51 protein-coding genes, 2 tRNA genes and 2 rRNA genes are annotated in these 49,406 nt (G+C 37.7%); 3 read left to right on the top strand and 52 right to left on the bottom strand.

Annotation, left to right across the window (positions count from 1 at the left end; genetic code table 11):
• From AC1DEF_RS27235 to spoIIE, 16 genes are all read right to left on the bottom strand, one after another.
• Positions 1-71 (bottom strand): 16S ribosomal RNA (locus AC1DEF_RS27235); the annotation flags it as partial.
• Positions 72-353: 282 nt separating this feature from the next.
• Complete coding sequence (gene lysS, locus AC1DEF_RS27230; protein ID WP_013054894.1) at positions 354-1,838, bottom strand: lysine--tRNA ligase; 1,485 nt, start codon at positions 1,836-1,838, stop codon at positions 354-356.
• A 272-nt stretch (positions 1,839-2,110) separates the two neighbouring features.
• The gene (gene folK, locus AC1DEF_RS27225; protein ID WP_028410339.1) at positions 2,111-2,656 is read right to left on the bottom strand and encodes a 2-amino-4-hydroxy-6-hydroxymethyldihydropteridine diphosphokinase; all 546 of its coding nucleotides are present in this window, start codon (positions 2,654-2,656) and stop codon (positions 2,111-2,113) included.
• Positions 2,657-3,016, bottom strand: a complete 360-nt coding sequence (gene folB, locus AC1DEF_RS27220) for a dihydroneopterin aldolase (RefSeq protein WP_013054892.1) — start codon at positions 3,014-3,016, stop codon at positions 2,657-2,659.
• 21 nt (positions 3,017-3,037) lie between these two features.
• Positions 3,038-3,901 carry an aminodeoxychorismate lyase gene (gene pabC, locus AC1DEF_RS27215; protein ID WP_097825386.1) on the bottom strand — a complete coding sequence of 288 codons (864 nt, stop codon included), beginning with the start codon at positions 3,899-3,901 and terminating at the stop codon, positions 3,038-3,040.
• Positions 3,902-3,905: 4 nt separating this feature from the next.
• Positions 3,906-4,487, bottom strand: a complete 582-nt coding sequence (gene pabA / locus AC1DEF_RS27210; protein WP_013054890.1) for an aminodeoxychorismate/anthranilate synthase component II — start codon at positions 4,485-4,487, stop codon at positions 3,906-3,908.
• A 2-nt stretch (positions 4,488-4,489) separates the two neighbouring features.
• The gene (pabB, locus tag AC1DEF_RS27205) at positions 4,490-5,905 is read right to left on the bottom strand and encodes an aminodeoxychorismate synthase component I (RefSeq protein ID WP_097825369.1); all 1,416 of its coding nucleotides are present in this window, start codon (positions 5,903-5,905) and stop codon (positions 4,490-4,492) included.
• Positions 5,906-6,002: 97 nt separating this feature from the next.
• The gene (gene cysK, locus AC1DEF_RS27200) at positions 6,003-6,941 is read right to left on the bottom strand and encodes a cysteine synthase A (protein WP_013054888.1); all 939 of its coding nucleotides are present in this window, start codon (positions 6,939-6,941) and stop codon (positions 6,003-6,005) included.
• 201 nt (positions 6,942-7,142) lie between these two features.
• A complete protein-coding gene (gene hslO, locus AC1DEF_RS27195; protein WP_097825370.1) occupies positions 7,143-8,021 on the bottom strand; it encodes an Hsp33 family molecular chaperone HslO in 879 nt (292 codons plus the stop codon).
• 12 nt (positions 8,022-8,033) lie between these two features.
• Positions 8,034-8,801, bottom strand: a complete 768-nt coding sequence (locus AC1DEF_RS27190) for a type III pantothenate kinase (RefSeq protein ID WP_013054886.1) — start codon at positions 8,799-8,801, stop codon at positions 8,034-8,036.
• 217 nt (positions 8,802-9,018) lie between these two features.
• Entirely contained in the window at positions 9,019-10,929 is a 1,911-nt protein-coding gene (gene ftsH, locus AC1DEF_RS27185; protein WP_097825371.1) for an ATP-dependent zinc metalloprotease FtsH, read from the bottom strand.
• A gap of 93 nt (positions 10,930-11,022) precedes the next feature.
• Positions 11,023-11,562, bottom strand: a complete 540-nt coding sequence (hpt, locus tag AC1DEF_RS27180) for a hypoxanthine phosphoribosyltransferase (protein WP_097825372.1) — start codon at positions 11,560-11,562, stop codon at positions 11,023-11,025.
• Positions 11,563-11,589: 27 nt separating this feature from the next.
• Positions 11,590-12,966: a tRNA lysidine(34) synthetase TilS gene (gene tilS, locus AC1DEF_RS27175; protein WP_013081349.1), complete on the bottom strand. Its 1,377-nt coding sequence runs from the start codon at positions 12,964-12,966 to the stop codon at positions 11,590-11,592.
• 96 nt (positions 12,967-13,062) lie between these two features.
• Positions 13,063-14,028: a protein kinase domain-containing protein gene (locus AC1DEF_RS27170; protein ID WP_097825373.1), complete on the bottom strand. Its 966-nt coding sequence runs from the start codon at positions 14,026-14,028 to the stop codon at positions 13,063-13,065.
• Positions 13,997-14,737 carry a VWA domain-containing protein gene (locus AC1DEF_RS27165; protein WP_013054881.1) on the bottom strand — a complete coding sequence of 247 codons (741 nt, stop codon included), beginning with the start codon at positions 14,735-14,737 and terminating at the stop codon, positions 13,997-13,999. Before AC1DEF_RS27165 ends, AC1DEF_RS27170 begins: the two co-directional genes overlap by 32 nt.
• 71 nt (positions 14,738-14,808) lie before the next feature.
• The gene (gene spoIIE / locus AC1DEF_RS27160) at positions 14,809-17,286 is read right to left on the bottom strand and encodes a stage II sporulation protein E (protein WP_013054880.1); all 2,478 of its coding nucleotides are present in this window, start codon (positions 17,284-17,286) and stop codon (positions 14,809-14,811) included.
• A gap of 312 nt (positions 17,287-17,598) precedes the next feature.
• On the opposite strand from spoIIE, the gene AC1DEF_RS27155 reads away from it, so the two are divergent.
• Together AC1DEF_RS27155 and AC1DEF_RS27150 are read left to right on the top strand one after the other, a co-directional pair.
• Positions 17,599-17,672, top strand: a tRNA-Met gene (locus AC1DEF_RS27155).
• Between the two features lie 10 nt (positions 17,673-17,682).
• Positions 17,683-17,754: transfer RNA gene (locus AC1DEF_RS27150), tRNA-Glu, on the top strand.
• A 120-nt stretch (positions 17,755-17,874) separates the two neighbouring features.
• Here the strand turns inward: AC1DEF_RS27150 and AC1DEF_RS27145 are convergent.
• The 25 genes from AC1DEF_RS27145 to metG all read right to left on the bottom strand — a co-directional run bounded on the left by AC1DEF_RS27145 (position 17,875) and on the right by metG (position 41,278).
• The gene (locus tag AC1DEF_RS27145) at positions 17,875-18,342 is read right to left on the bottom strand and encodes a S1 domain-containing RNA-binding protein (protein WP_013054879.1); all 468 of its coding nucleotides are present in this window, start codon (positions 18,340-18,342) and stop codon (positions 17,875-17,877) included.
• 88 nt (positions 18,343-18,430) lie between these two features.
• Complete coding sequence (locus tag AC1DEF_RS27140; RefSeq protein ID WP_013054878.1) at positions 18,431-18,802, bottom strand: FtsB family cell division protein; 372 nt, start codon at positions 18,800-18,802, stop codon at positions 18,431-18,433.
• 4 nt (positions 18,803-18,806) lie between these two features.
• Positions 18,807-19,430: a spore cortex biosynthesis protein YabQ gene (yabQ, locus tag AC1DEF_RS27135; RefSeq protein WP_097825374.1), complete on the bottom strand. Its 624-nt coding sequence runs from the start codon at positions 19,428-19,430 to the stop codon at positions 18,807-18,809.
• Positions 19,427-19,732, bottom strand: coding sequence for a sporulation protein YabP (gene yabP / locus AC1DEF_RS27130; RefSeq protein WP_013054876.1), 306 nt, complete (start codon positions 19,730-19,732; stop codon positions 19,427-19,429). The genes yabQ and yabP overlap by 4 nt, the downstream gene beginning before the upstream one ends.
• Before the next feature lie 99 nt (positions 19,733-19,831).
• Complete coding sequence (locus AC1DEF_RS27125) at positions 19,832-20,098, bottom strand: RNA-binding S4 domain-containing protein (protein WP_013054875.1); 267 nt, start codon at positions 20,096-20,098, stop codon at positions 19,832-19,834.
• A gap of 20 nt (positions 20,099-20,118) precedes the next feature.
• Complete coding sequence (gene yabN / locus AC1DEF_RS27120; RefSeq protein WP_097825375.1) at positions 20,119-21,579, bottom strand: bifunctional methyltransferase/pyrophosphohydrolase YabN; 1,461 nt, start codon at positions 21,577-21,579, stop codon at positions 20,119-20,121.
• A 4-nt stretch (positions 21,580-21,583) separates the two neighbouring features.
• The gene (locus AC1DEF_RS27115; RefSeq protein ID WP_097825376.1) at positions 21,584-23,197 is read right to left on the bottom strand and encodes a putative polysaccharide biosynthesis protein; all 1,614 of its coding nucleotides are present in this window, start codon (positions 23,195-23,197) and stop codon (positions 21,584-21,586) included.
• Positions 23,198-23,426: 229 nt separating this feature from the next.
• A complete protein-coding gene (spoVT, locus tag AC1DEF_RS27110; RefSeq protein ID WP_013054872.1) occupies positions 23,427-23,963 on the bottom strand; it encodes a stage V sporulation protein T in 537 nt (178 codons plus the stop codon).
• Positions 23,964-24,212: 249 nt separating this feature from the next.
• On the bottom strand, positions 24,213-27,743 hold the full coding sequence (gene mfd, locus AC1DEF_RS27105; RefSeq protein ID WP_016762704.1) for a transcription-repair coupling factor: 3,531 nt from the start codon (positions 27,741-27,743) through the stop codon (positions 24,213-24,215).
• A gap of 69 nt (positions 27,744-27,812) precedes the next feature.
• Positions 27,813-28,043: an anti-sigma-F factor Fin family protein gene (locus AC1DEF_RS27100; RefSeq protein ID WP_013054869.1), complete on the bottom strand. Its 231-nt coding sequence runs from the start codon at positions 28,041-28,043 to the stop codon at positions 27,813-27,815.
• Positions 28,044-28,102: 59 nt separating this feature from the next.
• A complete protein-coding gene (gene pth / locus AC1DEF_RS27095; RefSeq protein ID WP_097825377.1) occupies positions 28,103-28,660 on the bottom strand; it encodes an aminoacyl-tRNA hydrolase in 558 nt (185 codons plus the stop codon).
• Positions 28,661-28,799: 139 nt separating this feature from the next.
• Entirely contained in the window at positions 28,800-29,429 is a 630-nt protein-coding gene (locus tag AC1DEF_RS27090) for a 50S ribosomal protein L25/general stress protein Ctc (RefSeq protein WP_097825378.1), read from the bottom strand.
• A 187-nt stretch (positions 29,430-29,616) separates the two neighbouring features.
• A complete protein-coding gene (locus tag AC1DEF_RS27085) occupies positions 29,617-30,570 on the bottom strand; it encodes a ribose-phosphate diphosphokinase (protein WP_013054866.1) in 954 nt (317 codons plus the stop codon).
• Positions 30,571-30,588: 18 nt separating this feature from the next.
• On the bottom strand, positions 30,589-31,968 hold the full coding sequence (glmU, locus tag AC1DEF_RS27080) for a bifunctional UDP-N-acetylglucosamine diphosphorylase/glucosamine-1-phosphate N-acetyltransferase GlmU (RefSeq protein WP_097825379.1): 1,380 nt from the start codon (positions 31,966-31,968) through the stop codon (positions 30,589-30,591).
• 194 nt (positions 31,969-32,162) lie between these two features.
• The gene (spoVG, locus tag AC1DEF_RS27075) at positions 32,163-32,453 is read right to left on the bottom strand and encodes a septation regulator SpoVG (RefSeq protein WP_013054864.1); all 291 of its coding nucleotides are present in this window, start codon (positions 32,451-32,453) and stop codon (positions 32,163-32,165) included.
• Positions 32,454-32,608: 155 nt separating this feature from the next.
• Positions 32,609-32,986, bottom strand: a complete 378-nt coding sequence (locus AC1DEF_RS27070; protein ID WP_013054863.1) for a RidA family protein — start codon at positions 32,984-32,986, stop codon at positions 32,609-32,611.
• 21 nt (positions 32,987-33,007) lie between these two features.
• Positions 33,008-33,829, bottom strand: a complete 822-nt coding sequence (gene purR / locus AC1DEF_RS27065) for a pur operon repressor (RefSeq protein ID WP_013054862.1) — start codon at positions 33,827-33,829, stop codon at positions 33,008-33,010.
• Between the two features lie 56 nt (positions 33,830-33,885).
• Positions 33,886-34,755 (bottom strand): 4-(cytidine 5'-diphospho)-2-C-methyl-D-erythritol kinase, encoded by an 870-nt coding sequence (ispE, locus tag AC1DEF_RS27060; protein ID WP_097825380.1) that lies wholly within the window; start codon positions 34,753-34,755, stop codon positions 33,886-33,888.
• Positions 34,756-34,953: 198 nt separating this feature from the next.
• Entirely contained in the window at positions 34,954-35,124 is a 171-nt protein-coding gene (locus AC1DEF_RS27055) for a small, acid-soluble spore protein, alpha/beta type (RefSeq protein ID WP_013054860.1), read from the bottom strand.
• Positions 35,125-35,318: 194 nt separating this feature from the next.
• Positions 35,319-35,552 (bottom strand): biofilm formation stimulator Veg, encoded by a 234-nt coding sequence (veg, locus tag AC1DEF_RS27050; RefSeq protein WP_013054859.1) that lies wholly within the window; start codon positions 35,550-35,552, stop codon positions 35,319-35,321.
• 273 nt (positions 35,553-35,825) lie between these two features.
• Positions 35,826-36,698 (bottom strand): sporulation peptidase YabG, encoded by an 873-nt coding sequence (gene yabG / locus AC1DEF_RS27045; RefSeq protein ID WP_013081339.1) that lies wholly within the window; start codon positions 36,696-36,698, stop codon positions 35,826-35,828.
• Positions 36,699-36,775: 77 nt separating this feature from the next.
• A complete protein-coding gene (gene rsmA, locus AC1DEF_RS27040; protein WP_013054856.1) occupies positions 36,776-37,654 on the bottom strand; it encodes a 16S rRNA (adenine(1518)-N(6)/adenine(1519)-N(6))-dimethyltransferase RsmA in 879 nt (292 codons plus the stop codon).
• On the bottom strand, positions 37,648-38,211 hold the full coding sequence (gene rnmV, locus AC1DEF_RS27035; RefSeq protein WP_013081337.1) for a ribonuclease M5: 564 nt from the start codon (positions 38,209-38,211) through the stop codon (positions 37,648-37,650). Before rnmV ends, rsmA begins: the two co-directional genes overlap by 7 nt.
• Positions 38,212-38,434: 223 nt before the next feature.
• Positions 38,435-39,205, bottom strand: a complete 771-nt coding sequence (locus tag AC1DEF_RS27030; RefSeq protein WP_013081336.1) for a TatD family hydrolase — start codon at positions 39,203-39,205, stop codon at positions 38,435-38,437.
• 90 nt (positions 39,206-39,295) lie between these two features.
• Positions 39,296-41,278: a methionine--tRNA ligase gene (metG, locus tag AC1DEF_RS27025; protein WP_097825381.1), complete on the bottom strand. Its 1,983-nt coding sequence runs from the start codon at positions 41,276-41,278 to the stop codon at positions 39,296-39,298.
• 566 nt (positions 41,279-41,844) lie between these two features.
• Here metG and AC1DEF_RS27020 point away from each other — a divergent pair.
• Positions 41,845-42,135 carry an AbrB/MazE/SpoVT family DNA-binding domain-containing protein gene (locus tag AC1DEF_RS27020; RefSeq protein ID WP_170836841.1) on the top strand — a complete coding sequence of 97 codons (291 nt, stop codon included), beginning with the start codon at positions 41,845-41,847 and terminating at the stop codon, positions 42,133-42,135.
• Positions 42,136-42,167: 32 nt separating this feature from the next.
• On the opposite strand, the gene rsmI is transcribed toward AC1DEF_RS27020, so the two are convergent.
• The 11 genes from rsmI to rrf form a co-directional block, all read right to left on the bottom strand.
• The gene (rsmI, locus tag AC1DEF_RS27015; protein ID WP_016762698.1) at positions 42,168-43,040 is read right to left on the bottom strand and encodes a 16S rRNA (cytidine(1402)-2'-O)-methyltransferase; all 873 of its coding nucleotides are present in this window, start codon (positions 43,038-43,040) and stop codon (positions 42,168-42,170) included.
• Positions 43,018-43,305, bottom strand: coding sequence for a GIY-YIG nuclease family protein (locus AC1DEF_RS27010; protein ID WP_043979037.1), 288 nt, complete (start codon positions 43,303-43,305; stop codon positions 43,018-43,020). The genes rsmI and AC1DEF_RS27010 overlap by 23 nt, the downstream gene beginning before the upstream one ends.
• Positions 43,292-44,038 carry a tRNA1(Val) (adenine(37)-N6)-methyltransferase gene (locus AC1DEF_RS27005; RefSeq protein ID WP_097825382.1) on the bottom strand — a complete coding sequence of 249 codons (747 nt, stop codon included), beginning with the start codon at positions 44,036-44,038 and terminating at the stop codon, positions 43,292-43,294. Before AC1DEF_RS27005 ends, AC1DEF_RS27010 begins: the two co-directional genes overlap by 14 nt.
• An 84-nt stretch (positions 44,039-44,122) precedes the next feature.
• A complete protein-coding gene (gene yabA, locus AC1DEF_RS27000) occupies positions 44,123-44,488 on the bottom strand; it encodes a DNA replication initiation control protein YabA (RefSeq protein WP_013054848.1) in 366 nt (121 codons plus the stop codon).
• A gap of 14 nt (positions 44,489-44,502) precedes the next feature.
• Positions 44,503-45,330, bottom strand: a complete 828-nt coding sequence (locus AC1DEF_RS26995; RefSeq protein ID WP_013054847.1) for a PSP1 domain-containing protein — start codon at positions 45,328-45,330, stop codon at positions 44,503-44,505.
• Positions 45,331-45,334: 4 nt separating this feature from the next.
• The gene (gene holB, locus AC1DEF_RS26990; RefSeq protein ID WP_097825383.1) at positions 45,335-46,327 is read right to left on the bottom strand and encodes a DNA polymerase III subunit delta'; all 993 of its coding nucleotides are present in this window, start codon (positions 46,325-46,327) and stop codon (positions 45,335-45,337) included.
• A 33-nt stretch (positions 46,328-46,360) separates the two neighbouring features.
• Entirely contained in the window at positions 46,361-46,690 is a 330-nt protein-coding gene (locus tag AC1DEF_RS26985; RefSeq protein WP_043979044.1) for a cyclic-di-AMP receptor, read from the bottom strand.
• Between the two features lie 63 nt (positions 46,691-46,753).
• Positions 46,754-47,380, bottom strand: coding sequence for a dTMP kinase (gene tmk, locus AC1DEF_RS26980; protein ID WP_043979046.1), 627 nt, complete (start codon positions 47,378-47,380; stop codon positions 46,754-46,756).
• A gap of 16 nt (positions 47,381-47,396) precedes the next feature.
• Positions 47,397-48,821: an aminotransferase class I/II-fold pyridoxal phosphate-dependent enzyme gene (locus AC1DEF_RS26975; RefSeq protein ID WP_097825384.1), complete on the bottom strand. Its 1,425-nt coding sequence runs from the start codon at positions 48,819-48,821 to the stop codon at positions 47,397-47,399.
• A gap of 153 nt (positions 48,822-48,974) precedes the next feature.
• Positions 48,975-49,157: a sigma factor G inhibitor Gin gene (locus AC1DEF_RS26970; RefSeq protein WP_097825385.1), complete on the bottom strand. Its 183-nt coding sequence runs from the start codon at positions 49,155-49,157 to the stop codon at positions 48,975-48,977.
• Between the two features lie 139 nt (positions 49,158-49,296).
• A 5S ribosomal RNA gene (rrf, locus tag AC1DEF_RS26965) occupies positions 49,297-49,406 on the bottom strand; the annotation flags it as partial.

Below are 49,406 nucleotides of genomic sequence, written 5' to 3'. Positions count from 1 at the left end.
GTTCGCTCGACTTGCATGTATTAGGCACGCCGCCAGCGTTCATCCTGAGCCAGGATCAAACTCTCCGAAGAAATGTTTGACTTGCTCAATTTAAAAAATAAAAATTAACGTTGACGTTTGTCGCTTTGTTCAGTTTTCAAAGTTCAACCATCGCTCTTAAACGACTTTACTATCTTATCAAGTTATTAACGTAATGTCAACAACTTTTTTATTTCTTTTTGTTGTTTTCGCTTGTCTGCGTTAGCAACAGATATAAATATACCAAATCAATTTCATAAAAACAAGAGGTAAATTAAAAGTTTAAATTTTCTAATATTATTAACTAAAAAAAGATGGCCGTAGCCATCTCTTTTTTAGCGTTGACGCATATGTGGGAATAATAGTACATCACGGATTGACGGTGCATTTGTTAGTAACATAACAAGGCGGTCAATACCGATTCCTAGACCACCTGTAGGTGGCATACCATATTCTAATGCCTCAATGAAGTCATCATCCATCTCATGTGCTTCATCGTTTCCTTGTTCTTTCTCTTTCAACTGAGCTTCAAAGCGCTCACGTTGGTCAATTGGATCATTTAGCTCTGTAAATGCGTTCGCGTGTTCACGCGCAACGATAAACAGCTCAAAACGGTCAGTAAAACGCGGATCTTCCGCATTTTTCTTAGCCAATGGAGAGATTTCTACAGGATGTCCGTAAATGAACGTTGGTTGAATTAACTGCTCTTCTACTTTTTGTTCAAAGAATTCATTTACAATATGTCCATATTGCATATGTTCAGTGATTTCTACCCCGTGTTCTTTCGCTAAAGCACGAGCTTCTTCAACAGATGTTTCTCCCCAGAAATCTACGCCCGTATATTGTTTAATAGCATCGACCATATGAAGTCTTGTCCACTCTGGAGTTAAATCTACCTCTTGATCGCCATACTGAATCTTTGTTGTGCCAAGTACTTCTTGCGCAATGTGTGCAATTAAGTTCTCTGTTAAAGCCATGATATCTTTGTAGTCCGCATACGCTTCGTACAATTCGATCATTGTAAATTCAGGATTGTGACGTGTAGATACACCTTCATTACGGAATACACGGCCAATTTCGTATACTTTTTCTAATCCACCTACGATTAAACGTTTTAAATGAAGTTCTATCGCAATACGCATATAAAGTTCCATATCAAGCGCATTGTGGTGTGTCACAAACGGACGAGCTGCTGCTCCACCTGCGATTGAATGCATCATCGGTGTTTCAACTTCTAAATATCCATGATTATCTAAGTAACGGCGCATCGATTGAATAATGCGGCTTCTTGAGATAAATGTTTGTTTACTTTCTGGGTTTGTAATTAAATCTAAGTAACGTTGACGGTAGCGCTGTTCAATATCTTTTAAACCATGATATTTATCTGGAAGTGGACGAAGCGCTTTTGTTAGTAACGTAAAATCTTTTACTTTAATAGAAAGTTCGCCAACTTTTGTTTTGAATAAAACACCTTCAACCCCTACCAAGTCACCGATATCTACGCTGCTGAAGATTTCGTACTGTTCTTCGCCAATTGCATCTTTACGTACATAAAGCTGAATTTGTCCTGTTAAATCTTGAACGTGAGCGAAACCTGCTTTTCCTTTTCCACGCTTTGTCATAATACGACCAGCTAGTGACACAGGCACTTCATTTTCTTCTAACTGTTCTTTTGTTAACTCGTCATACTCACTAATTAATTGCTGTGATGTATGTGTACGTTCAAAACGTTGACCAAACGGATCAATACCTTGATCTCGTAGGTTGCTCATTTTTTCGCGACGAACGAGAAATTGATCATTTAATTCTTCATGACTCATCGTTTACTCATCTCCATCGTATAATTAAGTTTTCCGAAACAGAAAAAAGGCCAGCATGTTTACTGGCAACTACTACGTTTCTTTAAAATTATTATAGGTTCAGTCGTTTCTCTATGTCAAATCGCTTTATTCTTGCTTCGCTTCTCTTTTTCTTCGATTTCTCTAACAAGCTACCGAATAAACCCAAAACCTGCGAACCCAAATCTCAAAGTTTTCACTATGAACTCTACTTTACGCCAATATAAAAATGAATCAACTAATAAGATTCATTTTCACTTATGTAAATCATTACGATTATTTTCGAACATATCTAGTATACCCGTTGTTTGCTCTCGAAATAATTTTACATCTTTTAAATCTGATAAACGTGTTGTGATGGTTTCAACTTTTTCTTCTGCTACAGGGAGAATAAGAGATGGAGCTAGTTCGTTTAGAGGAACCATCACAAACGCTCGTTCAAACATTCGGGGATGAGGGACGCTCAGTCTATCCGTGTGAATGATTTCATTACTATAAAGTAAGATATCTAAATCAAGGGTTCTAGGTCCCCATACAATCTCTCTTTTTCGGCCTGCCGTTTGTTCAATGGCTTGCAAACAATCTAAAAGGTGCTCTGACGAATACGTTGTTTGTATTTTTACTACCATGTTTAAAAAGCTTGCTTGATTCGTATACCCGACAGGGGCCGTTTCATAAACAGATGAAACAGCCACTACCTTAATCTCAGAGTGTTTCATCAAGCCAGTAACTCCTGACTTCAAATGTTCCATTCGATTTCCAATATTTGATCCTAATGCAATATATGCTTCTGTTGTCATTCAACGGCTCCTTTTAATTTCAATAGCTACCGATTGATAATAACCGGGAATTGGCGGATCGGGTTTATATACCTTTACTGTACAAGCCTGCACGAGTTCGTAATTAGCAAGCAATTCAGATGCAATCGTTTCAGCCACCGTTTCAACTAACTTGAACGTGCGCTTCTCTACAACTTCCTGGCATGTTTGGTATAAATCTGCATAGCTCACCGAGTATTCTAAATTGTCCGTAGTACCAGCTTGCTTTAAATCCAGTTCCACAGCTAAATCCACGTGAAAACGCTGCCCTAATTTATTTTCTTCTGGAAATACGCCATGATAGCCATAGAAACGCATATCATTTACATAAATTTTATCCATCTTTAGTCTCTCCTTTCGCTTTTATACATGTAGCTCGTGTCGACTCATTAGCGACATCGTGTAAGAGCGATACTCTTTTTGCAACTGAGCTGTCAGCGTATGGTCTCCTACTGAAAACTGCTTATCCTTTATACTTCGAAGAGGTACGATTTCTTGAATGGAATTTGTAACGAAAGCTTCATCACCCTCCAAGAGCTGTTCCACCGTAAATAAGCCTTCTACAAACTCTATGTTTTTCTTTTGTAAAAGCGTAAAGATAAACTGTCTCGTAATTCCATTTAAGATACCTGTTTCAAGAGACGGCGTATATACACAATCATCTTTTACAAAAAATAAATTGGACACAATACCTTCCGCTAAGAACCCTTCTTTTGTTAAAAAGATACCCTCTTTATTTAAGTCTGAACCAACTTCTCGCTTAGCTAGTACATTATTTAAATAATGATGAGACTTTAACCTCATGGTTCCTTCAGGCGTATTTCGTTTCGTCTCAAGAATAAGCCCCTCTTTTACAAGGGGGCTCGATGGATGAGGCATTGATTTCATATATACGATTGTAGATGGCTTGTCGTATTCTTCCACCTGCAAGCCAATTCCGCCATTTCCTGCTGAGACATTTAATCGAACATACGCATTTCTCTCATTGTTTTTCATTAACAGACTATTAATGATTTCCAACACGTCCTGTGTAGAGTAGTCCCATACAATATTTAATTCACGTAAGCTGCTATGCAGTCGATCCAGATGGTCTTCCACTAGAAATGGATGACCTTCATACACTCGTAACGTTTCAAACAGCCCTAGGCCATACATATATCCGTGATCAAACGGAGAAATAGTGGCTTCAGACGCAGACTTTACTTCGCCATTTACGTATATATACATATCATTACACTCGCTTTTTTTCGTAAGTTTCAATAAAATTCTTCAGCATTTCTTTACCGTAAGAAGTCATGATAGATTCAGGATGGAACTGTACTCCTTCAATAGGTAATGATTTATGGCGAATCGCCATAATTTCATCTTCTGCTGTCCACGCTGAAATCTCAAAGCAATCCGGCAGTGAACTTTTTTCTACAATCAAAGAATGATAACGCGTTGCCGTGAACGGATTATCAAGACCTTTAAAGATAGTACGGCCATCATGATGCATTTCAGATGTTTTCCCGTGCATTAATTTATCCGCACGAATCACATTCCCTCCAAAAGCTTGCCCAATCGACTGATGCCCTAAGCATACGCCGAATATTGGAATCTTACCTGCAAAATACTCGATGGCTTCTAGACTGATTCCCGCTTCGTTGGGACTGCATGGTCCTGGGGAGATCATCAAGAAATCTGGATTTAGCACTTCAATTTCAGAAAGTGTAATTTCATCATTTCTTTTTACAAGAAGCTCATGCCCTAGCTCACCTAAATACTGTACTAAATTAAACGTAAAAGAATCATAATTATCAATCATTAATATCATCTTTACTCACCCTCACTCAGCTCATTTTCGCTCTGCTCTTTTGCTTTCCATAGTGCAATTGCTTTTTTCAGTGATTCTTTGTATTCGTGTTTCGGATTTGAATCAATCACAACACCCGCACCAGCCTGCACATAAGCTTGGCCGTCTTGAATAATCATAGTGCGAATCGCAATATTTAATTCCATATCTCCATTAAACCCAATCCAACCAATCGATCCTGTATAAATTCCTCTTCGAACTGGTTCAAGTTCTTCAATGATTTCCATTGTACGAACTTTAGGTGCTCCAGTAATCGTTCCTCCAGGAAAAACCGCATCTACGATATCTACAAAATCTTTGTTGCGCGCGAGCTTGCCTTTTACATTAGACACAATATGCATGACATGTGAATATTTTTCAATAACCATAAACTCGTCAACATGCACAGTACCATATTCGCTTACTCTACCAAGATCATTACGCTCTAAGTCAACAAGCATCACATGCTCTGCACGCTCTTTTTCGTTATGAATAAGCTCATCCGCTAACTGTTGATCTTCTTGATCATCCTTACCGCGGGAGCGTGTTCCCGCAATCGGTCTCGTACTGATTTCATCACCGGCTTTTTTCACTAATAGTTCTGGTGAACAGCTCACAATGTGAAATTCTTCTGTCTGCATATAAGACATGTAAGGTGACGGGTTGATTTTTCGTACCTGTTCGTAGATATGCATAGGATGAGTTTGAAGCTGTTGAGACTGTCGAACAGATAAGTTCACTTGAAACACATCGCCTTGCCCGATGTACTCATGTACGCGTGTTGTGGCATCTGAAAAAGCAGCTTCAGACATCGAAACCTCACTCTTTTCGGCAACACGATGAATCCGCTCATATGAGAGTCCTTCATCACTTGCCTCCATCCAGTCCTTTTTGTATTGATCAATACGCTTATGTGCCTGCTCTTTACAATCTGCTTCGTCATTAACGATAATCCAGAGCTTTTCCTTTTCTTGATCGTATACAAATACGTGATCGAAAATAAGGAAATAAACGTCCGGCGTTTTCAATGAATCTTCAGCAAGGTCAGGTATGGTTTCTACATAGCGGATATAATCATAGCTAATAAAGCCAATTGCTCCACCTTGAAAAGGAGGAAGATCTGGATTCACCTCTGCTTCAAACTTCTTCATCCAGTCTCGCATAAGATGAAGCGGATTACCTTTTTGAACAGTAACTTGGCCATCCGTTTTGATATGAAGCTCGTTTTGTTCGCCTCGCAAAATGGCTACAGGTTTTAATCCCATCATTTGAAACTTTCCGCCTCGACCGCTTTCAAGCAGGATATGATTCGGTTCCTCTTTTGACAACTCTTGATATTTTTTGAACCATTGGTTTTTAGAGATAGAAATAGATTCGCCCCAAGTCATTCTTTGCTGCATTTGTTCACTCTCCTAAAAATAAATCACCTGCTTTCATTTTACATGATTCTTAGATGAAAAAAAACAGCTTCATATAGAAGCTGTTTTTTTATCGTTTTTATGCTTGTGTTTGTTCCTCGAATTGGAACAATGGAGTACTTAGGTAACGCTCACCGTTACTTGGAATAATCGCTAACACTTTTTTACCTTTTCCAAGCTGTTTTGCAGCTTTTAACGCAGCATAAATCGCAGCCCCAGAAGAGATACCTACTAGTACACCTTCTGTTTTTGCTACTTTACGGGCATATTCAAAAGCTTGATCGTTTTGAACAGCGACAACTTCGTCATATACTTCCGTGTTAAGCGTATCCGGAACAAAGTTTGCACCAATTCCTTGAATTTTATGTGGTCCTGGTTGACCACCGCTTAAAATCGGAGAATCAGCTGGCTCTACCGCATAAATTTTGATATTTGGGTACTTTTCTTTTAACACTTCACCAGCACCTGTAATAGTACCGCCAGTACCGATACCTGCCACAAATCCATCTAGCTGATCGCCGAACTGCTCGATAATTTCTTTAGCCGTTGTTTGACGGTGCACTTCTGGGTTCGCCTCGTTTTGGAACTGCTGAGGAATAAAGTAGCCGTGCTCTTTTGCAAGCTCAGTTGCTTTATTAACCGCCCCTTTCATTCCTTCTGGACCTGGTGTTAATACTAACTCTGCACCGTATGCACGAAGCAGATTACGACGCTCAATACTCATCGTTTCAGGCATTGTTAAAATAGCACGGTATCCTTTTGCTGCAGCTACCATTGCTAAGCCAATTCCTGTGTTACCACTTGTTGGTTCAATGATTGTGTCGCCAGGTTTTAACACACCTTTTGCTTCCGCATCTTCAATCATCGCTAATGCGATACGATCTTTTACGCTGCTTCCCGGGTTCATAAATTCTAATTTTAAATATACATCCGCCATATCTTCTTCAACTAGACGGTTTAGTTTTACGATTGGTGTTTGACCAATTAACTCTGTAATTGAATTTGCAATACGTGCCATATGACCACTCCTAATACCAACTAATTTTATTGATTTTGTATACAATTTATCAGATGTTTTCTAAATTGTCAATCATTTTGTCTTTCCATTTACCTAATTTTGTTATATTTTTAGATCAATATATACAGAAATAGAACTTAATATCTATAAAAAAAGGCGCTCATTTATAAAATGACGCCTTTTAAGAATCTTTTATTTCATTTAAATTGCTTGTTTTTTCATTTCTTCAAGCTGCTTTTTATCAAAACGATAGGTCTCATTACAGAAATGACACTGGGCTTCAGCTTGGCCGTCTTCCTCAATCATCGATTGAATCTCTTCTTGTCCTAAGCTGATAATAGCATTGGCAATTCTTTCTTCTGAGCACTGACATTTGAACTCTACAGGCATTGTCTCCAGAAACTTCACATTTTCTTTTCCAAGAACTTCTTCTAAGATTTCCTCAGGAGAAAGACCTTTTTGAATCAGTTTTGAAATTGGTTCAATCGTCTGTAATCGTTGTTCAATAGCTGTAATCGTTTTATCATCTGTTCCCGGCAGAAGCTGAATGATAAATCCGCCCGCAGCTAAGATCGTGTTATCAGGGTTAACAAGTACACCTACACCTACTGAAGATGGGACTTGTTCAGATGTCACAAAATAATACGTGAAATCCTCTCCTAATTCTCCCGATACAATAGGTACTTGTCCGTTAAATTGATCACGCATTCCGATATCTTTTACGACACTTAACGTGCCCTCTGTACCCACAGCACGTGCTACATCTAATTTCCCATGCTGATTTAAATCGAAGTGCGTTTGTGGATTCGTTACATATCCACGCACTTCCCCTTTAGCATTGCTGTCTACTAAAATAACGCCAATTGGGCCGCGGCCTTCAATTTTAATTGTTAGCTTTTGCTCACCCTTTAGCATAGCCCCCATCATGACTCCCGCAGTCATTGAACGTCCCAATGCTGCAGAGGCTGTAGGCCATGTATAGTGACGGCGCTGCGCTTCTCCAACTGTATCCGTTGTTTTTACTGCATAAGCGCGAACTTGACTATTGTAAGCTAATGCTTTTACTAAATAGTCACCCATAATATACACCTCTTACTCCATATTTTTTGTATAAATTATTTGCAATCCTTTTAAAGTCAAAAATGGATCCACAATATCAATAATATCCGACTCTTTAGCAATCAATGTTGCGAGTCCTCCAGTAGCAATAACTTTAGGATTTACTGTTGCTTGCTCTTTCATTCTTGCTACAATTCCTTCTACTTGTCCAACGTATCCATATAAAATACCTGCTTGCATCGCAGATACTGTATTTTTTCCCACAATGCTATTTGGTCGCGCAATTTCAATTCGCGGAAGCTTAGATGCTCTTGAATAAAGAGCTTCTGTCGAAATATTAATACCAGGGGCAATCGCACCACCCATATATTGCTTATTTTCATCAATATAGCAATATGTGGTTGCGGTACCAAAATCAACGATAATTAAAGGGCTTCCGTATAGCTGAATTCCAGCAACAGCATTTACAATACGGTCTGCTCCCACTTCACGCGGATTTTCATATTTAATATTTAAACCCGTCTTAATTCCAGGACCAACAACAAGCGGCTTTAAATGAAAATACTTTTGACACATTCTCTCCAATGCAAACATAATAGGAGGAACAACAGAGGAAATAATAATACCATGAATATCTTTAAAAGATAAACTAACGTGCTCAAGCAAGGCTTTGATTGTCATGCCATACTCGTCTTCTGTTTTATTACGGCTTGTTTCTACACGCCAGTGATACTTCAATTCATCTCCATCGTATACACCTAATACCGTATTCGTATTTCCAACATCTAATACAAAAATCATTTCAATCACCACTTTATATAAATTCAGTATTCACACTGAAACCATCATACCATAACTGGTAAATAGACGTGTATATTCTAGATAAAATAGGAATATAATGACACGATTCTCTAGTGGATATCCTACTTATCCACCATATATACGAAAATCTTTTACCAAACCTAACTTTTGCCCATTAAAAAATCAGTGGAGAATATCTCCACTGATCTTTATTGTCTTATGCTTTTGGCTCTTCATCGTCTGTCTTTGTTTGGATGTTTACTTTAACATCTTCCTCTGTTACGTGACTAGAACGGTCTGGAAGAGTTCCATGATCTACTAAGTGGTTGATTTGCTCAGCGTCTAACGTTTCTACTTCTAACAATGTTTGAGCTACAAGCTCTAACTTGTCACGGTTTTCCGTTAAGATCTGCTTCGCACGCTCATAGCTTTCTTTAATGAAACGTTGGATTTCATTATCAATTTCATGAGCAATCGCATCACTGTAGTTTTGTTCACTGTGTAAATCACGACCTAAGAATACTTGGCCTTGTTGTGATTGACCGAATTGCATTGGTCCTAACTTTTCACTCATACCGTATTCTGTTACCATTTTACGAGCGATGCTTGTTGCACGCTGGAAGTCATTATGAGCACCTGTACTCACTTCGCCGAAAATAATTTCCTCAGCTACGCGACCACCAAGCAATCCAACAATTTTATCCAGCAGCTCTGGCTTCGTCATAAAGTAGCGATCTTCTTTTGGTAACATAACAGCATATCCACCAGCTTGCCCACGTGGAACAATGGTTACTTTATGTACCATATCAGCTTCGTCTAATACGACACCGATAATTGTATGTCCTGCTTCATGATAAGCAACAATATTGCGTTCTTTTTTAGAAATAACTCGACTTTTCTTAGCTGGACCTGCAATTACGCGGTCTGTTGCTTCGTCAATGTCAACCATTTCAATTTTCTTTTTGTCCTGTCTAGCAGCTACTAAGGCAGCTTCGTTTAACAAGTTTTCGAGATCTGCACCTGAGAAACCTGGCGTACGCATAGCAATTGCTTTTAAGTTTACTGATTCATCTAAAGGCTTATTGCGAGCATGTACTTTAAGCACTGCTTCACGGCCATTTACATCTGGACGATCTACCGTAATTTGACGGTCGAAGCGGCCTGGACGTAATAACGCTGGATCTAAGATATCCGGGCGGTTTGTTGCTGCAATGATAATGATACCTTCGTTAGCACCAAAACCATCCATCTCAACAAGCAACTGGTTTAATGTTTGTTCACGCTCATCGTGTCCACCACCAAGACCTGCGCCACGTTGACGACCTACAGCATCGATTTCATCAATAAAGATAATACATGGAGCATTCTTCTTCGCATTTTCGAATAGATCACGAACACGAGAAGCACCGACCCCAACAAACATTTCAACAAAATCTGAACCACTGATAGAGAAGAAAGGAACGCCTGCTTCACCAGCAACAGCTCTTGCTAATAATGTTTTACCAGTACCAGGAGGTCCCACAAGTAAGACACCCTTCGGAATTCTTGCACCTAGCTCTGCGAATTTACGAGGATCTTTTAAGAACTCAACAACTTCCACAAGTTCTTGTTTTTCTTCGTCTGCACCAGCTACGTCTTTAAATTTAACCTTTTTCTTTTCTTCGCTGTAAAGCTTAGCCTTACTTTTACCGAAGTTCATAACGCGGCTTCCGCCACCTTGAGCTTGGTTCAGTAAGAAGAAGAATAGGATGAAAATAATAACAAACGGAATGATTGACGTAAAGAACGTTACCCAGCCGCTTGTTTCATCAGCAGGTTTAAAATCAACTTCTACTTGATTATTTTCTGAAGCAGCGTCAATACGATCAAGTGCTTTGTCACCATCTACGATGTAAGTTTGGAACGTTTGATCCTTTTTATAAGAATCTAACTTCCCTTGCACAACATACACGCCTCTTTCAGGCTTCATAGAGAGTGATTTCACATCACCTTTGTCTAAGTGTTGAACAAATGTATCGTATCTCATTGGTTCTGCTTTTTGATTAGAGCCACTAAAGAAGCTTACCACGCCAATAATGACTAAAAATATAAGTAAATAAAAGATGGTATTACGGAAGATCCGATTCATTTCTTACCTCCTCCCACGATAAACAAATACTGTATTCAATACTAACATAGAACATTTATCCTATCCAATAAATTGCACTTGGATATGTGCTTATTAATTGCTGTATACTTGCGGTTTCAGAACCCCAATATACGGCAGGTTACGATATTTTTCTTGATAATCTAATCCATACCCTACTACGAATGCATCGGGTACTTCAAATCCAACGTAATCTGCTTTAATAGATGCTTTACGACCTGTTGGTTTGTCTAAGAGTGTGACAATCTTAATTGACTTAGCTTTACGGTACTTGAATAACTCTACAAGATAGCTAAGCGTTAAGCCGCTGTCGATAATATCCTCTAAGATAAGAATATCTCGACCTTCAACTGATGTATCTAAATCTTTTAGGATTTTTACTTCACCAGAAGAAACCATCGCATTGCCATAACTTGATACATCCATAAAATCCATTTCTAAATATGTATCAACACGCTTAATTAGATCAGACATAAAAGGCATAGCGCCTTTTAATACACCGATTACCAAAGGAAAACGGTCAGCGTATTCCTTAGATAATAGCTTACCCAATTCTTTTACTTTCTGTTGTATTTCTTCTTCTGAAATCAAAATTTCTTGAATATCCTGCTTCATTCCTTACTTGCCTCCTAGAAGTTTTCGCTACTTATAGTATAAAATAACATATCTGGACTTATGTGTATGCAGTTCATAAGCAGATTTTTTCAAACCAGGTAGCCACAAAATAGTTCCTTGGCTATCTTCCACTACCGGCCAATGATCTCTGAAGTGTAAAGGGATTTTTTCATCGATAAAAATATCCTTTACTTTTTTATGTCCCTTCATGCCCTTTACTCGCATTTTATCGCCATTTTTTCGTGTCCTTACCTTTAATGATTGTAAATCGTGAGCTTCATCTAAAAGAAAAACATCGTTTCCTTTTATATCTTCGACTTTATTATGTATTTCACAAATAAGCTGGTGACCATTTGGAAGCTCGACGACCCCTGGAATCGGAACAATAAATTCATATGGCTCGATGTTCCCCTCATTAAAGGTGAAAAGACAGTCGTTGTAAGATCGGATAATACGTAAACCATTTGGAAAGTCAAGCGTCCCAGACGGTTTTTCACTTTCGCAAAATCCTACTAACATGTCAACATGCGCTGAGGAAAGGGTTGGAGGAATTTCTTTATAGAGATAGTTTAATATTAGTTGAATACCACGCCTTTGTAAAGGCTTGCGTATCCTTAGAAAACAATCTCTATCGATGAGAATTTCATTTTGCAATTTCTTTCTCATTACTTTATTCATCACATCGGTCGTTAATTCCTCTAAGTATGCTTGATCTTCATGCAAGTTCTCGCTAAATTGTTGAAATTTTTCATGTACAGCTGCATTTTCTTGCTTTAAAAATGGCAAAACGTAATGACGAAACCGATTTCTCGTGTACGAGTCTTTCTCATTACTCGGATCAATCCGAGGGGTAAGCCCATGTAGCTTACAGTAGCGATTGATTTCTTCTTTCGTTACGGCTAGGAACGGCCTAATAATAAATCCATCCGCATATGGCCGCTTGGGCTGCATCCCTGCGTATCCATTCATCGTACTGCCTCGGACCATTCGCATTAACATCGTTTCAATCTGATCATCTCCGTGATGTCCTAATGCAAGAAAATTTGCTTTGTGCTTCTTCATAACATGAGTAAAAAATGTATAGCGGCATTCTCTGGCTGCTACTTGAGAAGATAACTTTCTTTCCTTCTGATAGGCAGTAACATCAATCTGCTTCGCCTCACATTTAATATTCAATTGTTTGCAGTAGTTCTGCACATATTCCATGTCTTGCTGTGACTCTTCTCCCCGGAACATATGATCAACATGAGCAGCAATAATAGTGAGAGATTTTTGCTCTTTCAGACTCCATAAGAAATGCAGCAGTGCTAAAGAATCAGGACCACCAGAAATACCTACAACCACTGTAGAGCCTGCGGATAATAACTGATGTTTTGTCATAAAATTGTTCACTTGCTTTTCCATAGGAATGACTCATCCTTATAATGTACACGCAATAATGTATCATTAATTTACTTTATACGAATGACTATAAGGAAAGTTTCACAATTTCTCCAAACTTTATAGCACTTGAATAAATAGATACAAAATATAAATCAACATTACAGACGTACAAAGTAGTAGCGTCTCTAACACGTGAAAACGCTTCTTCTTTACTTTAACACGAGGGGCAGACGGTTGACGAACGTTTTGAGGTTTTGTTCCTTTACTTTTTGCCCCTCTTCTTTTTTCGACCGATAACACCTCTGTTTTCATTTCTTTAGCTGACTTATACTTTCCCGTAACCGCTTGATACAAAACGTCCCCGAAAGGTTCCAACTGCTTTGTTGTTAATATAAATTGTTTTAATTGTTCAGCCGGTTTGTCCGTTTTATTAATTCGCTTGCCATAAGCTGCGTGAATCAAAACCATAGATACAGCAAACAAATCATAGGTCGGTTCTGCTTTTCGGGAGCCAAGCCCCCAGTGCGCCCGATCATAAAAGTCGGTAAATTCTTTTATTGACCGCCCTTGCAGAGTTGTTCCTCCGACGTCAATCCATCGAACTTTTACGGGGTTAGATGTTACGACCAGGTTTTCTGGTTTTAAATCGCCAAATACCCAACCTTCTTCATGAAGGTTTTCCAAGTCTGTTAAGAGTTGACTTGCAAATACTTGCAGCCATTCTGTCCCTCTTGTTGAGATAAAGGAAAGGAGAGGCTGCCCTTTCACATACTCCATTACATAGAAAGAAAGAGCATGAGAACCATAGCTCCAATCATCTACATCAAGTAAGCGCGGTCCTAGCACTTTGTCTTTGACTTGAGAGAGCTTTTTTAATACATTCACTTCTGCTGTAACAGACATGTTGGAAAAGCTTATTTTTAACGCTGCTAGCGTTCCGTTTACTAATTGAACTAAATAGACAACTCCAGTTGCCCCCACGCCTAATTTCTCAAGAATTTTATAATGGACGTGATGCCATTTCCCTTGAATTTCTGTTCCCGGAGATAGGTTACATACCTGATTCTTCAATGTATTGTTCATTATTTTTTAACAACCCTCTCAATGAGCGCTTTTTGGTGAAATAATGAGTAGCCTCTTTGATAGCCGGTCCAGTAGGCGTAATACCTCCTGCTGTTAGTTTTGGAAAAATTGTTGAAAGCGACTCTAATCTTGGATTCCAGTCCATTAGCTTCTCTACATCTTTCTTTTTCCCAGGAAATAAAAAGATTGAAAATTGATTATGCCCCATGCGAGCATTCAAGCTTAACGATAAATCTAACAGTGACTCCTTTACAGTAGGAAGCTTATTTTTCATACTTCCGCTCATGTCAACTAAAATAAGAATCTCTAAGTCAACCGTTTCCCCAAGTTCATCAACAACTTCCATGATTTCTCCTCGCTTCTCAGGAGATAACTCTTCTAATCTTGAATTAGAGGAACCTAGAATTTGCTGAAGCTCTTTATTTACAACGCCTTGAAGTGTTTGCGTCATTGCTTGCCTTGTAACCATTTGAACAGTTTGAGAAAGCTGTTTTACGTAAACAATTTGACTCACGCCACCGCCTGACATGGCAATGCCTTCTATTTCATTCGTGCTTTGCTCATCAATTGTGTCCTCTTCCATCACACCAATAACGTTTACACTAATCCCTTGTTCTTTAGCTAGTGCTGCCATTGCTACCGGATCTTCACCTGTATTCGAACCACCGTCCGTAATGACCAACATCTGTTTCAATGTACCTTTTTTCATAAAAAAATCCCCTCCTCATTATCAGTATTAACATGATAGACGAGGAGGAGATAAAATATACTTCTATCTAACTATTGTGCTTTTTTACGATAAGCGTAAGAAGGAATCGATGACCATTTCGGAGTATTGTGCTGAAGTTTTGCCACAACTACCGTCATATCATCTTCAATCAAACCTGATTTTGTTCGAATAACTTCTTCCATAATTAAGTCTGCAATTTCTTGTGGATCGTTTGTTTGAAGCTCGCCAATTTTTCGCTTCATCCACATTTCGTAGTTCTCAACGTGTTTTGGTCCTTCAAATACGCCATCACTCATCATAATTAATAAGTCTTCGGCCTTCATTTGTTCATTTACAACATCCACTTCAAATTCTTCAATAATGCCCATTGGCAAATTGCTTGCCTGTATTTTAATCACCTTATCTCCACGTTTGATGAAGCTTGGCGTAGAACCGATTTTCAAGAAGTTTACATTGGCATCTTGTAAGTCGATCATCGCTAAATCTAACGTAGAAAAGATTTCATCGTTTGTACGCAGCGATAAAATAGAGTTAATCGATTTAATTGCAATTGTCTCTTCTATTCCTGTTTGTAAAATTTGTTTTAACAGCTGAAGCGTTTCGCTGCTTTCATAGTGGGCACGCTCTCCATTCCCCATACCATCGCTAATAGCTAGTGCATACTTACCAGCGTTTAGCTCAATCATGGAGTAGCTGTCACCGGATACAAACCCTCCGCCTTTAGCAGCATGTGCTACGCCTGTATCAACAACGTACGCTTTTGTACAGCCAAACGAAACGTGGCAATAGCCTTGAGGATATTTAGCACATTCTTCGTTCTTTACTACAATACTTTCACCTAAGATATCTGTAAGCATTGGCGCAATAATCTTCTCGCATTCTCCTCTTCCGTGACAATATGGCACCCACATTTCAATATCTACATTTCCAGGTTCTAAGCTATAAATTTCAATTTGATTGATTTCCATCCCAAAGTTGCGAAGAGCTTCTAAAATCTGTTCTTCTTGTACATTTAAATTTTCGCGCTCTCGCTTAATTTCTTTTGCAAAATTCCCCATGACTTCAGAAACACCGTGAAGCTGTTCTGCTACAATCCTTCTACTTTCTTGAATTTGGGCTTTTAAGTGCTGATTGGCTTTAAAATACGTAAGTTCATGCTCAATCACATCGATGACTTTTTTCGATTTCACACAATGTTTGTCCATTTCTCGAATTAGTCTTGGATTTTGTTCAAGAGTGCCATTATCAACTTCAAGCATAATTTCCTTCATATATTCATAGGTTGTATCAAACTGCTGTGCCCAACATTGTTCTTTTTTAAAACAAAATTGGCACGTCCTTTCGGTAACGCTGCTTAAGAAATAATCGACTTCTTTATCGGCGCTTGGCTTTTCATCATAAAATCCATTTTGCGTAAAGCTTTTGGAAAGTGCTTGAAAAACATTTGAGAACTGTTCTACGCGATTCGCTGTTACATCTCGGATCTTGCGCACGTACTGCTGTTGTTCAAGCATGTTTTCAGATGTCCCTGGTACTAATTTACTCAAGTTTTTCAAAACAAAAGATGGGGTTAATAAAAATAGGACAACAGCCGTCAGTGATTCATACAAATTAGTCGTCAACCCTTGATCTGCCTGAGCATATAGGCCAATTAGCAATGAACCAACAACCAGCCCAAGAGCTGCTCCTAGCTTTTTACCGTCTTTTAAAAGTCCTCCAAGCAAGCCGGAAAAAGCGAGTAAACTCATTTCATACAAACTGGAAACATTCGCGAAGCTTAAAATTAAACCGGTTACGACCCCTACCGTAGCTCCTATCGTGGGGCCAGATACAAACGCAAAAACTAATACTAAGTAACGAGATAATATATGTTCAGCCGAAAGCCCGTAAATCATCCACCCTATTGTCCCCGTCATAACAGATGCCAACAAAATGATTAGAGAAATCACTTCTTCTGTTTTTAATGATTGTTTTCGCTTTCGGTATGAAATTAAAGGCACGCTTTGTAAGAAAATCATGGTTAAGATAAAGCTCAACCCTGCTTCTACTGCCACAAATGTAAAATCATACATGGTGAATTCCTTGGTAAACACATAAAAAATAGTTAGTTTTGTAAGTAACATCGCGCTAAATACAGTGAACGGCAGCTTCTTTAACGGATCCATTGTCAGTATGCCGCTAAATCGATGAATTAGTAAGAAAACAAATAGTGTAGCAAATACGGTACCTCCATTTTGAATGGAAACACTAAATGCCCCTGCCAATACGGCTAAACTTGCTAACGGTGCTTTTTCTTTCTTTATAGCCATTACAGCTGCAAAGAATGGCAAAGCAAATGGCATGATTTTCATTAAAATTAACGCTCGTCCTAATAAAAAACCTACGACTAGCAGCAACAATCCCCATTGAAATAACACCTTTTCCGTTTTCATACCCGCCTTTGTAAACACACGGGACATTTCTAATCTAGTTCGGTTAAATACCGCCTCTGTTGTTGGACTTGCAAAATCTCTTTCCGTCTTTTGCATTCTCCCACCACCCGCTAATTATACTTATTCATTATTATATCGCGGCGAAAGGTGAAATTTTGTCAAACGGACTAGCAAAATACCTATAATCGTTCGACTATTTTCTAGTATTATATTGAAAACTATACAAAAAGATGTACAATCTTACATGGCAATTTAAAAAATATCAGAGATACTGTTTGCCTCAGAGAAAGCCTATGCTCATCATTCTTTTTTAAAAGCAAATAATAGTCTATAAAAATAACAAAAAAGTTATTGACAATAACCCTTCTTTTTTATATTATTATAAATGTCTTTTAGAGAACGTATAATGGCGGTGTAGCTCAGCTGGCTAGAGCGTACGGTTCATACCCGTGAGGTCGGGGGTTCGATCCCCTCCGCCGCTACTCGAATAACGGCCCGTTGGTCAAGCGGTTAAGACACCGCCCTTTCACGGCGGTAACACGGGTTCGAATCCCGTACGGGTCATCAAAAAGCATGTACAACAGTACATGCTTTTTTTCTACTCTTTTTTACATATAAAAAAAGCACCTTTTAGATAAAAGGCACTTTCCAAAAACTCGCTATCTATTTGATATAAGCAGCAAGTTAACCGCGTTTTGCACCGCGTCCACCGCGTTTTGATTCGGTATGGCGTTTTAGGGAAGATAAACGTTCTTCACTGTCTTTTAAGAAACGATTCATTTTTTGTTCGAATGTTTCTTTTGTACGGAAATCATTACCGCCACCACGATTGTTATTACGTTGTGGGCGTGAATCACGTGGACGGTCTGAGCGTGGCGCTCTTGCAGGACGCTCCGGTCTCTCTGGACGTTCTGGTTTGTCTACCGCTTTCTTAATTGAAAGACCAATTTTACCATCTTTCTCAACGTTAATTACTTTGACTTCAACTTCGTCGCCCACTTTTAAATGGTCGTTAATGTCCTTTACGTAATTATCAGCTACTTCACTGATATGAACCAAGCCTGTTGAACCTCCTGGTAACTCAACAAAAGCTCCAAAGTTCGTAATACCTGTTACCTTTCCCTGTAACTTGCTGCCTACTTCGATTGACATAAAAAAAATGCTCCTCCTTAAATGATAAAAGAAATCAATTTATTATATTATACAAAAAGCAAAAATACACTGTCAACGAACCATACGTTTAGTCTTTTTTTACATTAAAGATAATTTCCCCGTCTTCTGATAAAAAATAATCTCTGCGGGCAATCTTTTTAATATAATCATCGTCATTTAACTTGACGATTTCACCTTTTAACTGTTTTTGCTTGCTTTGTAATTTTGTCAGCTGCTGTTCTAATTTCACCTTCTCAGCTTTTTTGTTCTCAATAGCTGAGGTTTGCGTAATTAAAGCTGATACCATCAATCCACCAATGATTAAGGCCAACACTCCGAAAACAGTCAAACGCCTAATTAAACCGATACGCTTTCGATCTGTATTTTGTTTAATTTGCTCTTGTTTATGGCTATAATCAGTATTTAACTTCGCGACCTTTTTTTTTCGTACCGCACTCATTGAATTAGTCGTCCCCCTTGTTTTTTAAAGTGTTCACCCATGCAACGATTCTCATTATCATATTCTTTGCACGATTGTAAATTCCTTCTATATACCGAAAACCCATATGTAAAAATCGTTTTACAGGTTTAGGCACCATTCTCCAAAATACGAAAAGAAGCCACCTGGTCGGTACGTAAATAAGCTTTAGACAGAATACGAGCAACTTATGAACAGCTCGGTAGATCCCTAAAGCGACTACAACTAAAATATGAATAAAGAAGCGGATAGGCTTGACCAAAAAAATATTACTAAGCGTTAAAACACCTCGATATAAACTTAATACGCTCGAGACAGTAAATGTTAATACTTTTAAATACAGTGATTGAAATAAGCTTTGATACGCGGCAAAGCCGCAAAACAAAGCAAGAAACGCATACAAACGCAGTTCTCCTTCATTCACTAAAAACAACACGTAAAAAATGAGAAGAGCTTGCACCATCCAAAACAATACGTCATTCACAAATACAAACCATGGGCGTGATTTAGAGCGATTAACAAAGTAACGATAAGTATCGAGAGAAGCACCTAAACCGCTTCCCATCGATACCATCGCAAGCATTGTATAGAGCTGAATGTTTAAACTCATCGAAACAACTTACTAAAGAATCCTTTAGCCTTCTCCGATTGGTTCTCATCTAAGTAAACTATATCAAAGATTTTTCCTTTTATCGATACAATTCCTTGATCAACGTCTAAATTTTTCATTTGCAGATTTTGCCCTCTAACTGACAAGAAACCCATCACTGTTTCAAGTAAAAATTCCTCATTATCAAAGCTCTCTACCTGCTTCACACCCGTGATATCTAAGAGACGCCGACCCTTCATCACTAAATCATGATTTGGAGTATGGTCTTTGTTTGAATTGCTTGTTTCGTAAAATTGGCTCATATCTTCATCCCCACCTCATTCATTAAGAGCATTCGCTCTTGTTATCTGTTGTTTAAAACATATGAATGAGAAAGGTGATTTAGAACAAGCCTTCATCAGTTATACTTCAGATGAAATACGCTCTTCTTTGACAATTGAGTACAAATTAGCTGCTTCTTCTTTTTTAGCTGCTTCTTGAAGAGCCTCTATTTTAACGGTAATTTTCTTCGTGCCAAATGTGATCGCTAATTCATCTCCTACTTTCACATTTGTGCTTGCTTTTGCAACGATACCATTAATGGTAATACGCCCCTTGTCTGATACTTCTTTTGCTAATGTACGGCGCTTAATTAAACGTGATACTTTTAAAAATTTATCTAACCTCATAATTCCCTCACCTTTCTGTTTTACAAACCTGTTTTTTTTGCTTCTTCCCAAAATTCATCTAACTCTTCTAACGAAAAAGATTCAAATGGTTTTTCAGAAGCTCTCACTTTTTCTTCAATATATTGAAATCGATTTAAAAATTTTGTATTCGTTTTAGCTAATGCAGCTTCAGAGTCGATTTTATAGAATCTTGCAATATTCACTAAAGCAAATAAAATATCTCCAAATTCATCGCTCATTTTTTCTTTATCAGCATGCTGTACTTCCTCTTGGAATTCAGCAAGTTCTTCCTGTACTTTCCCCCACATTGGTTCAACTTCTGACCAATCGAAACCAACTTTTGCAGCTTGTTTTTGGTATCCATGCGCTTTCATTAAAGAAGGCATAGACCCAGGTACAGAAGCTAACAGAGAAGAAGGTTCCTCTCCTTTTTCTTCTTTTTTGATTTCATCCCAATTTTTTAAGACCTCGTCTGCATCATTTACGCTTACTTCACCAAATACATGCGGATGGCGCCTTACCATTTTCTCTGCAACACTGCGAATGACATCATCAATTGAAAACATTCCTTCATCTTCACCGATTTGTGCATGAAGCAATACCTGTAGCAATACATCACCAAGCTCTTCAATCATATTATCGTCATCTTGACGATCAATTGCATCTAATAACTCATAAGACTCTTCTAACAAATAGCGCTTGAGCGATTCATGCGTTTGTTTTTGATCCCAAGGACATCCGTTTGGTCCTCTGAGCGTGGCAATAATCCTTCTGAATGCGTCAAATTGATGGTATAAAATTGTTTCATCTGCTACTGGAGGGACATAAATAGTCGTTAAGTTATTGAGCGACATTTCTCTATCCAATTCATACAGCTTGACCGGCTGGGTTTTTTCTTCGCTGCTTCCCGCTGCTGTTACAATGTAAACGAGGTAATCATCAGGAACATGTTCCATCAGCGTTAGCTTTACCTCTGAGGCAACGAACTGATCGTACACTTGAGCAATTAGAACATGACCGGTTAACTCTATTTCGCTTCGCTTTAAATCTGTTCCGTCTAGTAGCTGAAACCCTTCGATAGGATCGATCTTTAGCGCACCAAAAATTGGGTCTAAGAAGCTTTGTCCTCCTTTAATTTCAACAGGAATGCCTCGTTCTTTTCCTTTTTGTAAAAGTAATTGAACCGTACGTTCTGCCACTAAAGGGTGCCCGGGAACGGCATACACCACTTCTTCTATTGAAGCTTTATCGATTAAATCACTTGATATATGTTCATATACCTGTTCAAATGCATCATAAGATTCGTATACGTCATCATAGGATACATACGTCAAGCCTTCACTTTCTAATTCTTTGATTACAGGATGTTCTTTTGTGCGCATATAAATATGCTTTTCCTGCTGTAGCAAGCGATAAATGCCTACAGGTAGCTGTTCTAAATCGCCTGCTCCTAAACCAATAACTGTTACTTTACCTGTCATTGCTTCACCTTCTTAATTTATTTTTTAATACGTATTTAGCTAAAACACTTCCCATTGGAAGTAAACGTAATTCTTCTTCGGTAAAAATATGTTGTTTCATAATGATAAACAAATAAAACAAACCGCCTATTAAAACACCAGCTCCTGTTTCAACCACTTGTTTGCTTATATCTAAACCATTAGACCATGCAAAGTGATGTAAACAAAATAAATAGCTTTGCAAAAGAACGACCATTGCTATGCCCGTTATAAAAATACCTCCACTCGCCTTTTTCGGAACAAGAAGTACAGCTAGCTTTTTATACAGACAAAATAGATTGATTGCTGCAACGATAGCGAATCCAGTTGAGGAAGCAATGGCTGCTCCTATGGTTTGAAAATCTGGTATTAGCCAAAGATTCAATATCAGTTTGACTGCCATGCCAGCGATGACGGCTATTACAGGCGCGAAAACAGCGCCCATCCCCTGCAGCACAGCTCCAGCAGTTGCTGCTACTGTTGTAAATATAACTAACAAGCTCAAAATTTGTAAAACGTCCGTTCCGTGGGAGTCACCGTATAAAAGCATATTAATGGGTTTCATCAGCGCAATCAAGCCAAAAGCTGCTCCAACTCCGACTACAAGCGATAGACGGAGAGACAGCTGAACTTTTTCAACCACAAATGACAGGTTCTTTTTCGCAATGGCTGAAGAAATAACAGGTACAAGCGAAAGCGAAAAAGCTGTACCTACTACTGTACCTAATTGAATCAACGGAAGACCACGGTCGTAAATACCTTTTAAAATTTGTGCTGCTTCTTCAGCCATGCCGTGCGCCGTTAGACTAGAATATAAAGTAAAGGAGTCAATAAGCTGGATAAACAGCAGACCCATACCGCTAATACAAATTAATAAGCCTTGAATAACAAGGATTTTAAATATTCTCTTGATGTCTGCTTTTTTTATGCGTTGAAATACTCCCTTAGAATTTGTCTTTGTTCTAAAAACAAATAAAAATAAAATAACAAGGGATGTTATACCGCCTGTTATAGAACCAAAAATAGCTCCCGCCCCTGCAGTATATAAATCATAACCATGTTGGATCAAGAAAATAGACAGATACAAAATAGTCCCTACCCGTACAACTTGTTCTGCAATTTGAGACAACGCTGTAGGAAACATATTATGTAACCCTTGATAATAACCACGAATAACAGCAATAAACGGAATAAGTAAAAAGGAAAATGAAATAATTTGAATGAGAACTGTTAACTTACGATCTCCCATCCATTCGGCAATCGTTTCTGCGAAAATATATTCGAACGCAAATATCGTGCAGCCTACTACAAATAAAAAAGCAAACGAAACTTGAAGTATTCCTCGGATTTCCTTTCTCCGATTTGTTACCGCATACTCAGCTACTAACTTTGAAATAATTACAGGGAAACCATATGTACCTAGCTGTAGCGCAATTCCATATAGCGGATAAACTTGCTGATAGATATAAAACCCTATATCTCCCGCGATATGGTGATATGGAATACGATAAGTGGCACTTAAGATTTTCGTAAATAAACCTGCGAGCGTTAAAATAACGGCGCCGTTAAAAATAGAATAGAGCTTTGATTGTTTCTGCATTCCTACACCTTTCACCTGCAGCTTGTAATGATATGAACAACTCTTTTTATTAGCCTCTAACCGCAATAGAATAGAGCTTTGTTCTTATAAAACATCCTGCACTTTCCAATAAATAAAATACCGTACCATTATATCATGTTCTCTTTATTTCTAAGGTAAGACAGCATGAAAAAAGGCAGCAGAAACTGCTACCTTTTCAGTAAATAATGTAAAATAAAGATAATTACGCTTACTGCTCCATTTGACGAGATAAGAAGCTAGCTGCTGTTTCGGCCGCTTTATGCTCTACTTCACCAAGAGACTTATCTTTTGAGAAAATGACAACAGCTCCAATCGGATCTCCATTTGCAATAATCGGACCGATTGTGTAAGAAGAAATATTTTCTTCGTATCCATCGACAAATTCCAGGTTTTTCCCATCAGTTACTAAAGAAGAACTGCGGCTTTCCATAACAGATTCCACTAACGAACTAATGTTTTTATTTAAGTATTCTTTTTTAGAACTTCCTGCTACCGCAATAAATACATCGCGGTCACAAATAAGTACAGGATGACCCAAGCTATCGTATAGCGCTTCGCCATACTCTTTTGCAAAGTCTCCTAATTCACTAATTGGCGAATATTTCTTTAAAATAACTTCTCCATCACGATCGACGAAAATCTCTAGCGGATCTCCCTCTCGGATGCGAAGCGTTCTTCTAATTTCTTTTGGAATCACAACGCGACCCAAATCATCAATACGACGAACAATACCTGTTGCTTTCATTCATTGAAGCCTCTCTTTCATATGATGATTAAAATAGTTGGTGAATATCACTGATGGCTATATGATAAAAGGTTCACCTTTGTTGAGGTTAGTATTCTTCACTCTACAACTTCTATTCACCAACCATCTCTTTTTTTGTTAAAAAGTGTGCTTTTATTAAAAAAATGTCCAAAAAACCGCCAAAACATGGGGATTTGGCGGTTTTTATTTCGGCTATATAAAAAGAAGGCTCAAAAATGAGCCTTCTTTTTAATTCGTAACTTGTTCTTTTTTAACAGTGGCTACTCCTTTTACTAACTGATACACAATATTGAGCCATTCTTTTTGAGCAAGTCCTTTTACATTAACCACTAATTTTACTTTCTTGCCTTCCATACCTAAGCTGACCATTCTGCCAAATTGATCACCTAGCATGAATAATTTTTGGCCGTCTACCGTTGAGCTCGCTTCTTCAGACAGCAGAATAGAAATTTCTTGTTTTGACTGAAGAATAGATTCTACTAAGTTCTGTGTTGCATATACTTTTGTTTCAGCTACTTTAAACAAATACTCAACCTCAGCCGGATACTCTCCAAAACGATCAATCATTTCATCCTGCAATTCTTGAATATCTTCTAGTGCTTCAATTCCTCTAAAGCGCTTATACATCTCAATTTTCAAGCGGCCGTCTGTAATGTACTGATCAGGAATATATGCGTCTAAGTCCAGATTCATTTCCACATTAAATTTCACACTTTCTCCGTCAGACCCGCGTCTTTCCTCTATCGCTTCTTTAAGCATTTGCGAGTAGAGATCGAAACCGACAGAATCGATAAATCCATGCTGCTGAGCACCCAGTAAGTTTCCGGCACCACGTATTGAAAGATCACGCATAGCAATTTTAAAACCAGAACCTAATTCGGTGAATTCTTTAATAGCTTGCAGACGCTTTTCAGCTACTTCTGTCAGTACTTTGTCTTTGTGATACGTAAAGTACGCATATGCCACGCGATTTGAACGACCTACACGCCCTCTTAATTGATACAGTTGTGATAATCCCATCTTATCAGCATTATTGACAATAAGCGTATTTACATTGGGAATATCTACTCCCGTTTCGATAATGGTTGTACTCACAATCACGTCATATTCGCCTTCTAAAAAGCTTAAGATAACCGCTTCGAGTTCGGTTTCATTCATTTTTCCATGGGCATACGTTACCCTAGCATCAGGCACGAGCATCGAAATTTCTTCTGCTTTTCGTTCAATATCTTCTACGCGATTATATAAAAAGTAAACTTGGCCATCACGCGCTAACTCACGCTCAATCGCTTCACGAACTAAAACCGGATTATACTCCACTACATATGTTTGAACCGGAAAACGATTTTCAGGCGGCGTTTCAATAACAGACAAATCCCTTACGCCCAACATAGACATATGTAATGTTCGTGGAATAGGTGTTGCTGTAAGTGTAAGGACATCAACGTTTGCTTTCATTTGCTTGATTTTTTCCTTGTGCGTTACACCAAAACGCTGCTCTTCATCGATAACTAACAATCCTAAATCTTTATAAATCACGTCTTTAGATAGTAAACGATGTGTACCAATCACCACATCTACGGTCCCGTTTTTTAGCCCTTTAATTGTTTCTTGCTGCTGTTTACGACTGCGAAAGCGGCTCAATAGCCCAATGTTGATTGGATAGTCTTGAAAACGCTCACGGATGGTTTCATAGTGCTGCTGAGCTAAAATAGTGGTTGGCACTAAAATAGCCACTTGTTTTCCATCTGTCACAGCTTTAAATGCAGCACGAATGGCTACTTCTGTTTTTCCATATCCAACGTCTCCACAAAGCAAACGATCCATTGGTCTTTCATGTTCCATATCCTTTTTAATTTCTTGTACAGAACGAAGCTGATCTTCGGTTTCTTGATAAGGGAAAGCTGTTTCAAATTCTCTTTGTAAATCGCCATCCGGGGAAAATGCATAACCTTTACTTGCTTCACGCTCTGCATACAGTTTAATTAAGTCATCAGCGATGTCTTGAACAGAAGACTCAACTTTTCGTTTCACTTTCTTCCAGTCATTTCCGCCAAGTTTATATACTTTTGGCTCTTTCCCTTCAGAGCCTACATATTTTTGTACTTGATCAATCTGTTCAACAGGAACGTACAGCTTGTCAGAGCCTTCATATTTGATATGGATATAATCTTTATGATTACCGTTAATCTCTAACGTTTCCATTCCTAAATAACGGCCAATACCGTGGTTTACGTGAACGACATAGTCACCTACGTTTAACTCTGAATAGCTTTTAATACGTTCTGCATTGGAAAGCTTTTGACGACGCTTTGATTTCTTTACCCGTTTTTTAAACAATTCTTCCTCGGTTAAAACAGCTAATTTTTGCATCGGCAGTTCAAAGCCCATTTGTAAATCGCCTTCAATAATTTGAACAAGACCTGGCACAAGCTGACCATTTCCATCTAAAATAGATGAATCAATATCATAATCTGCTAGCACACCTTCAAGTTTTTTCACGCGCTCTTTATCTGCTCCTAAGAGGACTACCGTATAATTAGCATTTTTCCAACGTTCAATTTCACTTTTTAATAAGTTCATTTGGCCGTAAAACTGCTGCATCTGCTTACATGAAATATTAATAATATTTTGCGGACTCGTATACGATACGTGCTTCAAAAATAACGATAAGTATAAAAACTGATGTTTTGCTCGCTGAATAAGAGATGGGAGCTTATGAGATAATTGAACGTCTCGAACAATTTGCCCCTGTCCTAATAATTCAGTTATCCATTCAGCTTCCTCTGTTTCAAGCTGATCAGACGTTTCTTGAATTCGAGTGGTTTCATCAAAGATGACAAGGCCGCCTTCTGGTAAATAATCTAGTAAACTAGCAGGCGATTCGTAGAAGAATGATAAATACTTGAACATATTTTCAAGAAGCTGACCTTGACGCAGCTGTTCGATTTCACCTTTAATATTTTCTGTTAAGGTAGCTTTTAGCGCTGCGTTTTTTACTTGTTGCAGCGTCGAAGCCAGCTGTGCTTCTAGTTCTTCAATTCCTTGGGCCACTTCATTTTGGTTCACAATGATTTCCGTAGCAGGACCGATTGAAATTTCTTTTAACTGCTCTTGAGAGCGTTGATCCTCGATTGTAAAAGTACGAATGGAATCAATCTCCGTATCAAATAGCTCAATTCGGACAGGTAGCTCTTCTGTTAACGGATAAATGTCAATGATTCCTCCGCGCACACTAAACTCACCCGGAGCTGAAACCATCGATGCCCGCTCATAGCCCAACTCAACTAACCTTTTTAAATAATGATCAACGTCGATGTCAATTCCCATTTGAAACGGCAGCTGTGTTTGCTCCCATCTTGCTTTAGGAGGCAGCAACTTTCGAATTCCTGCAAGCGGTGTTACAACTACTCCACCTGTATGTTGACTCCAATAATTGAGTACTTCAATTCGCTGAGCCTTTAATTCTGGACTTGCAATCCCCACCTCTGTAGCAACTAAATCGTTAACAGGGTATAAGAAAACGTCTTTTTCCGGTAAAAGATGCAAAAGGTCTTCATACACTTTTTGAGCTTGATATAAATTATGAGTCACTACTAATAAGGGGTATTTTTTATCCTCATTTAAGAGTGCCATTAATACAGATCGAGCTGAACCGGAAATTCCCGTTACTAACTGTTCTTTCAAACCTTCTTCTAAACTGCTGACAACAGCTCCAATTTCTTTATTTTCTTCAAATTGCTGTCTAATCCCTCGCAAAGGAATTCCCTCCTCCCATGATATGTCTAAACTAAACAGAAAAACGCTTTGGTTTGAGACCAAAGCTTTTTATTGTATAAATGTTTCGTACTGATGATAGTCTGGATTTCGTTCTAGCGCTTCTTGACAGTCTTCACAAATAATTTTAACCACGATATCTCCACTATTATGGTAGTGAATAAAGTCTTTTCGTTCATCTGCGGTTAGGTGATTAAAACCGAGCGCTTCTGTATTGTGAGCTGTCTTTTCTATCATACCGACTTTTGCGCCACAATGTCTACAGAAATAATGAATAGACATACAAATCCTCCCAAATCTTTTAGTGTTAGTATGGACGATTGAGAGAAATTTTATTCTACTTAATTATAGCGATTCATTACTTCTAAGAACGGTTTACCTAAAAAATCTTCACTGGCGTATACAGACGTTTTCATCGCTTCCTCCATATGAACCATTTCATCTTCTGTAAAGCGCCCTAGTACGTAATCAACTACTTTCATACCATTTTTCGGACGATCGATTCCAATACGAATCCGGTTAAACTCTTGGGTTTTTAAATGCTGAATAATTGATTTTATTCCGTTATGACCGCCCGGACTTCCTTTTGTACGCAATCTTACTTTTCCGCACGGTAAATCTAAGTCATCGTAAATAACAAGCAAGTCTTCGACGTCTATATCAAAATAGTCCATTAACGGGCGAATACTTTCTCCTGATAAATTCATATATGTTAGAGGCTTTAATAATATGACTTTTTCTCCTTTTATTATACCTGTTCCATATATTCCGTTAAACTTTGTTTTATCTAATGAAATCATAAACTGTTCAGCAATTTTATCAATTGCCATAAATCCTATGTTATGACGGGTACGGTCATATTCTTTTCCAGGATTCCCTAAACCAACGATTAATTTCAAAATAGATACTCCTTTCCACTCTATGTAAGTTGTACATAATAGGTAAATGTCTTTAATGTTTTACATTACTATATAGTATCACTTTTATTATAATCAATTCACACAAAAAGACGTAACCTTTTGGTTACGTCTTTTTATATTATTCTTTGTTATCTTTTTCTTTTGTTGCTTCAACATCGCCTTCAGCATCCTGAACTTCGCCGCTGTCCGGCTCTTCTTCCTGTTGAGGAGGTAGCACAGAAGCAACTGTATCTTCTGCATCATGCGTAATTTCTAGCTTTTTATCTACCTTAATATCCGCTACTGTGATTGTATCATTAATTCCTAACTCTGATACATCTACGTCAATAGACGATGGGATATCCTGCGGCAAGCCTTTTAATGAAATTTCATATAGAGACTGCTGTAATACGCCGCCTTCTTTTGTTCCTTTTGCTTCTCCTACTAGAGATAAAGAAACTTCAGTATCAATTTCTTTCTTCATGTCGACCACTTGGAAATCGGCGTGGACAATTTCGTTTTTTAATGGATCAGTTTGAATATCATGTAACATTACGGAATATTTTTGCTTATCCACTTGTAATGTTAACACTCCATTGCGTCCTGCTTCACGAATAGTCTTAATAAAATCAGCACTGTTTAAGTAAATAGGTGTGGATTCTGTTTTATTTCCGTAAACAACCGCTGGGAAGTTTCCTTCGTCGCGAATCTTTCTATTTGTAGAATTTTTGAAATCCGTTCTTTTATTTGCTTGAATTGAAATACTCATTTTATTCACCTTCCAGTATGTTTTCTACTTAAAATGTACCCTTTTTAGAAGGTTGCTAAACATGAAACCCAGTTTGAACAGTAATATATCTTTGTTCTTTCCGTCCAAAGCGCTTTAAAATCAAGGGTTAGCACATTTAAATTTTTTTCAAAAAAACCTCTTTCCAAATGGAAAGAGGTTCTGTTTATCAATCAAATAATGTACTAACTGATTGCTCTTCGTGAACACGAATAATCGCTTCACCGATTAACGGAGCTACTGAAAGTTCTGTTACTTTATCAATTTTCTTATCTTCTGTTAAAGCAATAGAGTTTGTTACAGCTAGCTCTTTGATTGTAGAGTTTTGAATACGCTCAATCGCAGGGCCTGAAAGCACTGGGTGTGTACAACAAGCATATACTTCTTTTGCACCTGCTTCAATTAATGCACTTGCACCAATTGTAATTGTACCAGCTGTATCAATCATATCATCAATCAAGATTGCTGTTTTTCCTTCCACTTGTCCAACAATGTTCATAACTTCTGCTACGTTTGGACGTGGGCGACGTTTGTCAATGATAGCAATCGGCGCTTTTAGACGTTCCGCTAAACGGCGAGCACGCGTTACGCCACCGTGGTCCGGAGATACAACAACAACGTCATCAAGGTTTTTACTTTTGAAGTATTCACCTAAAATTGGAACACCTACTAAATGGTCAATTGGAATATCGAAGAAACCTTGAATTTGAGGAGCATGTAAATCTAATGTGATAATACGAGTAGCTCCCGCTTTTTCAATGATATTTGCTGCTAATTTGGCAGTGATTGGTTCACGTGCACGAGCTTTACGATCCTGACGAGCATAGCCATAGTAAGGCATAACGATGTTAATTGTTTTAGCTGATGCACGTTTTAATGCATCAATCATAATTAATAATTCCATTAAGTGTTCGTTAACTGGAGCACTTGTTGATTGAATGATAAATACATCACAACCACGGATACTTTCTTCAATGTTAATTTGAATTTCACCGTCACTGAAACGATCAACCGAACATTTACCTAATTCCACACCAATTACTTTTGCGATCTCTTCAGCTAAAGCCTTGTTTGAATTTAGCGTAAATAACTTTAAATTTTCATCAGCATATACATTTGACATTTTATTGTGAAACCTCCGTCAGGATTTTTTATTAATATCAAGCTTTTCAGCATAGTTTTCTTTATTTACTTGTTTCGCACGAGCAATTGATAATGCTTTTCCTGGCACATCATCCGTTACGGTTGAACCAGCTGCAACATAGGCGCCTTCACCAATTGTTACAGGTGCAATTAAGTTTGAGTTACATCCTACGAATGCCCCATCTTCAATCTTTGTTAAAAATTTATTTTTCCCATCGTAGTTAACTGTAATAGATCCGCACCCTAAGTTTACACCTTTTCCGACCTCTGCGTCTCCAATATAACTTAAATGAGAAGCTTTGCTACCTTTGCCAAAAGATGCTTTTTTAATTTCTACAAAGTTTCCTACGCGCACTTCATCTCCAATTAATGATTGAGGACGAATATGTGCAAATGGGCCAATTGTGACTTCGTGACCAATTTCACTATCGTGAGCAACAGAATGGCGAATAGAAGTATTATTACCTATTTTGCAGTCTTTAATTTCACTGTTAGGTCCTACTTCACAATTCTCTCCAATTACAACTGTTCCTTGAATAACCGTACCAGGATAAATAACCGTATCTCTGCCAATGACAGCATCTGCTGAAATGTACGTGTTAGAAGGATCCACAATCGTCACTCCATTTAACATATGCTGCTTGTTGATGCGCTTTTTCATTGTTTCTTCTGCTTGAGACAGAGCAAATCGATCATTAACGCCCAATGTTTCAGCAAAATCGGATGTTTGATATGCAGAAATAATTTGACCTTCATTTTTTAGAATTTCAATAACATCAGGTAAATAATACTCTCCCTGTACATTATCATTTGAAACTTTTGAAAGTGTCTCAAATAATTTCTCATTATCAAAACAATACGTACCAGTATTAATTTCCTGTACAAGACGCTCTTGTTCTGTGGCATCTTTATGCTCCACAATCTTTTCAACAGACCCTTGTTCATTTCGAATGATGCGTCCATATCCTGTTGGATCTTCTGCACGAGCTGTTAAAATAGTTGCCATTGCATTTGTTGCTTCATGATGCTTTAATAAAGATTCAATTGTTTCAGCTGTAATAAGCGGAGTATCTCCACATACAACAATTGTCGTACCTTTTTCATGTGCAAGTAAAGATTCTGCTTGCATTACTGCATGAGCTGTTCCTAACTGCTCTTCTTGTAAAGCAAATAAGCTTTTATCTCCAACATGTGATTTCACTTTTTCGGCACCGTGACCTACAACTGTAATTAAATTTGTTAAATCCAAACGTGATAACTGATCAATTACGTGTTGCACCATCGGTTTGCCACACACAGGGTGTAACACTTTATATAAAGATGACTTCATACGTGTACCCTGACCAGCTGCCAATATGACTGCATATCTTTTTGACATAACAGGCCTCCAATTTTACCTTTTTATCCATTAAGAATATTATATCAAAAATGACAGCATTTCAAGGAATCATTTATAAGTCATGAATTTTATTTTTTGGTAATGCTAAAGTTTTACAAAGGTGTGAAATTATATAAGTGGTAATCAAAAAGAAAAGAGCCTACTTTTCAGTAGACTCTTAATGTATCATATGTTTACGAAGCACCCGCTTCTTCGAATTCAACTTCTACCTCACCTAAACGATGATATTCTGCTAAAACAGCATCTTGAATCTTTCCGCGAGTATTTGAATTGATTGGATGTGCAATATCACGGAACTCACCATCCGGTGTACGTTTACTTGGCATGGCTACAAATAAGCCATTATTACCATCAATCACACGAATATCATGAACAACAAATTCACCATCTAATGTGATTGAAGCAATCGCTCTCATACGTCCTTCAGTGTTCACGCGGCGTAATCTTACGTCAGTTACTTCCATCTTGTTCACCACCTTTTTCTATGCGAAGCTTTACATACTTAATTCCACAGAATTTTGTGTTTTCCTGCTATTCAGAAAAAATTTTTAGAAAATTTTCGCAAAAAAAGTGAACAATTGGAAGTTACTTGCTTTTTGTTAGAAATTTGTTAATTTAATTACCCTTTAACAAGCGCAATAACTTCAATTTCAACAAGTACATCTTTAGGTAGTCTCGCAACTTCTACACATGAACGTGCCGGCTTATGGTCCCCGAAGTAGTCGCCATAGACTTCATTTAACGCTGCGAAGTCGTTCATATCTTTAATGAACACGGTTGCCTTTACAACTGTATTTAGAGAAGCTCCAGCTTCTTCAAGAACTGCTTTTAGATTTTCAAATACTTGAGTAGCTTGTACTTGAACATCTCCTTCGACCAACGTACCATCTGGACGAAGTGGAATTTGACCTGAACTGTAAAACAAGTTATTCACAACAATTCCCTGTGAATATGGACCAATAGCTTGCGGTGCATTTTTCGTTTGAACCTGTAACATATGTTCCTCTCCCTTACTTGATCAAATATATTTTAAGTAATTGCCTTCTTGTACACGAATTTGTTTATCTTTGATATTTACATCTGTTAATTGTACAAGGGACACATACTCATCCACTAAACGTTCTTCAATATCTTCTGATTCTACTAAAACTCCAATACCAGCAACAGTTGCATCGAACTCTTCAAGCAAGCTAACCATTCCATTTACAGTACCGCCAGCTTTCATGAAATCATCAATGATGAGTACATTTGACCCCACCGCTAAACTTCTTTTAGCTAACAGCATCGTTTGAATGCGCTTAGATGAACCCGACACGTAGTTAATACTAACGGTCGATCCTTCAGTTACTTTACTGTCTCTGCGCACAATAACAACGGGCACGTCTAAATACTGAGCAACCGCATACGCAATAGGAATACCTTTTGTTGCTACAGTCATCACCACATCGATTTTGCGGTTAGCAAAAAGCGATGCATACAAGCGACCGATTTTATTCACAACGCGGGGGTTCCCTAAAATATCAGTTAAATATAAATATCCACCTGGCAGTAAACGCTCAGGTTTTTCAATCAACCCACATAATTCTTGAACAAGCTGACCGGCTTCTTCATTCGTCATCTTTGGAATGAATTTAACTCCGCCGGCAGCCCCTGGTAGCGTAACCAAAGTTCCGATACCCTGCTGTTCAAAAGTTTGTTTAATAATCGCCATATCTTCGCTAATCGATGATTTTGCGGAATCATATTTATCTGCAAAATACGTAAGAGGGATAAGGCGCTGAGGGTTTTGAATGAAATAGTTGGTCATATCAATTAATCGTCCACTACGTCGAAACTTCATAACATCCTCCTGAAAATCCGAATATTGTAATGTAAATATAACATTAACATACGGATTTATTCAAGCGTTATTCGTTCACCTAGTAGCCTAACTGCATAAACTTTATCACAAAAGCCACGTAATCCATTATAAATGCGATGCATACGTGAATCATGCTGTACAAGTCCAAATACAGTTGGCCCACTGCCGCTCATGAGCACAGCATCGGCGCCAAAACGCTTTATTTGTTCTTTAATGAGAGCTACTTCTGGATGCATTTTCAGCGTTACTGCTTCCAATACATTTCCTACAAGGCTACACATTTGATCATAATTTCCTGATTGTATGGCGTGAACCATCTCATCTACTTTAGGATGATCCATCTCTTCAACTTTTAAGTTTCGATATACATCTGCTGTAGAAACACCTATTTCAGGCTTAGCCAAAATCACCCAGCAGCTTGGAGGTGCCTCAATATGCTCTACAATCTCTCCGCGCCCTGTAGCAAGAGCTGTCCCTCCGTACACGCAAAAAGATACGTCAGAGCCAATCTCAGCCCCTATTTCTGCAAGTGTGTCTAATGATAACCCTAATTCCCATAACGTATTTAAACCGCGTAATGTAGCAGCCGCGTCACTGCTGCCTCCAGCTAATCCAGCAGCTACTGGAATATGTTTATCAATTAATATATTTACACCTTTTGAAATGTTATAACGTCGCTTCAAAATCTGCGCTGCCTGATAAGCGAGATTTCGCTGGTCATCTGGAACAAAGCGATTATGAGAATAGATAACAATTCGTCCATCTTCACGGTCAGAAAGTTCAATTCTGTCCGCTAAATCAATTGTTGTCATAATCATCTTAACTTCATGGTAACCATCTGGACGTTTATGTAACACATCAAGTGACAAATTTATTTTAGCCGGTGCTTTCACCATTAATTTCAACTTACTTCACCTACTTCATCTTATCGAGTTTAACGCTATTTTATCATAAAATGAACAAGATATAGCTGTTCATTTAAACATCTTTGTTTAATCCTCTGTTTTATCTTTCATTTTGGGACAAAAAAACCGAAGCGGTTATACACTTCGGTTTTCCTCATTTCACTTTAAATAGTCATATAAGCATTGATTTTCACTATGCTATTGCTTCAGCTGCTGCTGTGCAAGCTCTACAGCTCGCTTCACCATATTGCCTGCGTCTTTTGCCCGGATAGCGCCCCAGCCTTCTGCTTGTACAGTATCGTAAAAACCAAGTTCTTTAGCCAGTTCTTCTTTCAGCTTCGATGACATAATCCCTCTACGCCTTGACATTGCACATGGCTCCTTTACGTATAAAATGAAATTTCAACCTGAATCTCCTCGCTCTTTTACATAAGAAACGCGAGGACGATATGTATAGTATGTATAAAAAATAATGCATATATAATTTGAAAAAAAGACCAATAAAAAAGCAGTAAACCAATGTCCACTGCTCATCACCACTTGCTATATTGCCTATGTCATTCTTAGAAAAATTTCAGTTGCACTGTTTCCGTTAACACATCTGCGTAACTATACGAAACGCGCTCCAAAGAGTTTTCCTCTTGATCTAATTCAACGATAAAAACAGATGGGTACGTTTCTGTTAATACACCTGAACGTTCTACTGTTTTTCTACGACCACCGTTTGCTTTTAAAGTTAATCGTTGGCCTAGGTGCAAATCCAGCGCTTGCTTAATATCAGACAAAGTTTTCGCCATATTGGTCCACCTCACTATGTATAGTGTAACACATGTTAGAAAAATAGTCAAAAACATAAAATTATAACAATCTATCTCTAATTGTGTCAATAAATAATTTTCAACATGAATCTACATTTCGCTGTTAGTATGCTCGTTTTTCAACGAAATATGTATATCTTTAGCAAATATTGAAAATGATTTTGTGTAATTAAGCGTATACTTTGGCTTCATACGAAAAAACAACTGGTTGCACATCATGCGTGTACATGCTGTAACCAGTTGTTTTTATTTCTACTCATCGCTTTCATAAGGCATGCCCGTGCGAAGCAGCCCTTTTGTTTCTACTCCTCCTAAACCTTTAGCACCCGTTAATGTATTACGTAAGACGTCCCATACATTAATACGATCTGTGAAAGGAGTAAAACTTAGTTTTGCTACTACATACACAGGGTCAAGAGCATGAATATTTACACGTGAAGGTGAACTAGCAAAGTTTGCTCCAGCTTGAATCAATAATTCAAAATGCGATTGACAGGCACCTGCAAAAATCACCAGCTGATCTAAATTACCAACTCTTTTTCTTGCTTCTTGGACTGTTTGAATATAGTGCTTGGAATGTCTATAAGCAAGGAGATCATCTTTATTTCCTTTTCCTTTGGAATAGGCATCATGACCTGTCAGCACTAGAATATCGGGTCTTACATCCTCAATTAGCTTTCCAACCTTCTCAGGCATTTCTGACTCAACGCAATGAACACCATAAACAGGAACACCAATTTTTTCGTAAACCAACAAACATTTACGTAAATAATTAGGGTCTCCGTCTACGTGCAGGACCTTTCCTGGAATTTGAAATAAGCGATGTGAATGGCTGTATCCATTTGTCATGCTATATTCAGTTTTCTCTCGAACGAGCCGATAATCCTGTTGAATAAGCTCCAAGGATCTTTCTAAAAGTTCTTCTTCTTGTTTTTTTCTTTGATCCTGTTCTTTAGCATCCACAACCTCTAGATCTGTACAAGGAGCGTCCGCAATCAACCGAACGTCTTCTCCTATTAAAGTCGCATATTTCCCCGTTTCGCTGTCATTAATAGCTATAACACGAAAAAGCAAATCTCTTTGATAAGAAGGTCGTGTAACTATATCACCAATTTTGATGTTCATATGCTTCACTCCGTCTTTGCTACTTCAAAAATAAATTCTCTTCATAGCCTATGACTTCATGATAAAAATGTGATAATTTAGCGAAATGATTTTAAAAGTTGATCACTTAGCTTTCCAAATTCTTGAATAGATAACGTTTCGCCTCTTCGTTTCGGATCAATTTCAGCAGTTGAAAGTGCTTGCTCAATGTCCGCTTTTTTCTGCTTTCCATTTGGCAAGTTGTTCACTAGATTGTTTAAAATTGTTTTTCGGCGCTGTCCGAAGCTTGCTCGTACAACTTGGAAGAAGAATGCTTCATCTTGGACTTCTACCGCTGGCTTCGGTCTTCTTAACAATCGAATAACAGCTGAGTCTACATTAGGCTGCGGATTAAACACTGTTTTAGGCACAATCATAACCGTCTCAGCCTCTGTATAGTATTGAATAGCAATAGAAAGTGAACCGTACTCTTTTGTTCCCGGTTTAGCTGCTATACGGTCAGCAACTTCTTTTTGAAGCATAACGACGATTCCACGTACCGGAATTTGCTCTTCTAATAACTTCATCAAAATGGGTGTCGTCACGTAATACGGTAAATTCGCAACGACCATTAAATCTTCTATGTTTTCGAATTCTTGTTCGAGCGTCCCTTTTAAATCCGCTTTTAACACATCTTGATGAATAACTTTTGCATTTGAGTAAGGAGAAAGAGTATCCGCTAAAATCGGAAGCAAACGCTGATCGATTTCAAATGCCAGCACTTTTTTTGCACGCTTTGCTAGCTGTTCAGTTAAGGCCCCGATACCAGGTCCAATCTCAATAGCTCCCGTTTCTTCTGTTATTTCCGCATGATCAACAATACGATGTAAAATGTTCGTATCAATTAAAAAATTTTGTCCCAAACTCTTTTTAAATGTAAAACCGTATTTCTTTAAAATTTCCTTGGTTCGATTAGGCGTTGCAATATCTTTTAACACGATCCCTTTTCCTCCTTATTTATCTGCTCAACAGCTCTGATAAAGTCCTCTTTTGAAATTTGGAACATCTGTAATCGTTTATGGAGCTGCTTTCCGTTGGCATAACCAATTTTTAATAACTTCCCTATTCTTTCACGTCGAGACTTGGCTTTACTATCTCCTATCAAACGAGCTACGATTAAATCCTCTTGAGAAATCTCCATAGCTGCCCCCATCCACTCTTGCTTCACATCTTTTAGTGCTTTTTGAATAGATGCAATAGAAGCATGTTCAACTCCAATACCTTTGCCATTTTTAGGGCGAGCCTCTTCTTTATCTAGGAATGCATGTTTACATCCGGGAACACGTTCTGAAACAATATTTCGAATTCGCTGTCCTGGATAATCTGGATCTGTAAAAATAATCACGCCTCGTGTTTTTTGAGCTAATTTTACTTTCTCAATGGTTTCTTCATTTACAGCTGATCCATTTGTCTCGATGGTATCCGCATCCACTGCACGTTTAATTGCTACAGTGTCATCTCGGCCTTCTACTACAATAATTTCTTTAATCTTCATTGCTTCCTCCAAAACATTCAGTTTTGTTCATTTGCTTTTCAGTAAAAATGAAATGCTCATTGCGCACATCATTTTTCTTCTATGAAATCAACGTTTTATCTTATTATCAACTAAATTAAAAAACATCTACCTGTTATTTTAACTGAAAAAGGCAGAGGATAACATTCTCCTCTGCGCCTATCTTTACTTTAACACGAAAATGATTGTTATATGAGAAAAAGTTTTAATCATTAATTCCAAATAGCTTTTTAGCGTTAGCTGTTGTAATATCAGCTAATTCTTCATACGTTATCCCTTTTAACTCTGCAATTTGCTCTGCTACGTATGAAACATAGCCAGGTTCATTGCGCTTGCCGCGGAATGGATGAGGAGTCAGATAAGGACAGTCTGTTTCAATTAATAGTTTATCTAAAGGAAGCTCTGTAGCAACTTCTTTTGGTTTTTTCGCATTTTTAAAAGTAACAGGTCCACCGAAAGAAATATACATATTCATATCCATACACTGCTTCGCTACTTCAATACTGCCCGTGAAGCAATGCATAATCCCGCCAACTTCTTCTACGTGCTCTTCTTTTAAAATGGTTACCACGTCTTCGGTTGCATCACGATTATGGATAATGATAGGTAAATTCACTTTGCGAGCTAAGCGAATTTGACGGCGAAATACGTCCTTTTGAACCTCTTTAGGTGATTTATCCCAATGGTAGTCTAATCCCATTTCTCCTAAAGCAACAACTTTCGGATGCTGAGCTAACTTTTCAATCCAAGCTAAGTGCTCATCCGTCATATCAACTGCATCTACTGGATGCCATCCTACACTAGCATAGATAAAGTCATACGTTTCAGCTATTTGAATAGCCTTTTTAATGGTAGGTTCATCGAATCCAACAACTACCATGTTTTGAACACCTTTTTCTAACGCACGATTAATTACTTCTTGCAAATCATCTTCATACTGTTCTGCGTTTAAATGAACATGTGTATCAAATAACATCTAATCGATCCTTTCCATGAATAAAAGGGGGTCCTCGCATGTTACACGTGAAACACCCCTTTTACCTATACTTATTTTATCTTCGTGTACTTATTTTATCTTCGTGCCGTTTGCTAAGTTTTGATCTACGCTTGCTAGTGAAAGACCATTCTCATCTTCCCCCGCTAAAATCATTCCTTGTGATAGTTCACCGCGCAGTTTCACAGGTTTTAAGTTGGTTACACAAATTACTTTTCGACCTACTAATTCTTCAGGCTTATAAAACTTGGCAATACCTGAGACAACCTGGCGTTTTTCATAGCCAAGATCAAGCTGCAGCTTTAATAGTTTATCTGCTTTTTTAACTGGTTCTACTTGCGTAACTTGCGCTACACGAAGCTCTACTTTCATGAAATCATCAATCATAATCTCTTCAGAAGGCTCTTCCTTCACAACAGGTTTTTCTTCCTTTGGAGCACTCCCTTGCATCTGCTCTTTAATAAACGCTACCTCTTCTTCTCGATCTAGACGAGGGAACATTGGCTCACCTTTTTCTACTTTTGTGCCTTCTTTAAGCATATTAAAACGCGTTGTGCTTTCCCACGTTTTTAACACATCTTCTTTTACACCAATCTGAGCAAAAATCTTCTCAGGTGTACGCGTTAAGAATGGCTGCAGCAATACCGCAATGTGACGAATTGATTCAGCTAGATGTGTCATAACAGAAGCAAGTTCTGCACGCTTATTCTCATCTTTTGCTAACGCCCAAGGCTGCGTTTCATCAATGTATTTATTCGTGCGGCTTACATATTGCCAGATAGAAGCAAGAGCCACTGAAAACTCCATATCTTCCATCGCTTCTTCATATTTGTTCACTGTATCTTTTTGAGCTTGGACGATAAGTGCATCAAACTCTGTTACATTACCTTCATAAGTTGGAATAACACCATCAAAATACTTATTAATCATCGCCACTGTACGATTAACTAGGTTGCCAAGATCATTTGCTAAGTCAAAGTTAATACGTTCAACAAACGCTTCTGGTGTAAATACGCCGTCTGAACCGAATGGAACTTCACGAAGTAAGTAGTAACGAAGGGCATCCAGTCCATAGCGGTCAATCAATGTCACTGGGTCTACTACATTCCCTTTTGACTTCGACATCTTTCCATCTTTCATTAATAACCAGCCGTGAGCAAATACTTTCTTAGGAAGTGGCAAATCAAGGGCCATCAACATGATTGGCCAATAAATAGTATGGAAACGTACGATTTCTTTTCCTACTAAATGTACGTTAGCCGGCCAATATTTTCGATAGTTTTCATCGTTCTCTGTACCATACCCAAGAGAGGTGATATAGTTAGAAAGCGCATCAATCCATACGTAAATAACGTGTTTTGGATTACCTGGAACTTTTACCCCCCAATCAAACGTCGTACGAGAAACAGCTAAGTCTTCAAGGCCAGGCTTAATAAAATTATTGATCATTTCGTTTTTACGGGACTCTGGTTGAATAAATGAAGGGTTTTCTTCATAAAAAGCTAGTAAACGATCTACATATTTCCCCATTTTAAAGAAATAGGACTCTTCTCGAACGAGCTCTACAGGGTGTCCGCTGTCCGGGCTTTTTCCGCCTACAACTTTTCCATTTTCAACGATTGGATCTACTAGTTGATGCTCTGTATAGTACGTCTCATCGGGAACTGAATACCAACCTTCATACTCATCAAGATAAATATCACCTTGTTCTAAAAGACGCGCGAAAATCTTTTCCACGATTTCTTTATGTCTTGGTTCTGTTGTACGGATAAAATCATCATACGAAATATCCATCTTATCCCACAGCTCTTTGATTCCAGATACAATATCATCTACGTATTGCTGAGGTGTCACGTTTTTCTCTTCTGCTTTTCGCTGAATTTTTTGACCATGTTCATCTGTACCTGTTAAATAACGTACGTCAAACCCTCTCAAACGTTTATAACGAGCCATTGCATCTCCCGCTACCGTCGTGTATGCATGCCCTATATGTAATTTACCACTCGGATAATAAATCGGCGTAGTAATATAAAATGTATTATTTCCATCTGCCATGTTCATAACCTCCAACATTCCATTTCAACATTTTGATTTATATGTATGTAATCATATAAACCCTGTCTTCTTATTCTACTATCTATCATACTATTTTACATGATAATTTCAAAACATTCTCTTCCTATATACGCGGGAATATGACGGATTCACTTCATTTTTAAATAATCGTTATTTTCCCAAAAAATAATCCTGTTAATTGTATCAGCTTCGCCCTATTTTTATATAAAATATACCCTCATTCAAAAAGTCACTTTGATGAAAACGACAAATAGGTCTAATTTTGTCGTTTTATGTCGAATTATATTTACCCTATCTTCAAAATAGTTAATATCAAGCTATTTAGACGATTAATCTTTTTTCCAATGAAACCCCTTGTCATTCCTTGACTGACGGTCACAATTAGCTTGTAAACAAGTCGAGAAAAAATTTTTTTACCAGCTACATTTTTTTACATATAAAATGATTGACTAGTTTTGGAAACGCTGGTATTATGAAAGTACGTTGAAATTGTCGAATAATGACGAAAGTAATAACATAGAAAAATGATTACTGAGAGGAGAACGATTAATATGAAATCTACAGGTATTGTTCGTAAAGTTGATGAATTAGGACGCGTAGTAATTCCAATTGAATTACGACGTACATTAGGAATTGCAGAGAAAGATGCTCTAGAAATCTATGTAGATGAAGAGCGCATCATCTTAAAAAAATACAAACCAAACATGACTTGCCAAGTAACAGGTGAAGTATCTGATGATAACATTCAACTTGCTAGCGGCAAATTAATTCTAAGCCGTGAAGGTGCAGAACAAATCATGAAAGAACTTCAAGATTCTTTACAAGCTTCTAAATAAAACGAAAAGCTGTCTACGATAGACAGCTTTTTTTAATGTACGTGATATTCACTATAAATGTCTCGCTTTGACACATCTCGGTCTTTTGCCACTTGCTTAATAGCTTCTTTGTTTGAAAGTCCTTCTTCTACATAGTGATCAACATGCTCGATAATGGTGAGCTGTTCCCACCATAGATTACTTTCATCTGGCGCTTCTTCATTTGTCCCTTCAAGAATTAAGCAGAATTCGCCTCTAATATCTGTGGCATTTGTCCATTCAATTGCTTCTAATACACTTCCTCTTAAAAATTCTTCATAGCGTTTTGTTAACTCTCTACATAACACAATAGATCGGTTCCCTAAAATTTCTTCTATACTCTTTAGCGTTTCTTTTAATCGATGAGGAGCTTCATAAAATATCATGCTTTCCTTAATATACTGAAGCTCTTGAAGCTGTTCTTTACGCTGTTTTTTATTTCTGTTTAAAAATCCATAAAAGTAAAACTGCCCCGTAGGTAGTCCCGAAGCAATTAAAGCTGTTAATGCTGCGTTAGGCCCCGGCAGCGGAACAACCGTATATCCTTCTTTAACGGCAGCTACCACTAACTCATAACCAGGATCTGAAATACAAGGCATGCCCGCGTCGCTTACTAAAGCAATATTTTTTTCACTATCTAAGTCGCTTAACAGCTGTTCACTTTTTGTATGTTTATTATGTTCATGATAACTTGTAATAGGCGTATCGATCTCAAAGTGGTTACATAGTTTTTTCGTTTGTCTCGTATCTTCTGCGGCAATATAATCAACTTCTTTTAAAATTCGAATCGCACGAAATGTCATATCCTCTAAGTTTCCAATAGGAGTGGGAACTAAATATAAAACGCCTCGTTCATTCGATACATCATAACTTTTTTGTGATTTCATTCTGCTTTTCTTGCTCCCTTCGAATGTAAGCCTGTTTTTTCACTCTGCTTAACTGTTTGAACCAATATTCTTTTTGCATAGCTTCTGTTTTAGAAGTAAACACCTCATGCCAAATTAATGAAACAGGCCTTCTTGCTCTCGTATATTTTGCCCCTTTTCCTTCATTATGGACAGAAATACGTTTTTGCAAATTATTCGTGTAACCAGCGTAATACGTACAGTCCTTGCATTCAACTACGTAAAAATAATGATTATTTTGTTCCATATAAAATCCTTTTTAATTCGTCCGTGTATTCATCATTATCTTGGTAGACCACCAGCGGAGGAAGAATCTTTAAATCTGGACTTCCATCCTTCGTACCTTCAATTAAAAGTGTATTTGCTTCTTTCCCATCTTTAGGATAGACAAACTGAAGTCTCTTTGGCTCTAAACGGTACTGCCTCATTAACGTAACGATATCTAACAGTCTTCCTGGACGGTGAACTAATGCCACTTTTCCGCCTTGCTTCACTAGTTGACTACTGGCTCTAATCACATCTTCCAACGAACAATGAATTTCGTGGCGAGCGATTGCAAAGTGTTCGTTTTCATTTATCTCTTCTTTATTGGATGTGGTGAAATAAGGAGGATTACATGTTACAACATCATATTTTCCATAACCCAGTTCTTGAGGCGCATTTTTTAAATCACCATGTATCATTTTAATCTGCCCATCGAGCTGATTATACACAATACTTCTTTGCGCCATACTATGTAGCCGCTCTTGAATTTCTACACCAATAATTTTTCCCTTTGTTCGTTTAGATAAAAACAGGGGGATTACACCGTTTCCTGAACATAAATCAACCAAGTTACCTTTACGAATTGGGACATAAGCAAAGTGAGATAAAAGCACAGCATCCAATGAAAAGGAAAAGACAGACGGACTTTGAATAATGCGCATCTCCTCATCGGCTAATAGATAATCTAAACGTTCATCTCCATATAACTCAACCATAGTCGTTCTTCTCCTTGTACATCTATTATTTACATCTTTTACTCATAAAAAGTAACAACACCTCTCCAAAAGGGAGAGGTGTTGTTACTTTTTATTTAAAAATGACAAGCAAAACAAACAGTCTCCATCTTTACGCACACTTCCATAATGAATGTTACAAATATGAAAACCCTCTTGGTAAAGGCGAGCCAAATTGTCATATCCTTCTCCGATATCAATTTGTTTTTGCTCTTTTGTTTGAGCGCTTGCTTTTGAATGTCTATTTTTCAGCTTCGTTTCGAAGTTTGTCTGGTCAAGGCGACGGCGCAAATGATCATTTTCTATTTGCAGGTGATGATTTTCTTCAATTAACTCAGCAAGATGCTCTTTCAACTCACCTAACTGCTTATATAAATGACCAATTTGTTCCTCCATGTTTGTCACCGAATCAAAAATCTCTTTTTTATCCACCTTTGCCCACCTCGTTAATCTGTGGCTTGAAACGAAACAGCACCTTCATTATTGATCTCATCCAGAGTATACTCTAAAATTTGTTCGTGATCTGACAGTTCCACTTGAATAATTCTTTCCAAAATATTCAAACCCACTACACGTCCTGAACCATCTGAAGTTTTAATTGTTGAACCTATATCAGGAAGCTGTTCTTTTGCCGTTTCATACTCATCATTTTCATATTTTAAACAACACATCAAACGTCCGCATAAACCAGAAATTTTCGTTGGATTAAGCGATAGGTTTTGGTCTTTGGCCATCTTAATAGAAACCGGCTCAAAATCACCTAAAAACGTTGAGCAACATAGCATACGTCCACAAGGACCTATCCCGCCCAACAGCTTTGCCTCGTCTCGTACACCGATTTGACGAAGCTCAATTCGCGTACGGAAAATAGCAGCTAAATCTTTAACTAACTCTCTAAAATCAATACGGCCGTCTGCTGTAAAATAAAAAATGACTTTATTACGATCAAACGTATATTCTACATCTACTAACTTCATATCTAAATCGTGTGATTGAATTTTTTGCACGCATACATCATACGCTTCTCTAGCAGCTTGTTTATTTTCATCCACAATCAGCCTGTCTTTTTGTTCGGCAATGCGGATTACTTTTTTCAAAGGAAGTACGACATCGTGTTCACTTACTTGCTTTTTATTAATAACCACTCTGCCAAATTCAACACCACGAACTGTTTCTACAATAACAAACTCACCATCTGGAATTGTAAGTTCTCCAGGGTCAAAATAATATATTTTTCCCGCTTTTTTAAAGCGAACGCCTACTACATCATACAAGCTTTTATCCCTCCTGCAAATCCAACACCAGCTGTTCCATTAATAACTGTAGATTCATATTTGAATTTAATTTATTTTTGGCCTTCAAGATAACCTCTAAGCGATAAATCGCTTTTTCCTGCGTTGTCTGAAGAGCTTGCTGTTTTAATTCTTCTATTTTATGACGATAGACGATTTTAGACTCTTGTCCAACTTGCAGCGTCAACAAATCACGATAAAGAAGCATCAATAAAGTTAAACCAATATGTGCTTGTTCTTTTTCTTTAAAATGTGTTACCCACTTTTCATGAATAAAAAGAAGAGCTTGTTGAGGTCTCGTTGTTAACACTTCATATAATTGTATCACTAACTTTATTGCAAGTCCAAACCATTCATCTTTACTTAATTCAATTGCTTCATCAATGCTGTTTGTTAAATTAGACAAGATGGACGCATCTACTCCGGAAAGGCCATTTTCTACTAGTTTTTCAGCTAACTGTTCTGGTGTAAGAGATCGAAATGATATTACTTGGCAACGTGAGATAATTGTATCTAATAAGCGCTGTATATTTTCTGTTAATAAAATTGCATAAGTTCCGTTGCCAGGCTCTTCTAAAAATTTCAGTAAACTATTTGCTGCGCTTACTGTCATTTTATCAACATGATTCACAATATATAACTTTTTATTAGATTCAACACCGGTTTTTGTGAATTCTGATTGCAAAAATTGAATTTGCTCTTTTTTAATCGATAAACCGGCTGGCTCAATCAAGTGAATATCTGGATGATTACCTGAATCAATTCGCCGGCAGTTACTGCACTCATGGCATGGCCTATGATTAACTGGCTTTTGGCAAAACAGCGCTTTAGCAAACAAAAAACTAATTTGTTTTTTACCTGTTCCTTTGCTTCCTTCAAATAAATAAGCATGAGCAACTCGCTCTTTAAGTAAGCTGTTTTGCAAAATCTTTAATACGTTCGGCTGAAGAGCTTCAAGCTGTTCCCATGTATTTCCCATTCAATCATCACTTTCTATTTAAAATCTTCTCTCTTAAAATTGATGAAATTGATCTACTGGTAGTACGAATACTGTAGCTCCGCCCACTTCAACTTCAACAGGATACGGAATGTATGAATCTGCATTACCGCCCATCGGTGCCACAGGAGAAATCATCTGCCTGCGGTTTTCACATTGGCCCTTAATAATATCAAGTACTTCATCTACTTTATGATCATCTGTACCAATCATAATTGTTGTATTCCCTGATTTTAAAAATCCGCCCGTACTTGATAATTTGGTTGAACGAAACCCTCTTTCTACAAGTGCATTTAAAAGCTTTGAGCTATCTGAATCTTGAATAACGGTCATTACTAATTTCATGAATAACACCTCATTTTACTTTTTTGTTAAGAATAGTATAGCAAGAATAACAATCATCTGTATTTATTTTAAAATCAATTTTATTTGTTTATAAGCTTCTTCACAGACTTTTTCAACGGATTGATTTGCATCAATTCGTCGAATACGCTCTGGAAATTCACTCAAAAGAGATAAATATCCATCTCGTACTTTATAATGAAAGTCTAAGGATTCTAAATCTAATCGATTAATCTCATCTTTTCGACCTTTATTAATTCTTTCTAATCCTACCTCAGGCTCAATATCAAAATATAAAGTGGCCTGTGGCATCGTTTGCTCAATAGCAAATTGATTGATAGCAAAAATATCTTCTACGCCTATGCCCCGCGCATTTCCTTGATAAGCAAGTGAGCTATCAATAAAACGGTCACATAATACTATATTCCCTTTATTTAGCTCAGGAATCACTTTTTCTACAAGATGTTGTCTTCTAGCCGCAGCATAAAGAAGTGCTTCGGTTCTGGCATCCATTTCCGTATTAGATGGATTTAAGATGATTTCACGAATTTGTTCAGCAATTCGTATGCCTCCAGGTTCTCTTGTTAATACAATGGTATAACCCTCTTGTATTAATTTTTGTTGAACCATATGGATGATCGTCGTCTTACCAGCACCTTCTGGCCCTTCGAATGTAATAAACGTTCCTGACATGTATAAATTCCTTTCTCTATTTAAATACTTCTATCTTTCCTTCTTCCATACAAGATCCGCCCTGAATATGACCATTTAACCTTTGAATATGCAAAATATAGTCAATATGATTGCTTGTAATCGTTTCTCCCTCCATTAAAATGGGAATTCCAGGAGGATATGGAATAACAGATTGTGCGCTTACACACCCAATCGCCTCTTCAAACGAACACATATGCTTTGATCTTAGGTTTCTTTCTTCCATAGGCAGGAGAACCGTTGCTCTTGAAAAACGAAATGGTTTGATTATTGGTTTTTCATATGACTTACGCTGTATATTCTCTACTGCTTGTCTAACCCGCTTAATTGTATCATTAAAATCCCAACTGCTGCTCAAAGGTAGAACAAACAATACATAGTTAACGTCAGCTAGTTCTGTATAAATATCTTGCTTTTCCAGTTCCTTTTGCAAATGATATCCTGTTGCAGCCGAACAAGTCAACGTCATTTTCAAAAGGTCGGTAGCAGTTTGATCTGTTTCCACATCAATAGTTGAAAGTGTATCAATCTCATTAATCTTTTCAACAAACGAATGAATATTATCAGTCATTCTATCAATATCATGCTGAGTAAACTGCTGCAGATAATACCGGGCTAAATCAAGAGAAGCCATAATAGGGTATGAGGGACTGCTTGACTGCAGTACTTGTAGGTAATGCCGAACGCTTTGCTTATTTATCAACGTCCCCTGCATATGTAAATAAGAACCCATAGTCATAGCTGGCAGCGTTTTATGTGCTGACTGAACAACAAGATCCGCTCCATACGTAACAGCTGACGACGGAAAAGGATTACCTAAAATAAAGTGGGCTCCATGAGCTTCATCAATAATTATAGGAATATTGTAGCCATGAATAAAGTCAATGATCTCCTTTAGATCTCGCGCCACCCCGTAGTAAGTAGGATTTGTTAATACAAATGCTTTTATATCCTCAGAACCCTCTACAGCTGCTTTAATTGTTTTAATGGATACACCTGTACTAAGATGTGTTTTTGAATCTATTTCAGGAGCTAAAAAAATAGGTGATGCCTTTGATAAAGCAATAGCATTAAAAATAGATTTATGAGAATCTCTTTGAACAGCAATTTTATCTCCTTCTTGACAAAGAGATAAAATCGCGGCGAGATTGCCTACAGTAGAACCATTAACTAAAAAAAAGCTTTCATCTACTCCATACAACTTTGCCGTTAAATCTTGTGCCTCTTTAATAACAGATTCTGCTTCATGTAAATCATCTAATCCGCTAATTTCTGTTAGATCGTATTGCAAAAAGTCTGCGTAAGAAGACTGAATATATGAAGGTAGAATTTGACCATTTTTATGGCCGGGCACGTGATAAGAGAGTGACCTCTTTTCGCTGTGCCTTACTAAACGGTTATATAAAGGTAAATATGTATCCATACATCCATTCCTTACTTTTTGTAAATATAACATTGCTAACTTGATAAAAGAATATGTAAGTATTTTTTCTATCAAAATTGATTTTTCTTTCATTATAACAAACTTAGTTGATTTTTTTGAGCCATATAAAGAAGCCCTTATAAAAAAGGGCTTTTAGTAAGAAAACGCTCCTGATATTCTCTTTAATTGATTTACTAACAATTGATAACGAAAATGAGATGAATCCACCTCTACAATCTCTACCTCGCAGTGTTGGCATATAAGGCTGGAAAACACCTCAATACCCTTTGTATGCTGTTCATGACAAACGGAACATGTTTTAATTTGTTTTTCCATTACTCTCCACCTCCACTAAATAAGTATCGACAAGATGTAACTTCTTTATGCACTTCATTTACCCCATTTTATGTAGATAGCTTATACTCTGTGAATAATAAAAAAAGGACTAGCTAAAATAGCTAGTCCTTTTTCAGGTGCCTGGCAACGTCCTACTCTCACAGGGACAAAGTCCCAACTACCATTGGCGCTAAAGAGCTTAACTTCCGTGTTCGGTATGGGAACGGGTGTGACCTCTTCGCTATCGCC

It is taken from the genome of Priestia sp. 10L35 (genome assembly GCF_056395685.1).
The sequence above is the reverse complement of the archived record's forward strand: the minus strand, read 5'-3'. Positions and strand labels throughout refer to the sequence as shown.

Excerpts from the sequence above, each read along its gene's own strand:
- lysS (WP_013054894.1), bottom strand. The coding sequence starts at position 1,838 with ATGAGTCATGAAGAATTAAATGATCAATTTCTCGTTCGTCGCGAAAAA.
- folK (WP_028410339.1), bottom strand. The coding sequence starts at position 2,656 with ATGACAACAGAAGCATATATTGCATTAGGATCAAATATTGGAAATCGA.
- folB (WP_013054892.1), bottom strand. The coding sequence starts at position 3,016 with ATGGATAAAATTTATGTAAATGATATGCGTTTCTATGGCTATCATGGC.
- pabC (WP_097825386.1), bottom strand. The coding sequence starts at position 3,901 with ATGTATATATACGTAAATGGCGAAGTAAAGTCTGCGTCTGAAGCCACT.
- pabA (WP_013054890.1), bottom strand. The coding sequence starts at position 4,487 with ATGATATTAATGATTGATAATTATGATTCTTTTACGTTTAATTTAGTA.
- pabB (WP_097825369.1), bottom strand. The coding sequence starts at position 5,905 with ATGCAGCAAAGAATGACTTGGGGCGAATCTATTTCTATCTCTAAAAAC.
- cysK (WP_013054888.1), bottom strand. The coding sequence starts at position 6,941 with ATGGCACGTATTGCAAATTCAATTACAGAGTTAATTGGTCAAACACCA.
- hslO (WP_097825370.1), bottom strand. The coding sequence starts at position 8,021 with ATGGGTGACTATTTAGTAAAAGCATTAGCTTACAATAGTCAAGTTCGC.
- AC1DEF_RS27190 (WP_013054886.1), bottom strand. The coding sequence starts at position 8,801 with ATGATTTTTGTATTAGATGTTGGAAATACGAATACGGTATTAGGTGTA.
- ftsH (WP_097825371.1), bottom strand. The coding sequence starts at position 10,929 with ATGAATCGGATCTTCCGTAATACCATCTTTTATTTACTTATATTTTTA.
- hpt (WP_097825372.1), bottom strand. The coding sequence starts at position 11,562 with ATGAAGCAGGATATTCAAGAAATTTTGATTTCAGAAGAAGAAATACAA.
- tilS (WP_013081349.1), bottom strand. The coding sequence starts at position 12,966 with ATGGAAAAGCAAGTGAACAATTTTATGACAAAACATCAGTTATTATCC.
- AC1DEF_RS27170 (WP_097825373.1), bottom strand. The coding sequence starts at position 14,028 with ATGAACAATACATTGAAGAATCAGGTATGTAACCTATCTCCGGGAACA.
- AC1DEF_RS27165 (WP_013054881.1), bottom strand. The coding sequence starts at position 14,737 with ATGAAAAAAGGTACATTGAAACAGATGTTGGTCATTACGGACGGTGGT.
- spoIIE (WP_013054880.1), bottom strand. The coding sequence starts at position 17,286 with ATGCAAAAGACGGAAAGAGATTTTGCAAGTCCAACAACAGAGGCGGTA.
- AC1DEF_RS27145 (WP_013054879.1), bottom strand. The coding sequence starts at position 18,342 with ATGTCAATCGAAGTAGGCAGCAAGTTACAGGGAAAGGTAACAGGTATT.
- AC1DEF_RS27140 (WP_013054878.1), bottom strand. The coding sequence starts at position 18,802 with ATGAGTGCGGTACGAAAAAAAAAGGTCGCGAAGTTAAATACTGATTAT.
- yabQ (WP_097825374.1), bottom strand. The coding sequence starts at position 19,430 with ATGAGTTTAAACATTCAGCTCTATACAATGCTTGCGATGGTATCGATG.
- yabP (WP_013054876.1), bottom strand. The coding sequence starts at position 19,732 with ATGAGCCAATTTTACGAAACAAGCAATTCAAACAAAGACCATACTCCA.
- AC1DEF_RS27125 (WP_013054875.1), bottom strand. The coding sequence starts at position 20,098 with ATGAGGTTAGATAAATTTTTAAAAGTATCACGTTTAATTAAGCGCCGT.
- yabN (WP_097825375.1), bottom strand. The coding sequence starts at position 21,579 with ATGACAGGTAAAGTAACAGTTATTGGTTTAGGAGCAGGCGATTTAGAA.
- AC1DEF_RS27115 (WP_097825376.1), bottom strand. The coding sequence starts at position 23,197 with ATGCAGAAACAATCAAAGCTCTATTCTATTTTTAACGGCGCCGTTATT.
- spoVT (WP_013054872.1), bottom strand. The coding sequence starts at position 23,963 with ATGAAAGCAACAGGTATTGTTCGTCGTATTGATGATTTGGGTCGCGTT.
- AC1DEF_RS27100 (WP_013054869.1), bottom strand. The coding sequence starts at position 28,043 with ATGTCTATTCATTATTTCTGTAGACATTGTGGCGCAAAAGTCGGTATG.
- AC1DEF_RS27090 (WP_097825378.1), bottom strand. The coding sequence starts at position 29,429 with ATGAGTATTTCAATTCAAGCAAATAAAAGAACGGATTTCAAAAATTCT.
- AC1DEF_RS27085 (WP_013054866.1), bottom strand. The coding sequence starts at position 30,570 with ATGTCAAATGTATATGCTGATGAAAATTTAAAGTTATTTACGCTAAAT.
- glmU (WP_097825379.1), bottom strand. The coding sequence starts at position 31,968 with ATGTCAAAAAGATATGCAGTCATATTGGCAGCTGGTCAGGGTACACGT.
- spoVG (WP_013054864.1), bottom strand. The coding sequence starts at position 32,453 with ATGGAAGTAACTGACGTAAGATTACGCCGCGTGAACACTGAAGGACGT.
- AC1DEF_RS27070 (WP_013054863.1), bottom strand. The coding sequence starts at position 32,986 with ATGTTACAGGTTCAAACGAAAAATGCACCGCAAGCTATTGGTCCATAT.
- purR (WP_013054862.1), bottom strand. The coding sequence starts at position 33,829 with ATGAAGTTTCGACGTAGTGGACGATTAATTGATATGACCAACTATTTC.
- AC1DEF_RS27055 (WP_013054860.1), bottom strand. The coding sequence starts at position 35,124 with ATGTCAAGGCGTAGAGGGATTATGTCATCGAAGCTGAAAGAAGAACTG.
- veg (WP_013054859.1), bottom strand. The coding sequence starts at position 35,552 with ATGGCGAAAACTTTGTCTGATATTAAGCAAGCGCTGGATTTGCACCTA.
- yabG (WP_013081339.1), bottom strand. The coding sequence starts at position 36,698 with ATGAACATCAAAATTGGTGATATAGTTACACGACCTTCTTATCAAAGA.
- rnmV (WP_013081337.1), bottom strand. The coding sequence starts at position 38,211 with ATGAAGATTAAAGAAATTATTGTAGTAGAAGGCCGAGATGACACTGTA.
- AC1DEF_RS27030 (WP_013081336.1), bottom strand. The coding sequence starts at position 39,205 with ATGTTATTTGATACACATGTTCATTTAAACGCAGAACAGTATGAAGAT.
- metG (WP_097825381.1), bottom strand. The coding sequence starts at position 41,278 with ATGGCAGATGGAAATAATACATTTTATATTACTACGCCGATTTATTAT.
- rsmI (WP_016762698.1), bottom strand. The coding sequence starts at position 43,040 with ATGAAATCACAAAAAAGTTATGATGTATCGAATGAACGAGGCGTTTTA.
- AC1DEF_RS27010 (WP_043979037.1), bottom strand. The coding sequence starts at position 43,305 with ATGGAACAAAATAATCATTATTTTTACGTAGTTGAATGCAAGGACTGT.
- AC1DEF_RS27005 (WP_097825382.1), bottom strand. The coding sequence starts at position 44,038 with ATGGTTGAGTTATATGGAGATGAACGTTTAGATTATCTATTAGCCGAT.
- holB (WP_097825383.1), bottom strand. The coding sequence starts at position 46,327 with ATGGGAAATACATGGGAACAGCTTGAAGCTCTTCAGCCGAACGTATTA.
- AC1DEF_RS26985 (WP_043979044.1), bottom strand. The coding sequence starts at position 46,690 with ATGAAATTAGTAATGACCGTTATTCAAGATTCAGATAGCTCAAAGCTT.
- tmk (WP_043979046.1), bottom strand. The coding sequence starts at position 47,380 with ATGTCAGGAACGTTTATTACATTCGAAGGGCCAGAAGGTGCTGGTAAG.
- AC1DEF_RS26975 (WP_097825384.1), bottom strand. The coding sequence starts at position 48,821 with ATGGATACATATTTACCTTTATATAACCGTTTAGTAAGGCACAGCGAA.
- AC1DEF_RS26970 (WP_097825385.1), bottom strand. The coding sequence starts at position 49,157 with ATGGAAAAACAAATTAAAACATGTTCCGTTTGTCATGAACAGCATACA.